This is a genomic window from Paenisporosarcina sp. P5_A11 (assembly GCF_056400705.1).
This window is the reverse complement of the sequence record NZ_JBFUKT010000007.1, coordinates 1-48,198: the sequence shown is the minus strand read 5'-3', so window position 1 is coordinate 48,198 and position 48,198 is coordinate 1. Positions and strand designations below refer to the sequence as shown.

Annotated in this window: 51 protein-coding genes and 1 tRNA gene; 41 read left to right on the top strand and 11 right to left on the bottom strand. The window is 42.5% G+C overall.

Going from position 1 to position 48,198, the window contains the following annotated elements:
- Positions 1-378 precede the first annotated feature (378 nt).
- From AC1DOS_RS03410 to AC1DOS_RS03265, 30 genes are all read left to right on the top strand, one after another.
- Positions 379-873 (top strand): ArsR family transcriptional regulator, encoded by a 495-nt coding sequence (locus tag AC1DOS_RS03410; protein WP_477536404.1) that lies wholly within the window; start codon positions 379-381, stop codon positions 871-873.
- 401 nt (positions 874-1,274) lie between these two features.
- On the top strand, positions 1,275-2,081 hold the full coding sequence (locus AC1DOS_RS03405) for a hypothetical protein (RefSeq protein WP_477536403.1): 807 nt from the start codon (positions 1,275-1,277) through the stop codon (positions 2,079-2,081).
- Positions 2,082-2,465: a phBC6A51 family helix-turn-helix protein gene (locus AC1DOS_RS03400; RefSeq protein WP_477536402.1), complete on the top strand. Its 384-nt coding sequence runs from the start codon at positions 2,082-2,084 to the stop codon at positions 2,463-2,465.
- 412 nt (positions 2,466-2,877) lie between these two features.
- Entirely contained in the window at positions 2,878-4,719 is a 1,842-nt protein-coding gene (gene terL / locus AC1DOS_RS03395; RefSeq protein ID WP_477536401.1) for a phage terminase large subunit, read from the top strand.
- Positions 4,720-4,739: 20 nt separating this feature from the next.
- Positions 4,740-6,257: a phage portal protein gene (locus AC1DOS_RS03390; protein ID WP_477536400.1), complete on the top strand. Its 1,518-nt coding sequence runs from the start codon at positions 4,740-4,742 to the stop codon at positions 6,255-6,257.
- Between the two features lie 77 nt (positions 6,258-6,334).
- Positions 6,335-6,862 (top strand): capsid assembly scaffolding protein Gp46 family protein, encoded by a 528-nt coding sequence (locus tag AC1DOS_RS03385; protein WP_477536399.1) that lies wholly within the window; start codon positions 6,335-6,337, stop codon positions 6,860-6,862.
- A 26-nt stretch (positions 6,863-6,888) separates the two neighbouring features.
- Complete coding sequence (locus AC1DOS_RS03380) at positions 6,889-7,278, top strand: hypothetical protein (protein WP_477536398.1); 390 nt, start codon at positions 6,889-6,891, stop codon at positions 7,276-7,278.
- 72 nt (positions 7,279-7,350) lie between these two features.
- Positions 7,351-8,367 (top strand): major capsid protein, encoded by a 1,017-nt coding sequence (locus AC1DOS_RS03375; RefSeq protein ID WP_477536397.1) that lies wholly within the window; start codon positions 7,351-7,353, stop codon positions 8,365-8,367.
- Complete coding sequence (locus AC1DOS_RS03370) at positions 8,367-8,594, top strand: DUF7302 family protein (RefSeq protein ID WP_477536396.1); 228 nt, start codon at positions 8,367-8,369, stop codon at positions 8,592-8,594. Before AC1DOS_RS03375 ends, AC1DOS_RS03370 begins: the two co-directional genes overlap by 1 nt.
- A gap of 11 nt (positions 8,595-8,605) precedes the next feature.
- On the top strand, positions 8,606-8,989 hold the full coding sequence (locus AC1DOS_RS03365; protein ID WP_477536395.1) for a hypothetical protein: 384 nt from the start codon (positions 8,606-8,608) through the stop codon (positions 8,987-8,989).
- Positions 8,986-9,828 (top strand): hypothetical protein, encoded by an 843-nt coding sequence (locus AC1DOS_RS03360; RefSeq protein WP_477536394.1) that lies wholly within the window; start codon positions 8,986-8,988, stop codon positions 9,826-9,828. Before AC1DOS_RS03365 ends, AC1DOS_RS03360 begins: the two co-directional genes overlap by 4 nt.
- A gap of 11 nt (positions 9,829-9,839) precedes the next feature.
- Complete coding sequence (locus tag AC1DOS_RS03355; protein ID WP_477536393.1) at positions 9,840-10,238, top strand: hypothetical protein; 399 nt, start codon at positions 9,840-9,842, stop codon at positions 10,236-10,238.
- Positions 10,238-10,600, top strand: coding sequence for an HK97 gp10 family phage protein (locus tag AC1DOS_RS03350; RefSeq protein WP_477536392.1), 363 nt, complete (start codon positions 10,238-10,240; stop codon positions 10,598-10,600). Before AC1DOS_RS03355 ends, AC1DOS_RS03350 begins: the two co-directional genes overlap by 1 nt.
- A gap of 4 nt (positions 10,601-10,604) precedes the next feature.
- Positions 10,605-11,051, top strand: coding sequence for a hypothetical protein (locus AC1DOS_RS03345; protein ID WP_477536391.1), 447 nt, complete (start codon positions 10,605-10,607; stop codon positions 11,049-11,051).
- A gap of 11 nt (positions 11,052-11,062) precedes the next feature.
- Positions 11,063-11,521 (top strand): phage major tail protein, TP901-1 family, encoded by a 459-nt coding sequence (locus tag AC1DOS_RS03340; RefSeq protein ID WP_477536390.1) that lies wholly within the window; start codon positions 11,063-11,065, stop codon positions 11,519-11,521.
- A 92-nt stretch (positions 11,522-11,613) separates the two neighbouring features.
- The gene (locus tag AC1DOS_RS03335; RefSeq protein ID WP_477536389.1) at positions 11,614-11,979 is read left to right on the top strand and encodes a tail assembly chaperone; all 366 of its coding nucleotides are present in this window, start codon (positions 11,614-11,616) and stop codon (positions 11,977-11,979) included.
- Positions 11,980-12,047: 68 nt separating this feature from the next.
- Positions 12,048-12,320, top strand: coding sequence for a hypothetical protein (locus AC1DOS_RS03330; RefSeq protein ID WP_477536388.1), 273 nt, complete (start codon positions 12,048-12,050; stop codon positions 12,318-12,320).
- A gap of 21 nt (positions 12,321-12,341) precedes the next feature.
- Entirely contained in the window at positions 12,342-15,461 is a 3,120-nt protein-coding gene (locus AC1DOS_RS03325; RefSeq protein WP_477536387.1) for a phage tail tape measure protein, read from the top strand.
- Positions 15,454-16,920: a distal tail protein Dit gene (locus AC1DOS_RS03320; protein WP_477536386.1), complete on the top strand. Its 1,467-nt coding sequence runs from the start codon at positions 15,454-15,456 to the stop codon at positions 16,918-16,920. Before AC1DOS_RS03325 ends, AC1DOS_RS03320 begins: the two co-directional genes overlap by 8 nt.
- Positions 16,917-19,742, top strand: a complete 2,826-nt coding sequence (locus AC1DOS_RS03315) for a phage tail spike protein (protein WP_477536385.1) — start codon at positions 16,917-16,919, stop codon at positions 19,740-19,742. The genes AC1DOS_RS03320 and AC1DOS_RS03315 overlap by 4 nt, the downstream gene beginning before the upstream one ends.
- Before the next feature lie 11 nt (positions 19,743-19,753).
- Entirely contained in the window at positions 19,754-19,999 is a 246-nt protein-coding gene (locus AC1DOS_RS03310; RefSeq protein ID WP_477536384.1) for a hypothetical protein, read from the top strand.
- 152 nt (positions 20,000-20,151) lie between these two features.
- On the top strand, positions 20,152-22,329 hold the full coding sequence (locus AC1DOS_RS03305) for a polysaccharide deacetylase family protein (protein ID WP_477536383.1): 2,178 nt from the start codon (positions 20,152-20,154) through the stop codon (positions 22,327-22,329).
- Positions 22,330-22,411: 82 nt separating this feature from the next.
- Positions 22,412-23,203: a hypothetical protein gene (locus AC1DOS_RS03300; RefSeq protein ID WP_477536382.1), complete on the top strand. Its 792-nt coding sequence runs from the start codon at positions 22,412-22,414 to the stop codon at positions 23,201-23,203.
- 231 nt (positions 23,204-23,434) lie between these two features.
- Positions 23,435-23,707, top strand: a complete 273-nt coding sequence (locus AC1DOS_RS03295; protein ID WP_477536381.1) for a hypothetical protein — start codon at positions 23,435-23,437, stop codon at positions 23,705-23,707.
- The gene (locus AC1DOS_RS03290; RefSeq protein ID WP_477536380.1) at positions 23,689-24,126 is read left to right on the top strand and encodes a hypothetical protein; all 438 of its coding nucleotides are present in this window, start codon (positions 23,689-23,691) and stop codon (positions 24,124-24,126) included. Before AC1DOS_RS03295 ends, AC1DOS_RS03290 begins: the two co-directional genes overlap by 19 nt.
- Positions 24,127-24,251: 125 nt before the next feature.
- Entirely contained in the window at positions 24,252-24,533 is a 282-nt protein-coding gene (locus AC1DOS_RS03285) for a phage holin (RefSeq protein WP_477536379.1), read from the top strand.
- Position 24,534: 1 nt separating this feature from the next.
- Positions 24,535-25,332: an N-acetylmuramoyl-L-alanine amidase gene (locus AC1DOS_RS03280; protein WP_477536378.1), complete on the top strand. Its 798-nt coding sequence runs from the start codon at positions 24,535-24,537 to the stop codon at positions 25,330-25,332.
- A gap of 153 nt (positions 25,333-25,485) precedes the next feature.
- Entirely contained in the window at positions 25,486-25,776 is a 291-nt protein-coding gene (locus AC1DOS_RS03275) for a hypothetical protein (protein ID WP_477536377.1), read from the top strand.
- Positions 25,773-26,492 (top strand): SGNH/GDSL hydrolase family protein, encoded by a 720-nt coding sequence (locus AC1DOS_RS03270; RefSeq protein WP_477536376.1) that lies wholly within the window; start codon positions 25,773-25,775, stop codon positions 26,490-26,492. The genes AC1DOS_RS03275 and AC1DOS_RS03270 overlap by 4 nt, the downstream gene beginning before the upstream one ends.
- A gap of 96 nt (positions 26,493-26,588) precedes the next feature.
- The gene (locus AC1DOS_RS03265; protein WP_477536375.1) at positions 26,589-26,939 is read left to right on the top strand and encodes a YhjD family protein; all 351 of its coding nucleotides are present in this window, start codon (positions 26,589-26,591) and stop codon (positions 26,937-26,939) included.
- Positions 26,940-26,984: 45 nt separating this feature from the next.
- On the opposite strand, the gene AC1DOS_RS03260 is transcribed toward AC1DOS_RS03265, so the two are convergent.
- The 9 genes from AC1DOS_RS03260 to AC1DOS_RS03220 all read right to left on the bottom strand — a co-directional run bounded on the left by AC1DOS_RS03260 (position 26,985) and on the right by AC1DOS_RS03220 (position 32,451).
- A complete protein-coding gene (locus tag AC1DOS_RS03260; RefSeq protein WP_477536374.1) occupies positions 26,985-27,539 on the bottom strand; it encodes a hypothetical protein in 555 nt (184 codons plus the stop codon).
- A 14-nt stretch (positions 27,540-27,553) separates the two neighbouring features.
- Complete coding sequence (locus AC1DOS_RS03255; protein ID WP_477536406.1) at positions 27,554-28,108, bottom strand: replication-relaxation family protein; 555 nt, start codon at positions 28,106-28,108, stop codon at positions 27,554-27,556.
- Entirely contained in the window at positions 28,095-29,396 is a 1,302-nt protein-coding gene (locus tag AC1DOS_RS03250; RefSeq protein WP_477536373.1) for an FtsK/SpoIIIE domain-containing protein, read from the bottom strand. Before AC1DOS_RS03250 ends, AC1DOS_RS03255 begins: the two co-directional genes overlap by 14 nt.
- A 165-nt stretch (positions 29,397-29,561) precedes the next feature.
- A complete protein-coding gene (locus tag AC1DOS_RS03245; RefSeq protein WP_477536372.1) occupies positions 29,562-29,723 on the bottom strand; it encodes a hypothetical protein in 162 nt (53 codons plus the stop codon).
- A 180-nt stretch (positions 29,724-29,903) separates the two neighbouring features.
- Complete coding sequence (locus AC1DOS_RS03240; protein ID WP_477536371.1) at positions 29,904-30,911, bottom strand: tyrosine-type recombinase/integrase; 1,008 nt, start codon at positions 30,909-30,911, stop codon at positions 29,904-29,906.
- A 131-nt stretch (positions 30,912-31,042) separates the two neighbouring features.
- A tRNA-Val gene (locus tag AC1DOS_RS03235) sits at positions 31,043-31,115 on the bottom strand.
- 74 nt (positions 31,116-31,189) lie between these two features.
- Positions 31,190-31,714 (bottom strand): 2'-5' RNA ligase family protein, encoded by a 525-nt coding sequence (locus AC1DOS_RS03230; RefSeq protein WP_477536370.1) that lies wholly within the window; start codon positions 31,712-31,714, stop codon positions 31,190-31,192.
- Positions 31,715-31,731: 17 nt separating this feature from the next.
- On the bottom strand, positions 31,732-31,860 hold the full coding sequence (locus AC1DOS_RS03225) for a sunset domain-containing protein (protein ID WP_477536405.1): 129 nt from the start codon (positions 31,858-31,860) through the stop codon (positions 31,732-31,734).
- A 201-nt stretch (positions 31,861-32,061) separates the two neighbouring features.
- Positions 32,062-32,451, bottom strand: coding sequence for a thermonuclease family protein (locus AC1DOS_RS03220; RefSeq protein ID WP_477536369.1), 390 nt, complete (start codon positions 32,449-32,451; stop codon positions 32,062-32,064).
- A 64-nt stretch (positions 32,452-32,515) separates the two neighbouring features.
- Between AC1DOS_RS03220 and AC1DOS_RS03215 the strand changes: the two genes are divergently transcribed.
- Both AC1DOS_RS03215 and AC1DOS_RS03210 read left to right on the top strand, forming a co-directional pair.
- On the top strand, positions 32,516-33,361 hold the full coding sequence (locus AC1DOS_RS03215; protein WP_477536368.1) for a DNA-3-methyladenine glycosylase family protein: 846 nt from the start codon (positions 32,516-32,518) through the stop codon (positions 33,359-33,361).
- Positions 33,362-33,450: 89 nt separating this feature from the next.
- Positions 33,451-34,728: an MDR family MFS transporter gene (locus AC1DOS_RS03210; RefSeq protein ID WP_477536367.1), complete on the top strand. Its 1,278-nt coding sequence runs from the start codon at positions 33,451-33,453 to the stop codon at positions 34,726-34,728.
- A gap of 49 nt (positions 34,729-34,777) precedes the next feature.
- On the opposite strand, the gene AC1DOS_RS03205 is transcribed toward AC1DOS_RS03210, so the two are convergent.
- The gene (locus AC1DOS_RS03205; protein WP_199224039.1) at positions 34,778-34,921 is read right to left on the bottom strand and encodes a hypothetical protein; all 144 of its coding nucleotides are present in this window, start codon (positions 34,919-34,921) and stop codon (positions 34,778-34,780) included.
- Positions 34,922-35,055: 134 nt separating this feature from the next.
- On the opposite strand from AC1DOS_RS03205, the gene AC1DOS_RS03200 reads away from it, so the two are divergent.
- The 6 genes from AC1DOS_RS03200 (at position 35,056) to AC1DOS_RS03175 (ending at position 41,096) form a co-directional block, all read left to right on the top strand.
- A complete protein-coding gene (locus AC1DOS_RS03200) occupies positions 35,056-35,994 on the top strand; it encodes a Gfo/Idh/MocA family protein (protein ID WP_477536366.1) in 939 nt (312 codons plus the stop codon).
- A 139-nt stretch (positions 35,995-36,133) separates the two neighbouring features.
- On the top strand, positions 36,134-37,522 hold the full coding sequence (locus AC1DOS_RS03195; RefSeq protein ID WP_477536365.1) for an aldehyde dehydrogenase: 1,389 nt from the start codon (positions 36,134-36,136) through the stop codon (positions 37,520-37,522).
- A gap of 51 nt (positions 37,523-37,573) precedes the next feature.
- Positions 37,574-38,290, top strand: a complete 717-nt coding sequence (locus AC1DOS_RS03190) for a response regulator transcription factor (protein ID WP_477536364.1) — start codon at positions 37,574-37,576, stop codon at positions 38,288-38,290.
- Complete coding sequence (locus tag AC1DOS_RS03185) at positions 38,274-39,626, top strand: sensor histidine kinase (RefSeq protein ID WP_477536363.1); 1,353 nt, start codon at positions 38,274-38,276, stop codon at positions 39,624-39,626. Before AC1DOS_RS03190 ends, AC1DOS_RS03185 begins: the two co-directional genes overlap by 17 nt.
- Positions 39,627-39,686: 60 nt before the next feature.
- Positions 39,687-40,403 carry a PepSY domain-containing protein gene (locus tag AC1DOS_RS03180; RefSeq protein ID WP_477536362.1) on the top strand — a complete coding sequence of 239 codons (717 nt, stop codon included), beginning with the start codon at positions 39,687-39,689 and terminating at the stop codon, positions 40,401-40,403.
- Between the two features lie 87 nt (positions 40,404-40,490).
- Positions 40,491-41,096: a PepSY domain-containing protein gene (locus tag AC1DOS_RS03175; protein WP_477536361.1), complete on the top strand. Its 606-nt coding sequence runs from the start codon at positions 40,491-40,493 to the stop codon at positions 41,094-41,096.
- A 30-nt stretch (positions 41,097-41,126) separates the two neighbouring features.
- Here AC1DOS_RS03175 and AC1DOS_RS03170 read toward each other — a convergent pair whose 3' ends face one another.
- Positions 41,127-42,719, bottom strand: a complete 1,593-nt coding sequence (locus AC1DOS_RS03170) for an ATP-binding protein (protein WP_108584347.1) — start codon at positions 42,717-42,719, stop codon at positions 41,127-41,129.
- Between the two features lie 103 nt (positions 42,720-42,822).
- Between AC1DOS_RS03170 and AC1DOS_RS03165 the strand changes: the two genes are divergently transcribed.
- The 3 genes from AC1DOS_RS03165 to AC1DOS_RS03155 all read left to right on the top strand — a co-directional run bounded on the left by AC1DOS_RS03165 (position 42,823) and on the right by AC1DOS_RS03155 (position 47,136).
- Positions 42,823-43,878, top strand: coding sequence for a M42 family metallopeptidase (locus tag AC1DOS_RS03165; RefSeq protein WP_477536360.1), 1,056 nt, complete (start codon positions 42,823-42,825; stop codon positions 43,876-43,878).
- Between the two features lie 11 nt (positions 43,879-43,889).
- Complete coding sequence (locus tag AC1DOS_RS03160; protein WP_477536359.1) at positions 43,890-45,374, top strand: UDP-N-acetylmuramoyl-L-alanyl-D-glutamate--2,6-diaminopimelate ligase; 1,485 nt, start codon at positions 43,890-43,892, stop codon at positions 45,372-45,374.
- 187 nt (positions 45,375-45,561) lie between these two features.
- Entirely contained in the window at positions 45,562-47,136 is a 1,575-nt protein-coding gene (locus tag AC1DOS_RS03155; RefSeq protein ID WP_477536358.1) for a peptide chain release factor 3, read from the top strand.
- The last annotated feature ends 1,062 nt before the right edge of the window (positions 47,137-48,198 follow it).

The following is a 48,198-nucleotide window of genomic DNA, read 5'->3' as shown; positions in this document are numbered from 1 at the left end:
ATATTGTTGCCCTTAAAGAGTAGAGGCGGAAAAGATACCGCTATAATATCTTAAACAAGCGAGCAAACTCCGTGAACTCTACGGCAAGGCTCGCTTTTTATACTTTAATTAAACGGAGGTTATACGATATGTCAACGAAATCAACGGACTTTTACTGCTACTCAACTACGCTATTCCACTTCTTAAAAGCGAATGGACTGCGTTATAAATATACCACGCTACACGAACGCACAGGCAACCGTATGTGGGTGTTTGAGCGTATCACTACACTAACTACGCTACTAGACGAATACGACGCTAGGAAGGCGCAGGCACGCGAAGAAGGACGTATCACTAATTAGTTAACGGAAATCAACCTAGTAAACGGAGGGCTTTTTAATGAGTGAAGAAACGAAAAAAGGCGCATTGCCATTCGAAGTAAATCACGGATTCACGCAGATACCTAACGCAGTCATGCGCCACTATCAGTATTACCCGAAATTCAACGGCAGTACCACTAACGTATATGGCTTTCTACTATCACAATATAATAGCGCGTTCGGTTACGCATTTCCTACGCATGTACACGTTGCGCAAGCGTTGAACTTAACAGAAAAGACGGCACGCGGTCATATCGCTATATTACGCGAAGTTGGCTTAATTACGATAACAGAGAACGGCAGATTCGGTAATCATACGTATAAGTTTAATAAACCGATTGAAATAGCGGATCATTTCTTCGCTAAGTTTCCGCAAGCTGCCAAGTGTAAGCGTAAATCAGACGAATCATGGGCGAAGATATTACCGGATAAGATTGCACGTAAGGCGGAAATGTTAGCGGTGAAGGACGTTAAGAGTACGGAAATAACCGAAGATATACTCGATTGGCTATAACGTCCGGTAATTATTACCGTCACGTCCGGTAGTTTTTACCGTTCGTAACGGTAATTATTATCCCGTATATATACTTACTTATAAAGACTTACGTATAAAGACTTACATTGCGCCAGCTAAAGCTAACGCAGATATCGATATAGGTATGTAATCGAAAAGGAACTTAAGTGCAAACGGAGAGAAAGACAGCGTCCGGTAATTATTACCGTTCGTTATTAAAACGAGCAACATTACGCAGCAATAGCGTGAGTGTTGCGTAATACTAGCGAATTCACTCGTTGATATTACGGAGTACTTACTTCATCGTAGGTAGATTACGACTGATCCTCGTAATTGAATTGGCGGAACCCTACCGCCTTTCTACGTTATACATTAGGGACATCGAAAAGGGGACGATTAGAATGGCGAGAAAAGCGGTACCACTAATTACGTTAATTATTGAAGGAAACGAAGTAATAGCGAAAGAATGTCGCGGATGCTTCGAGGTTAAACCGTTAGAACTTTATAACAAAACAACCGACGGAAGTGCAGGCGGACGTAGTTCGAAGTGTAAGGATTGTAAACGTAAGTATCGCGAAGTTAATGCGGATAAGATTAGCGCAAGACAGAAGGAACATTATCGTAATAATCACGCATCAATACGCGAAGCACAATCAGTTTACTACCAAGATAACAAAGAGAAGATAGACGCTGTAAATAAGCAATGGTATACCGACAATAAGGAACGTAAATTAGCTTACGATAAAATATACCGCGAACAAAACAGAGAGCACGGCAGAGAAGTTGCGAAAGAGTGGTATAAACGTAACATTGATTCCGAAAGAGAGCGCTCAAAGATAAAATTACATCATAGAAGAGCCATTGAAAAAGGACTTAGGACTGGTTTCGATGAAGATTGGAAAGGTTTAATACTTAGAGTTTACGGTGGTTGTATTCTTACAGGAACTCAAGATAACATACATTGGGATCACTTTATCCCGTTAGCTACCGGAAAAGGTGGTTCATATGCAGGTAACATGGTTCCGTTATCAGCGAGTCTTAACTTACAAAAAGGAACTAAGAACCCTATAGATTTTCTAATTTCAAAAGGGATGTCGTATGAACGAATATACGATGTCCTTTTTATATTGGCGTGGTTAAACGATATGGACGTAGTAGAATACGTCGGATATGTATACGAATGTTTCGAAGAAAAGGAGGTGGGATAATTGACGAAGAAATTAAATGAGAAACAAATCGCAGCAATCGCTATCCTATCGCAACCCAAACGCGGTGGATTAACGTATGAGCAAATCGCAGAGGAAGTCGGAGTAGCGAGGTCAACGCTATTCGAATGGAAGAAGAACGACGATTTCCACAACGCGTTAAAGGCGGAGATAGTACGTACCACTAGCGATAGACTACCGGAAGTATTCGCCTCAATGATCGATAACATCGTAGAAACAGGCAATGCCGCTGCTTTCCGCACGCTTATGCAGTTACACGGACTTCTTACGGAGAAGGTCGAGGTTAACAGTAAAGGCGGAACAACGGATATGGACAGTATTAAGGCGGAGATTGAACGTCTGCGTAACGTAGGTAAGTCCGAATAGTGTAACGGTGACCTATTATATAGAAGGAACTCCGATTAGCATACGATACATTGTCGGACTAAGGCGTCGTTTTATCAGGCGAACGGTCGTCGCGTGCGCCATAGCCAACGCTTTGACTAACGTATATACACGGACATAAACACCGCAATATACACCGTTCGCAATCGTATACTTAAACGAACACAACGGAAACGTACGAAATAAGCCGATTATATCGTTCGTTATAGTATTAATTACGTAAATGAACGTTCGTTTAATCGGACATACGTTTGTGAACGGATGTGCTGGCGGGCAAAAGACCCCCGGGGCGTCGGATTTACAAAACAGCGGCTCCTAGCCCGTTCAACTCGCGCATTTCAAATTTTCACTTTGACCTACGAAGCACTCGCGCTATCAGCCGGTGCTTTTTCGCATGTCTACGCAAACAAACGGAATGGAGGCGGTGTATATCGCATGGATTAACGGAGAGTGGATCAACGCAGTCAAACGCAAGGAACTAATCGATGTCTACGCGGAATACATCGCCGTCCTTGACGATAAGTTCCCCGACATTGACACGTTAGCAGACGCAGGTTACATCGAAGAATACTTAGAGAACGCGCAACAGTTAGAGCGGTTAGAGCGGATACACCGTTGCGACGGTAACCTAATGGAGTTCGCCATCGAATACTTCTCGGAATCACGTAACCCCGGTAACGACGGCAACTGGGCGGGATTTGACGTGTTAAAGGCGTCAGACTCACCGGAATTCCACCGCAACTTAGTCGGAATGATGGACGAAGTATCGACGGACAAGAAGAACGCAAAAGTAGCCGCAGCAATCGCAAGGTCACACGGTAAGTCGACGTGGTTATCGAAAGGTTTCCCGGTAAGCGAAGTAGTATACCGTAAACGATCGTATATCATCATCATATCCGAAACGCCTTCCGTATCGAAAGCGAATATGGAATGGATACGGAACCAACTGAAATTTAATCGTAAATTACGCGAAGACTTCGGTCCGTTATTGTCTCCGAAAGACCAATCGAATATTACGGATAACAGCGAAGAATTCATCGCTTGGCATGAAGACGGTAATGGCGGTAAAAAGCAATTAGCGCTAATGCAGGCGGCGTCAACCGGTCAAGCGTTACGTGGACGTAACTGGAACGGTACTCGACCGGATTTAATTATATGCGATGACTTAGAAGACGCGCGTCCAGGCGGTAACGCAAGCACGGTCGACCAACGTACGAAATTACGCGACTGGTTTAGTCAAACGGTAATGCCGTTAGGTGATCCGAAAGGCGTTAAAACTGCATTCGTCATAATGGGTACGACGGTTCACGTTTCCGCGTTATTAATGCACATTTTATACGAACGCGCCGACTTTACCTCGCAGATATACCGCGCCATTATCAAGGAACCTACGCGGATGGACTTGTGGGAAAAGTGCCGCATTATTTACACTGACCGCGACATACCGAAACGAGCGGACGTAGCACGGCAATTCTACGAGGATAATCGCGAAGTAATGGACGAAGGTTCGGAAGTTCTATGGCAAGACTTTCAGCCGATATGGAAGCTGATGACGTGGAAGTGGGACAACGGAAGTAAAGCGTTCAACACGGAGTATCAGAATAATCCGATTGACCCGGAATCAATGATTTTTAATCCCGAAACATTCACGTATCACAGCGGAGATATCGACGTACTAAACGATGAATACGAAGTTTCGTTCGGCGTCGATTTAGCGATGGGTAAAAAAGCACGCGGAGATTATTCGGCAATTGCGGTAACAGCACGCAGTAAACAGACCGGCATTATTTACGTAGTTGACGCGTATGGCGAGCGTATTAAGCCTGACGAATTTATGAAAGTTATCGTCGATAAAGTATTAGCGTATCAACCGACAGTAATCGGAATTGAGGCGCAGTTTGCGCAAGAGTTCTTTGTAGACGAGTTGAAAAAGGCGCTCACACGCGTAGGGTATCCGGCAGGAACTCGCGTCAAAAAGATTTATCAAGTATCGCGTAAAGAACTCCGTATCGAGGCGATGATTCCCGACATTGAAAGCGGTACGATTCGATTCAATAAACGGCACGCTCTTTTATTAGAGCAATTCGAACAATACGGCACTGGCGCGCATGACGATTTGCCCGATGCATTATCAATGTCGGTGACGTCGTTAGCAGACACGCAAATAAGCGTAGCAACCGTCCGACGCAACGACCGATGGAACACGCAAGGAAGTCAACGATATAACAGACGTTAATAAACGAAAGGAGGCGTACAATGGCGGATTTCAACATACTTAATTCCGAAGATATGGACACGTTACTATTCAATCCGTTTCAGCAAGCGTTAGGCGCTACGGAACACCAACGTTTGCAACAGCAATACCGCAATTACCTGTACTACGACGGCTATCAGCACAAAGGCGCGTCAGACGAACTCGTCAAAGCCGAAGATGTACCGCGACCGCCCGGACTTGACTACGACCCGACGCGATTCGTAAGTAACTACGCTCGCCTGCTCGTCAGCAAAAAGGCGAAGTGGCAAATGTCGGGCGCACACGGAATCGACGTAAAGGTACGTCAGTTAGGCGCGGAAGACTCACTGGAACAACAAGCGGAGTATAAGCGTGCGGAAGCGTACGAGGCGATTATCACGCAATTACGACGTGAGAACAACGCAAAGTCACGTTTGATACAAGCGGCGCGCGACCGCCTTATCGCCGGGCGTGTAGCGGTGAAAATCCTATTTAATCCGACGAACGGTCGCCTTAAATGGGTGTGGCATCCGGATACTGAAACGTTCCCGATTTATTCCGAAGATGACTTCGAAGATTTAATCGCGTGCCACTTTGTCCGCGAGAAAACGATTGACGGCGAACTGTTTTATCAGAAGCAAACGTTCGAAATGATCGACGGCGAGTGTTGGTTATCGGAGGGTCTGTACAATGCGGAATTAAAACGCGTAAAGGTAATCACGGAAAAAGCTTCGATGGGCTTAGCGTTCTTACCCGTCGTATTAGTACCGATTGAAGACCTCGCGGGAGAGCCGGCAATGTCGAAGGAGTTCGACGACATCAAAGCGTTATCCGCGATACTAAACGCAATGAACGAAGACGCAGTGGATGCACTTAAATTCGAGATGTTCGGTATCACCGCAGTAATCAACGCACCTGCCGGAACAGCGGCGAAGATGGAAATAGCGCCGGGCTCAGTCGTTGAAATAACCGGTTCAAATGACGCAAGACCTCCTGACATTAAGAAAGTCGAAGGTAGCTTCGGTTGGTATCAAGCGTTTAACTCACAGGTCGAACGAACGAAATCGACGATGTTCGAATTATCGTCATTACCGCAGTCCAATATCGCCGACCTTAACTTCGGCGGAATGAACTCGGACGCAATGAGAATCGTATTTCATGACGTGATACAAGACACGGAAGAGCACTGGCTAACGTGGGGTCCTAAGTTAACGGAGTTACACGAAAAGTCCGTACGTTATTTACAAGAGCGTGCGAAGACGGCTAAGACGTTCGCATACGACAAAGACGCGCTATCACTAATCGGCGACAACTACGAACACGATATTAAATTCTCGTTACCATTACCGGATAATCGCGCAGACTTAATCGACTTGCTCACGTTAGAAATGACGGCAGGCTTAGAGTCGCAAGCAGGCGCATTATCGCGAGCAGGCGTAGAGAATACGGCGGCTAAGCGTGAAGAGATTGCGCAGGACGTTAAGCGTTTGCAAGAACGGCAAGACCCGTATCCATTAGGGACGGAAGACAACGGAGAATAAACGTAACACGACCGATACGCGATGTCGGAAAAAGCATCGGAATCAATGTGCGACGGCACTGAAACGGAGGAATTAAAATGGCAGACGAATTAAGAGATACGGAAGTTGTTAACGAGGTTAAAACGGAAACAGCGGAAGTAGGCGCAAAGTACACGCAACAAGATGTCGACAGAATCGTCGGTGAGCGCCTAGCACGAGAGAAGGCGAAGTCGGACAAAGCCGTTGCAGAAGCAAAAGCCGAATCCGAGCGTAAGCAACTCGAAGAACAAAGCGAGTTTAAGACGTTGTATGAAAAGTCGCAACTTGAACTCGAAGATATTCGCAATCAAGCGCAAGCCGAACGCCTCAACACGAAGAAGCAATCGCTATTACTTGAAGCGGGTTACCCTGCGGATAAACTAGCGGACTTGCTCGACTTTGTAACGGGCGAAGACGAAGAAGCGGTGAAGGCTAGCGTAGATAAGTTAATGCGCGTAGCACCACCGAAGGCAGCACCGATTGATCCGGCAGTTAGCGGAGGAAATCGACAACAAGCAACACAGGAAACGTTAAAGGAAAAAGGACGCAAGCGATTCGATGAATTGCGAGCAAAAGGATTACTATAAAAACAACTACTAGGAGGATTTTAAAAATGGCAGGTTACTCATTAAATACTACTCGCGACGCTTTTCAAGGTGGCAAAAACATTCTAGCTTCTGAACACTTTCAATTCGTACACGGTGGAGCAACGTTAAAAGCATCAGTTATCGGTGCAGTAAAACTTGAAGTAGGTACCGCAATTATGCGTAAAATCTCTACTGGTTTCTACGAGAAATACGCAGACGCTACAGGCGCAATTCCAGTAGGCTACGATAACTTCAGCATTCTTAATGTAGACGTACAACTTGACGGAGTGAATGACGTAGTGGTTGGCGAAGTATTAATTCGCGGATCAGTATACGACGCTAAATTAAACGCTAACGTAACAGCGGCTTTCAAAACAGAAACTAAAGATAAGTTTTTCTTCGTTAAGCACATCTAATTTCGACGCACTCACATGAGGCGTCTTTTTTATTGACCAAAAACTAAAACAACTACTAGGAGGATTTTAAAAATGGCAGGTTTAGGACATTTAGAAGCATTCAATCAAGAAACATTATTAGGTTTGGTAGACGAGTCGGTACGTAGCGCAGAAAACACGTTAGGCGACGCATTCTTACCGAACCGCAACGTATACTCTACGAATTTCGCGTATGATATCATCAAACAATCGAAACACATCGGTGCAATGATTGGTTACGGCGCAGAACCGCCAGTAATCGACCGTGACGCAGTTGCTAAAATGCACGGTGAAATCGCTAAGATGGGTCTTAAATATATCGCTACGGAAGAAGAATTACTTGCGTTAAATCAAGCGCGTAACAACGGCGAACAATCGGATATGGTTGACCGTTTAACTGTAAAAGGTCTTGATCTTGTTCAAGCGATTCAACGTCGTATCGCAGTAGCGAAAATGGAAGCTATCACGAAGGGTAACTTCGCATACAACAAAAATGGCGTAAAAGTTAACATCGACTTCGGCGTACCTGCGGGTCATAAAGTCGCTCAAACGGCACCTAACAACTGGGCAACTGCGGATCACGATATTATCGGAGACTTACTAACTTGGGCTTCTACTTACGAAACTTCTAACGGTCGCGCGCCACAAGCTATCCTAGTATCTCGCGAAGTATTCGCTTTAATCGCTAAGAACCAAGGTGTAATCGTTGACGCAGGACGTCCAACAGGCGCGTTACGTGCAAGCGAAGCAGACGTTCAAGCGGTACTTTCTGATAACGGATTACCTGCAATTACAGTCGTTCGTGACCGTAAAGTAACGGTTAAAGACGTTTACACGGGATTAGACGAAGTAATCGAGTACATGCCGGTTAACCGCGTAGTATTCGTATCTGAAGGATTAGGTAACTTCTTAATGGGTCCTACGGTAGAGAAGAACTTCCAACCGGGTATCTTCCTTGATGCTTACGATAAGAAAGAACCGATTCAGTCGATTTTCCGCGCTGTTGCAGCAGGATTCCCGGCTATCGAAAATCCATCGTTACTATTCCACGCTGACGTATACACTCCGTAATGAGTAACGTTAAAGTCCGAGTTACAGGCGCGGTTGTCGACGGCAACGCGCACGGCTCGGTAATTGAAATCGACGGTAAGTCAGCGGAGCATTTAGTTTCGCTAGGCTATGTCGAATTAGTAGCGGAAGAATCAAAGCCGAAAGCGAAGGCGGAGTCAGCGCCGACCAACGCAGTTAAGCCGGCAGAGAAACCGAAGCCACAACGTAAGTCAACGAAGGACAAATAGGAGGTACGCAAATGGCGACGCTAACACAGATGACCGAACGGCTTTCTAAACGGTTCACCGCCGTAACTGCGCAACCTGCGCTAGAAGCGGCTGCGATAGACGTCATGGCGGACACGTTCGAGTTATTCGGATATGCGTCAGCCGACGTACCTATCACGGATATAAACCGACTACTAGCGTATAGTTCCTCGGAACTTGCGTTACAAATCGCATTAGACGCAGCACGATTCTTTAAATACACAGACGGCGAAGAATCCGTAGACAAGTCGATGGTATCGAAAGAGTACCGTGCTTTTGCGACGTTATTCAAAGCGGATTATCTTGCGGAAGAAGCGAAACAAGTCTCAGCCGATGGTTCAGTATTCCGCGTTATGAAACGACTTGACCGCCCATGAGTAAGCAAGCGGAGTTAGACGCGATTTACGCCAAACTCGCGCGTGATTACGGCAAGTTAAACGACAAGCAAGTAGCGCAAGGAATCAAGGAAGTCGGACGTGTCCGTGGCGACATTGCGGGATTACTATCAGAGTTTGCCGAAAATAACGGCACGGTCAAACGTCAACGACTATCGAGGCTCTTGCGCGAACTTGACGCCGTGGAAAAGCTACTACGCGAATACGGTTCTGCAACGATTACCGAAGCAATTCGGCAGTCTAGCGAATTCGCAATCGCGGGCTTAAACGCAGGAACAGCGTCTATTATCGGAACACCTATGGTATCCGCAGGAATCGGAAAGCTTAATAAGCAAACGGTCGACTACGTGATTCGCCGATTCGGTGACGACGGCTTAGTGCTATCGGATCGAGTATGGGGTACTAGCGGAGAAATACGTGATTCGATTGCAAGCGTCTTACGTACCGGTATTATCCGAGGCGATAACGTTAGTTCGATGGTTCGTGATGTTCGGAAAGTATATGACGCAGAAACGTGGAAGATTAAACGGTTAGTTGTGACGGAAGGCAATACGGCTTATCGCGTAGCAAGCGCTAATAGCGTCAAGCAAAGCGATGTAGCGAAGTACGTAAAGATTAACGAGAACGGTAGCCGACACGGAAACCATACGAATCACCGATGCTACAAGTTAGCGAAGGTTGATAAGTACGGCGAAGGTGCCGGTATTTATTTACCGACTGACTCCGAAATCTACATGCCACATCCGCAATGTTCTTCCTATTTAACTGCGGTGATTTTAGATAAATACTTAACGGGCGACTTCGGTGGCTCTAAAACTTAGGAGGTGACTACGTGTTAAACGACGCAGACATCGAATTAATGAAGCAAACACGCAAGGAAATCGTCAGCAACCGACAGACGCTAATAACAATCGCTTATACGTGCGCAGGAACGGTCGACGAATTTACTGGCGAAGTTATCGGCGGTGAAGAAATATCACGCGACGTAATGTCCGTAGTCACCGAGATAAGTTCGACGGCAGGCACGGGGAGCGAGCACGTTTTAATCAGCGGAATTGCCTTCGAAAAGGGCGACGTATGGCTAAGTATCGATTTCGACTTAATCGCCGATATCCACACGTTTATCACCCGATTACGATACGACGGTCAATGGTACACCGTACTGGCTACGGATAAAAAGGGCATCGGCGCAATTAACCGCGTAGAAGTACTCGGGAGGTTGACGACTTAATGGCAAAAACCTTTAACGTAAAAGTAACGGGACTCGAAGAGACACTCCGCAAACTGGATAAACAACTTGGTCAGCAAGCGATAGACGATATCGATAACATTACCGAAGCGTACGCGAAGAAGATGGCGGCAGAGTCGGCGGAAATGGCCCCGTTAAAGGACGCCTTCCTTAAGAACTCTATCGCATCCAGTCCGCAAGTATCTAACGATGATATCCGCGTTTGGGAATATGGGAGCAACTTACCGTACGCCACACGTCAGGAATACGAACACAAGACGAATAAGGCGTTTATACGGAAATCAGTATGGAATAATCGCGAGCAGTACCGCGCTGCCATACGTAAGCGCATATCGAGAGGGTGACGTCATGCAACACGAAATACACTACTCGCTGAAACGGCATTTAGAATCGAAGTTTGCGGGCGTTCCCGTCGTATGGATTTACGATGGCGTCGCGTTGCCTGCGGTTAAACCGTTCATCACCGTCGAGCAGATGCAGAATAACAACGCAATATTATCGAAGGGTCGCGAGTCTTTACAAACGATATACCGTTTCCAAATCGGATTATATGCGAAGGACTCAACGTCTAAAGCACGGATGCAGTCGCAGATTAAGCAAGCGCTCAACTTCGAGCAGATAACGCTATATAACACGTCAACGTCGCCTGCAATCGCAAGCGGCTTTTTTGATGCGTTCGTAACGTCGGAAGTGCCTATACCGGCGGAGGTTAGTGAGGCGGAAACACAGAAACACAAGGTATTTTTTACGGTTGAAATTCCATTCCTTTACGGAAGAAATAACACGACTATATAGGAGGAAACTAAATGGCATCGAACGTAATGAAGGGTAGTAACATAGTTTTCGCAGTCCGTTTCACAGATGATTTATCAGCGGAAAAAACACTACGCGTATTAAATCAAACGGGCGGTTCACGTTCTAAAGAACGCGACGAAATCGAATTAAATACCAAAGATATTGAAGGCTCTGACTATGGGAAAAAGACGGAAACAATCAGCTTTGAAGGTTTAGTAACGGAAGACGACGGCGCACTTGCGTACTTAGAGTCTTGCGTAGACGACGCTTTATACGCTGAAATCCTCGAAGTAAACATTTTAACAAAAGAAGCTAAAGTCGGCACGTACATGGTGTCTTCGCTTGAATACGATTACTCTGACGACGAATCAGCGACATACTCGTTTGAAGCGAAATTAAGTGGTGAAGTCACGGCTGAAACATTAACGACAGTACCAGCTGGCGACACGATTGCTCCACCAGTAGCTTAATTTTAACTTGCGGAGGCTTAACGGCCTCCTTTTCTTTTTGACTACGTAATACAAAACTACGTCTACCGACGGTAAAAAGGGGCAGATTTTCAATGGCGAATTTCAAAATTAACGGTAAAGAACACGAACTAAAACTAACATATGCAGGCGTTAAATACTTAAACAAAGTAGCGGACGGCGGTGCACTAGCAGTCGTAGGTCAAGCGATGCAAGGTGACGCTGAATTATTCCCGCACATTATATCGGCAGCACTTAAACATACGGAACTTAACCACACGTTAGAAGACGTAGAGCAGGCGATTGAACAAGCGGTTGCAGAAGAACGTATCGACTTCCTCGAAGTTATGCGAATCTCTAACGAAATTATTTCCGAGAGTTTTTTCTACAAAGCGATCATAGCGAAGATGATGAGCGACAACAAGGACGCGAAGAAAGCGCTAGACAAGCTACTGAAATAACCGAGCGGTACTTACGTGGTTTATCCGAAGTCGAACGTGCAGTAGCGGACGGTTGGCGTTATTTAGAGTTGAAGCCTGCGGAGATATTATCGTTAACACCGCGCGAGTTAACGATACTCATGAAGGCGCAGACAGAACGGCAATACGACGACTATGAACGAATGGCATTCGGAGCAATGATGATAGAAAACGCTAGCCGTATTAAGAAGCCGAAGACAACCGACTTATTCAAACGTCCGACAGACGAAGGTAGCCGTAAGGGACGGAAGTCAGCGAAAGAACTCCGTGAGCAAATAGAACAGCAACAAGCGTTACTTTCGCAATTCACATTTACGAAATGAGCGACGGAAGGAGGTCGTTAGATGAACGAAAATATAGTCGTACGCATAGGAGCCGATATATCGCAACTTAGTTCACAACTCGGTCAAGCAAAACGCGATTTAGGTAGCTTCGGCGACGGTATGAAAAACGTTGGCGCAAGCATGGCTACGTCATTCGGAGCAGCTACGTTAGCGATCGGGGCAGGGTTAGGATTCGCGGTCAAGAAAGCAGCAGACTTTGACACGCAGATACGAAAGGCAGGCGCAATTGCCGGAGCATCTACGGAGGAACTCGACAAAATGAAACAATCGGCGTTAGAACTCGGGGCAACGACAAGTCAAAGCGCAAGTTCAACCGCAGCAGCGATGACGGAACTCGCGGCAAAAGGAATGTCGGCGAATGAAGTAATCGCTGCAATGCCCGGAATCATATCGGCTGCGGAAGCGTCAGGTGAAGATTTAGCATTAGCGGCGGATACTGTATCGTCGGCGTTGAACATATGGGGGTTTGAAGCTAGTGAATCAAGTCGTATTGCAGACGTACTAACGGAATCAGCAAATTCGTCAGCAGCCGGAATTGACAGTCTTGGGTATGTCCTCAAATATGCGGGAGCACCAGCCGCAGCATTAGGGATATCTTTAGAAGAAGTAGCGGCAGCCGCAGGAATTATGACAGATGCAGGATTGGACGGAAGCAACGCAGGAACGTCATTACGTGCTTCACTACTTGCACTTAATAGCCCTGCGACAGCGCAGTCAAAAATCATGGAAAAGCTAGGTATATCCACAAAGAATAGTAAAAACGAAACTAAATCCTTATCGGAAATCGTAGATAATGTGACTAAATCAATGGAAGGTATGACCGAAGCGGAAAAAGTTGCGACACTATCAAAACTAGTCGGAACAGAAGCCGTATCCGGATTCCTTCAATTAATGAAAGCCGGTCCCTCAGTAATTGATAAAAACACGGAAGCACTACGTAACTCCGCAGGAGCATCCGCAGAAGCGGCGGCTAAGATGAAAGCCGGCATAGGAGGAGCACTCGAAAACTTATCGGGTGCATTCGAATCCCTTGCGATTACAATCGGGGATCAATTAGTTCCGATAGTTACGGCAGTTGCTAAATTCCTTACGAAATTAGCGGAGAAGTTTATGAGCTTATCAGACGGAGTTAAGAAGTTCCTCGTTATAGGGACATTGATAGCCGGCATATTCACAGCAATCGCGGCAGGTATCGGCGTTTTGTTAATGGTGGTCGGTGGTGCAATTACCGGGCTTACCGCGATTGCAGGGGCGTTAGGTATAGCAGGAGGAGCAGCGGGATTACTCGGTGCTGCATTTACGTTATTAACAGGGCCAATCGGAATAGCGATTGCAGCGATAGTAGGCATCGGCGCAATACTCGTACTAGCGTATAACAAGGTTGGGTGGTTTCGTGACGCTGTAAATACCGCGTGGACAGCGATTAAGAACGCTACGTTGGTTGCGTTTAATGCGGTTAAGTCCGTCATCGTGAAAGTAATGGCGGAAGTTATGGTATTCGTCGGGCAGATACTAGGTAAGCTAAAGGCGTTTTGGGCGGAGCACGGCGCGTCAATTACTAAGTTAGTTAGCGGATCATTTAACGCGGTGTTGAGCGTAATTAAATCCGTAATGGGTTATATACAAGGTATTTTTCAAGCGGTATGGCCTATCATTTCGGGCGCGGTACAAATTGCGTGGGCGTTGATTAAAACTATCGTTAGTTCTTCGCTAGATATCATCCTAGGAATCGTCGGTGCGGTAATGAACGTACTCGAAGGTGATTGGAGAGGCGCATGGAATTCAATTAAACAAATCGTAGTAGACGTATGGGGTAACATTAAGAGCTACCTCGGAAGCATCGACTTAGCGTCAATCGGACGCAACATCATGCAAGGTCTTGTACGCGGTATTTCGTCAATGTCGGGAGCAGTAAAAGACACCGTTAAAGGCATCGCAAATGCTATCCCATCCGGCGTGAAGAAACTACTCGGAATTCACTCGCCATCCCGCGTAATGATGGCACTCGGAGAATTCGTCGGTCAAGGTTTAGCGAAAGGTGTCACCGGAACTGCGAAGCAGGTAGCGTCAGCAGGCAAAAGCCTAGCGTCGAAACTGAATAGCGCAATCGCTAACAAGACGACCGGCAAAGGTTTGGATTCCGCATTAGCATCGGTACGCACATATGCGTCTAAACAAATCGCAATCCTCGGAAGCATCGCTAAAAACCGCGAAGCTATTTCCGGTAAGTTAAAGGTGGCAAACGATAAGCTAGCCGAAGCAATGAAGGTACGTAACGACTTCGCTAAATCGGTTACAGATGGGGCGCTAAGCTTCGCGTCAATCGGTAACGTCGATGCTAAAACAGGCGACGACTTTGCGATGCAACTACGCGAACGCCTTCACTCGATTACCGAATTCCAAGCGAATATTAAACGCCTACAAAAAGCCGGTCTTAATAAAACCGCGTTACAGGATATCATCAACGCAGGTGTCGAAGGTGGCGGAGCGAAAGCGGCAATACTAGCAGGCGCAACTTCAGAAGCAATCAAGGATATCAACTCGACACAAACGAAAATCAACGCAGCATCTAAAGCACTCGGCAAAGACGCGGCTGACCAGTTCTTCGGAGCAGGCGTCATGGCAGCACAAGGCATCGCGAAAGGTTTAGCGTCACAAGCGAAAGCGTTAGAATTATCGGCTAACAAGATTTCCGATGCACTCGTTAAAGCCGTTAAACGCAGACTCGATATTCATTCGCCGTCCCGTGTGCTTGCTGAAATCGGTAAATTTACAGGACTCGGTCTAATCAAAGGATTGGACGGTCAAATGTCGAGTGTCGAGCGCATGGGTCAATCGCTAGCAAACGCAGCAGTGGCTAAACCGACGCTGTCATACGCAACGCCGAGCGGCGCTTCATACAGTAGCCTATCGTCAGCATTAAGCGGTTCGGTCGACGTTTCAACAACGGAACAAAGCGGTTTACTACGTGAAATAGTTTCGGCTATCCGCGAAGGCCAAGTATTGACGATTGACGGCAGACGCGCAGGCGGTACTCTAGCGCCACACGTAAAGGCTAAGAACGATATGGTTACGGCATTCAGACGCAATGGAAACGGAGGAGGTGTATACGGTGTTTAAATCACCCGAGAATATAACGATTAACAACGTAGACTTATCGGCATTATTTGACGAAGGCACCGACGCCTACTTCGTAGTCAACGCGGTTCGAGGTCGTGACGAAGATGAATACGGACTACTACAAACGAGGGTGCCTACGCGAGTGGGCGCTTATTTACTCGGCAAGGAAACGGGCAATCGTGTGGTCGAAGTCGACTTTACGTTAAAAGGCGTTAGTCACATCGATGTACGTAATAAACTTACGCATATCCGCGACTTAATGCAGACGTCGGAATTAACTCTCGTATTCGACGATGATCCGGAAATATATCATCGAGGTACATTTGTGTCGTTATCTAATCGCGACGAAGTCCGCACGATATACCAAGGTACGCTCACGTTTGACTGCGACCCTTATAGATACTTCGTCAGCACAAAGACGTATGCGTTTATCGACGGTCTTGTCACGGTGAATAACGTAGGCACAGGCGTATCAGAACCGATTTACACGATTACGGCAAACGAAAGCATTACGTATGTGGATGTATTTAATGACGATAACTATATACGCGTAGGGCAACCGGCACCTGTCGATATGACACCGGTAGCACGCGAAGAATTAATGATGTCCGATGCGATGGCGTCTACAGTCGGTTGGACAACGGCAGGCACTAGCGTAGACGGCGGAGTTGTTGCAGGTACGATGGCTGCGAATGGTTACTCGTTTTCGGCGTCAAGTTACGGAACAGGTCCGGCGTGGCATGGTCCAGCGTTGAAACGTTCTATACCGGGCGCACCGTTAACCGACTTTATGGTTAGCACGCGCTTTAATATATCGGGCACAGCGTCGAATTTACGTGGACGTGTGGAGTTTACGTTGCTAGACGACTTATCGCAAGTTACTGCTAAATTCGCAATGAAACGCGTCGGAGGCGGAGCAGGCGGTAATGTAGCCGAGTTGCGTTTAGGAGATGCCTCTAACGGTAAAACCGTTTTAAATTTCGCGGGTACAAAAGGAAACGCATGGCGTAATTTCACGGGTATCATGCGTCTGACACGTACAGGTCAAGAATGGACGATATACGTAGCGATTGTAGATGCCGAAACCGGAAAGCATCATACGAGGTACTACTATACGTACAGTGACCGCGAAGTATCATTTGCGCGTAATTTATCGCAAATACAAATACACATCGGAGCATACGGTACTAACGCAACTAATCCGATGGACATTCGCGATATAAAAATTTACCGAATCAATCAAGTTACGGCAACGGAAATACCTTACATTGCGCATGCAGGTGATGTCATTACGGTAGATACTACGCAGAATCTAATCGCAATTAACGGAGAGGAGCGCAATGACTTGAAGGATTTCGGCGGTACTTACTTCGACTTACAAAAAGGCAGTACAACGTTAGCAGTCGAACCATCCGACAAAGTTGACGCAACTGTTACGTTTAGGGAGCGAAATCGATGACGCAAATATACGTACTAGACGCACAAAACGATAGGCTCCGCGGCGAATTGAATAACCGCGGAAGAAGCATATTCCGCAACGATCGTTTGTATAGCGAGTTATGGGGCGAATACTCATTCGAATTTGAAATGCCCGCGAACATAAAAGAATCGGAATACTTCGAAGACCGCGCACGCATATTAGTGCCGGGAGAAGATGGAGGTTACGAGGAATTTATTATATACGAAACGTCTACTTTCTTAGACGGCGGTGTTCCGTGGAAGCGTGTTATAGCGGAATCATCTTCGCGTGAACTCGACGGTTTGAAGATATTAAACCCGACTTCATACGCAGGTTTAACGCTTAAGCAGTACGCGCAGTTAGCACTAGGTAGTACGGGATGGACTTACGGAATTGTCGACTTTATGGGCGCTAAGACGATTGCATACGACGAGCACGTAGGCGCATTCGCTTTCCTCGTTAAAGTCGCGAAGGAATTCGACGTAGAAATGCGTTTTCGCACGGAAGTAAGCGGCTCACGCGTAGTCGGTCGGTACATCGATTTAATTGAACGAATCGGCGCTAACCGACGTAAGGAAATCGAAATCGGCAAGGATTTAGTCAGCGTTGAACGTCAGGTACACAGCGGGCGCATCGTAACCGCGTTGCAGTGTATCGGACCCGACGCAGAAGACGGCACACCACTTACAGCGTTTGTCACGGACGAAGACGCTTATCAACGTTGGGCACGGAAAGACCCCGACGGCACTACGCATCATATCATCGGCATTTACAAGCCGGAGTCCGACAGAACGGATATGACGCAAGCGCAACTCGAACAATACGGGCGTACGGAACTAAAGAAACGTATTGACTCCGTAGTAGAATACCTTGTGAATGCCATCGATTTAGAAACGATATATCCGCATGAACGCGTAAGGCTAGGTGATTCCCTGCGCATCAAGAACCCGCAGTTTAGTCCGCCATTATACGCAGAGGCACGGGCGATAGCGGTCGAACGTTCGCTAACCGATCCGGCTGCGAAAAGCTACGTTATCGGCAACGTTGTCACATTTACGGAAGCAGACATTATGACTACGTTTAGAGCGTTGCAACGCTTATACGGCACGAAACTTATTAAAGGACCGATAGAACCGCCGGGACAATCTAAAACGATATGGATTAATACAAGCGGCACGTTAGACGTTCCGTATACGTATAACAGTCAAACATCGCAATGGGAGAAATACGCACCGACGGACGCAAGCGAGATTAACGGATTAGTCGTCGGTCAGCAATATAACGGCGTGTCCATTACACCGGAAAACGGCTTAGTGGTGGACAGGACTGATGGCTTAGTTGAAACGATTACGAATGCAACCGAAGGCTTTACGATACAGTCGCGTCCCACCGATTTATCGCCGTTTAAGAAAGTATTCTTCGCGGACGAAACCGGTAACTTAACGTTTGCAGGCGTAGCGCGAGGTGCGCAAATACTAATCGGTGGTTTAGATAACGCAGACGGCGTGCTAGTTATATACGGTGCTGACGGAATTCCAGTCGGAGAAATCAATGCGGCTTCGGGAACGTTTAACTTTCCGTCGCTTTCTGTCGGTGATTTATTCGCGCCGAACGTAGTGGCTTACGCAGATTACCGGAATGAAACGAGAATTATCCGTGTCGCTGAAAAGGCGGAACCGACTTTATCGGTAAGCGAGCCAAGTGACGAATATGACGGAGAATCATGGTTGACTCCATTACGAACAATATCTGAAGCATTAAGACGTATACCCCTTACGTTTAAAGGAACGGTGGAAATCGTACTAGTTGCAGGTCACACGTTTATAGGTGACGCGGATGTGTCGGGATTCAGTGGTGGTGGAAACATAATCATACGCAACGCATCGGTGGCAAGTGAACGAGCTAAAGTAGTAGGCGAAGTGCGTATCACAAGCAACTCTAATCACGTGGCGTGGGACGGAGTGGATATTGACTCAACTAGTCCTACTTCTGGAATTGCGTGTCTAGGTGCTGTCGGAATTATATCGGGATGCCGCATAAATGGTGCAACAGGAAATACCGATTTCGGCATAAGTGTAACATCGAGTGCTAATTTCCGAATTGATAACGTCACATACTCGAATTGTAAAACTGCGGTACGGGCGTCTTATGGTGGATATGCGCATGCCGTTGACAATACGGGTAGCGTAACTGGAATTGCGCTCGTCGCATACGGAGGCATCATATCCGGATCAGGGACAGCCCCGACAGGCATCGGCGGTAATACCTCGGCAGTAGTAGGCGGTCAGATTACGGGATCATGGACGTTCCCTGCGCCACCATCCACACCTGCCCCGATTGCTACGACGACGAAAAAAACGTGGTCAGCTACAAGCGATAGCGGAACATACCGAACGGATTTCGGCGGTAGTTGGGACACCGGTAGCAATTACGGCAATGTCGCTACGCAAGGTAAATGGGGGTCGTACGGCACGTTTTATGGCGCATGGTTCTTCGGTTCTGGCTTATCCACAACAGTCAGCGGTAAGACGATTAAGTCGATACGCGTCTATACAGGGCGTTTGTCGGGCGGTAGCGGTTCGGCGGTCAGCATTAAATTCAGACCGCATACGAGCAACAGTCGACCGAGCGGCAACATCGCCGTGCAGTCACCGGAGTACGGCGCTAACTTTAAGCCGGGGGAATCGAAGTGGGTAACGTTACCTACGTCATTCCACGCAGGATTTGCGAGTGGTTCGTATAAAGGCATCGGTATTTATAGCGGTACTAGCAATTACGCGAAGATGATCAAAGGCGCGAAAATCGAAATTACGTATCAATAAGAGGTGAGCGGATGAAAACGTTATTAGCATTCGGCGAAAGGTTGTCGGCGGATAAAATCGTCAAGACCGCAGACGCCATAGTGGGTTATTCCGACGGCAGAGAAGTGTTCGCCTTCCGGGGCGTGCGCGACTTTGCGCGGTTTAGCTTAGAGGATGATGCGGAATGGGATTTAGCAGAGTTATTAGACGTAAGACAAACGGAAACAGAAGGCGCGGTACTATCGCTTATGGATTTTATGATGGGAGGCGGTATTTAATTATGTACGGATTTATTTTGAATATGTACGTTATGCGTAGAATCACGGCGGACAAAGTGCGCTCATATGTGCCGTTTTATATCACGGAAGCAGAGCGCGATATGATACTCGCGACACCGCAAAACGAAATATAATAAAAGGAGTTGAACCGATTGTATAAACCGATTAGAAGAGCGGATTTAATTATTGGTGGTACGGCGGTCAAACAAGGCGAAATATTTACGCTAGGATTTCAGCTATTCGACGCAAACGGACTTGTCATCGTACCGACGGTCGGGCAGTCGCTTAGCGTAAAAGTCGCGAACAAAACAGGCGTTGTCTTTGAAACGGTAGCGTCCGTAGTTGACGACCATATCGAATTTACGATAGACGAAAACATCGGCGCAGGTAAGATGCGCGTCGAATTAACGGTAGGCGACGGTGTAAACGTATTACAGAAGTATCCGGCGAACGGATATATCGAATTATTGATATCCGCATCACTTGATGATATCGGAACAGGTACGATTTATACCGTAACGGCTGCGGAAATGTTCGAACGTATCGAAGGAAGCGAAGTCGCGTCGGCAGAGGCGGTAGCGAACGCGATTGAGGCGAAGGGAACTGCGGATGCGGTACGTGCGGATTTCGACTTAGTGGTTGCGGAGGCAGGATCGAGTAATCCGGAGGTCGTTTTAGCGCGTGGTGGAGAGGCGAATTTGAATGCGAGGCTTAGCGGCGTTGATTCGCAGTTGGCGGATACAGCGAAGAAGACAGCAAAAAACGCATTTTACGCAGAAGTAAATAGTCACCGATATAGAAAGCCGATGATAACAATTATTGACGATGATGGCAGACCTAAATTATGGACTGATTTTAAGCCAGTTATCGAAAGACAACAAGTTCCGATAACAGCGGCAATCATCACGAATAGAGTAGGCGATGACCTTCTAAGTGTAAATCTTACTCAAATGAAAGAGATGCAAAAATTAGGCGTTGAATTCGTCAATCACACAACAGATCATTCAGACCTTTTAACTCTAGCTACTGATGCTGAAATCGAATCGAAATTAAAACCTGCACAAGAATGGCTAAATAATAACGGGTTTAATGGGGATTACATTGTTTATCCTTTTGGTGGCGTTAATGCTAATATCAAAAAAATCGCTCGTAAGTTTAGTCGCGCGGGTATTGATATTAGTAGAGGTACTAATACTGGAATCAATTATCCACCTCTCGATACTTACTCGTTAGTAAGAACGGATTTTGAAACCAACAGTATAACTGCATTAAAAGCAAAAGTTGATGAAGCTATTACTAATAACGGATGGTTAATCATCATGAGCCATACAGGTTATGAATCATGGACTGCAAGCAAAATGGAAGAACTTATTGTCTATGCCAAAACAAAAGCTATTCAGTTTGTCACATTAGAGAATGGGATGAATCAAGTCGGCAACATTCTTGACACTGGAGATATTCTAGTAGGTGGAAATGGGATTATTATAGATGCAGACGGAGAAGCACACGGGAATAACATCGGGGTAACGAGAATTATAGTTACAACCTCTCTTACTAACACTACATCGATAACAAATTTCAAAAAGAGTACTGTTTCCATCGGGTATTTATTGGATGGAGTCGCTTCGAGTGGTGGATTCCCGACATTAAATGGAGGCGTTTTAGAAACACACAGATTTGCAAATGACGCATTTAGTTATCAGGTATATAAGCCATACGCAAGCTTTAACGTGTACAGACGAAAATGGAATACCACTACAAGTTTATGGAACGCTTGGGTAAATGAAAACTTTGTCCAATTGAGAGCCAATAATACTTACAGTTCGACTACAGCGCCTTCGGCAATTCCTGCACCCGACAGAGAAACGATCAACGTAGCGAGAGTGGATAGTGGAGGAGCGACAGGATTCCCCGAAAACTCAGCAGGTACGCTTTATTTCAATCCAATAGCTTCAACGGGATACGTTCACCAAATATACGTGTTACACGGAAGTGGGCGTATGTATAAACGAGCTTATGACAATAGCGCATGGACTGCTTGGTCACGCATAGATGCTCCAAGTGTTACGAAAGATGCGTCAGGAACTGTTGTGGGAGTGGTAAATGCGAATTCCTCAAAAGATGTGTCCGTAAACAGTGGTGCTTTTGCTCTCGGAGATACGTTGGTGACAAACCCGTATTCTGATTTACCTGCTGGAATTATCTATAATTCGTGGGTGAGTTCGGCTGGTGTCGCTAAAATACKAGTATTCAATATGACAGGAGCATCTATCGACTTAGGTACGATGCGATGGATAGTTAAGGCGATGAAGAATGACGTAACAGTATAAAAACAACAAACATTTGAAGCTATTGCTTAGTGGTCAGTAAATTGCTAGAATTAGGCATTGTTACTAATTGGAGGTAATGGCTTTGGTGTCTGTTAAGAGAATAATTACGAAGGCTTATATGAAGAGAATTCTAAGAAAAGAGCAAACATATAAAAACGAAGAGTGTAATTTAAATTATTTGTTTATTGAGAAGAAGAAAAGTGACCGACTATTAGTCGTATTCTCAGGATTCCCACCTGCAAATCAAAAAGGTGGATATAATTACGTGCTGAAATTTAGAGATTTCGACTGCAATAAGTTATACATTTTAGATGATTTTGGGAATGACTCAAGAGGTTCTTATTATTTAGGGGAAAATAAAAACTTCTTTATTGAAAGAGCAGTGAGTCAATTAATCGAAAAAATAGCATCCGAAAAAAATATACCACTTAAAAATATAATTACAGCAGGCTCTAGTAAAGGTGGATTTGCTGCTTTGTATTTTGCTTTTAAAAACGGTTACGGAACAGCAGTTTCAGGAGGCTCTCAGGTGTTGCTAGGAAATTACTTAGCGATTCCGGGACACGAAAACATCTTATCTTATATCACAGGTGGTCGTAGTAATAAAGAAGTGGAGTATTTGAACGGAGTACTTTTGGATTTAGTTACTTCCACAGAAACGAGCCCACATCTTTATTTACACGTTGGCAAAAACGACCACCATTATCAAGACCATACGATCCCACTATTGGATGTTCTTAAGTCGAAGGATTTTAAATATAATCTTGATTTAGCTGATTATGAAAATCACAGTGATTTGGGTAAACATTACCCGATATATGCAAGAAATATGATTCAAAGAAAATTAACAGGTCAATACGATAATAAACTTTAGGAACAAATTGCGAACAACCGCAATCACATACGCAAGCAAACGGACGCCCTCGCAAGGCGTCTTTTTCTATGCGCAGAAACACGGAAAGGACGGTGAACTATGCGGAATCAAACGGAAAACGATTTCCTCGCGAAGGCTTTTCTGATATTTATCGCAATGTACCTCGCTATAACCGGAGGCTACATCTTAACGCTAGACGGCATTACGTATTCCACGCCGACTTACGATCTCATGGCGGGTCTGTTATCGCTAGACACGTACGGCGTATTACTACTCATAGCGTCAGCGCTACTACTTTACGGCACGGTACAGGACGGACTTGCACGGGGTTACTCGTTGCTAATCGGAGGGTTAATCGGCGGTGTGCTAATCGTACTCTACGCGATGGCGTCATTCGAAGGCTCTACTAACGCGTTACTACCGTTACGCTATGCGCTTGTCGCCGGATTTARCTTACTTATCGCAGGGGTAGGGGGTGTCCGCGTATGGATACGGAAAACTTAAAAGACTCGTCAGCGTTTATCACACATCGCGAATTAGTGCGGACGCAAGACGAATTACGAAAGGAACTCGCGGCGAAAGTCGAAGGTACCAATCGGCGGATAGAAGACGTAGACGACAAGGTCGATAACTTACGCGACTTGGTGCTACCGTTGCTCGAAACGTCTAAGCAGACGGCAGAGAACACACGGAAGATGGCGGATAGTATGGATAAGTTTACCGAAGGCCAACGTGCAACGAACGGACGCATATACGAAAAGTTAAACGTACATGACATCGAATTTACCCGCATCAACGTATCAAGCGGTGCACAGACGGAGAAGAAGAAAGTGAACGGTACAATCATTGTCGCAGTCATCGGAGCCGTCACGACGCTAATCGCGAGTTTATTCGCGTTGGCGCCGTTGGTATACGGTGGTTAAAAAGGAGCGCTATAAGATGAATACAACGCAAAAAAAAGGAACGGCTAACTAACGGTTGAAATTGAAGTCGCCCGCAGTAAGTCGTTCCTATTTAATAACGATATACTATCCGAGGAGGAAACGCAATGAAAATCAATTGGAAAATACGCGCTAAGAATCCGCAGTTTTGGTTACAAATCGCGTTAGCAATAGTAGTACCTGTCGGAGGCTACTTCGGCATTACGGGGGCAGACGTTACAACGTGGTCAGCGCTAGGCAACGTAATATTAAATGCCGTATCAAATCCGTATGTCCTATTTATCATCGGTGTATCGGTATATAATTCCGTAGCCGATCCGACGACACGCGGTTTCAGCGATAGCCGACGTGCATTGAATTACGATGAACCATCGGAAGGCGTGAAGTGATATGGTAAAAATCGCATTAGGCGCAGGTCATGGCGGTAAGAATTCAACCGCAGGCAAACGTTCGCCCGACAATGAGTACGAATGGAACTTTAATGACGCGGTTGTACGCGGTACTATAGCGAAGTTAGACGAATATCAAGACGTGGAGATTTTACGAGTAGACGACGCGACAGGTAAGACGGACGTACCTCTACAGACTCGTACGAACCGTGTTAACGCGTGGGGAGCAGACGCCTATGTAAGCTCACACCACAACGCTAACACAGGTAAATGGGGCGCGTGGACTGGCGTAGAGACGTACGTGTATGAAGACGCAAGAGCGGAGTCGCAGGCGTTAGCTAAAGCGGTTCACCCACGTTTAGTCGACGCAATGGGCTTACGTGACCGCGGTATTAAGAAAGCGAATTTCCACGACTTGCGCGAATCGAATTGCCCTGCGATTCTTACGGAAGGCGGTTATATGGATTCGACGCTAGACATCGTGAAGATGCGTGATAGCGATGTATTACGTAAGGCAGGCGAGGCGATTGCGTTAGGCTTAGTCGCACACTTCGGATTGAAAGCGAAAGTTACGGCGGTTAAACCTGCGCCAGTGAATCCGGTAAGCAAGCCAATCGTCAAACCAACGCCTAAGCCGATTGCTAAACCCTTAGCGAAACCGCCTGCTAAGAAGGACGTTCACCGCGTCATTGTAGACGGTAAGCAAATCGGTGCGTATTCGGATGATGCGAATATAATCATCGAGATACGTAAGGCGCTCGCAAAAGGCGCGAAGAAAATCGAAGTTAATAAGGTATAACGTGGGTTGGAATTGAATAAATAACAAGCAGGCCATCCTTGATTGGGTGGTCTTTTTTTATTTGTCGAAAAATAAATATTCTATTATATGGATTTAATACCTTTAAGTGGAGTATACTATGAATAAGCAGAAAAGGAAAAAGGAGGAATTCGGTTGATTAAGAAGCCGATTGAATATTTATTATTTAAATCCGGTATAACTAATTATCAAATTTCAAAAGAAACAGGTATTCGTCAAACCACTTTAGGTAAATACACAACAGGAAAAGCTGAAATTAGCAATATGTCACTGGGCAATGCAGAAAAGTTATACGCTTATTTCAAGGAAGCTTTTCAAAGTGCTGAAATCGAATGTAAACATGACTACACGGGACTCATTTTCGACGAGAAGGTTTGTATGCTTTGTGGAAAAACACTAAAATCAGAAAGTGGGAACGATAAATGAAAAAAATAATGATCTCTTTATTATCGGTTGTTCTTATGTCTTTAATCTTTTCGTCCGGTGTTTTAGCAGCAAGTAAAAAAACAGTGGTTTTCGGAGATAGCAATACAGAAGGTGCTAATTGGGACGATAACCATTACATGAGTTCTAAAAAGTGGGCGAGCAAATTAAGTCTTGAACGACCTGTAGTAAATGCTGGGATTGCAGGGAATACGATTGGTATGGGTTTGAAGCGTATACATTCCGTCATAAAGCACAATCCGAGTACAGTCACAATTATGTTCGGAACAAACGATGGGGTGCTGCGTGACGGGCGTATACCTAAAACATCGTGGAAACAGTTTGAAAAAGATTTAAATTATATGGTTGATACATTCCAATCCAAAAAGATTAATGTTGTGCTAATGACAGCAGTTCCTGTTATTGAAGAAGGTAAAGGCTATTACTATTCAAGGCACGACCGTAAACTTTATGAAAAATATGGAGGTGCTAGAGAATTTCAAGATAAATACAACGACATTACACGTAAAGTAGCTAAAAAACAGGGTGTTCCATTAGTGGACACATATAAAGTATTCGCACGTTATGCAGGGAATGACACTGACAAAGCCTTAGTTGAATCAAATTTAATGGATAAGTCGGGGACGCATATGTCCATGTACGGTGCTGATGTTTTGTATCGAGCAGTCGATCAAACGTTGGAGAGAAATAAATATTAATTCAGACCACTCTTAACGGGGTGGCTTTTTTATTTGCACAAATTTACGGCGTCTATTAATATAGGAAGAAACCGATACATAGCGGAGGTTATTCCGATGTTAATTCCAGCCGAACATTTACCGTACTTTGAACGGAAAATATACTTACCGATGTTACATACGGTATTAGAGCAGGATCGCGCCACTGTCGAACGTAGCGACTTTAAATTACACCGCCCATACATAGCGATAATCGACGCAGCCATAAAAGGAGTACAGGCGGATGTCAAAGCGACGAATCTGTATATGCGTCAGAATGGATTACGAATTGAGCGAGGAACACGCGATGAATTCACTACCGAATACACGTTTTACTTCGGAGGGTACGAGCAGAATCGTCGCTACTTGAACGTGCGACTGCGGAATCGTACGGAGGAACTACTCGAAGTTTACTTAATGAAGACGTAAAGAAGCGCCCTACTCGATTGAGAGCGGAGCGCTTTTTCTGTGTTCTCATACGGCTTCTCCGACTGTACGTAGCATGTTAAGGAACAACGGTGACATCTGAATTAAAACGTAGCCTAGACCTGCGTTCATTATCATGCTCCACGCCTTCTCCGAATTACCGAACATAAAGAAGAAACACGCCCCAACCATGATAACGCTAGCAACCGGGAAACTCACCGCAACAAGAATATTAATCAACGGCTCCATTACATTTGCGATTGCTTCGAGTGACGTATCGGCGATTACACCGGTCTGAATAAATTCGGGAGATGGTACATTTACGGGAATAGTTGCGGGAGTTTGAGCGATTATATCGATTGCAGTTTGTGGCGCAGGTATTGGTGGAGGCGGTTGGACGACGGTTGCGACCGGTATGCTTGTGGCTGTATACGTATCGGCGGATAGTAGACGATGGCTAACGATTGGAATTGCGACGGCGAGCGGTATGCAAGCGGTGATAACCGTTTTCTTCGTAGCATACTCGCTTCCTTTAAGTCTTTCGCTGAAATCCGTGTACTCTGCGACTGGCACCGTTTCTATATTCGCTTTTCTTCTAAACATTCGTATTCCTCCTCTTATTTTATGTCCGCGACTGTATACACCTTAACGCTTGGCAACGCCTTACACGCTTCCGTTAATTGCTTACGTCTTAACTCCGTTGTGGTCAACCATACGACTGTCGGAAAGTGTCCGAGTTTCTGCTTAATCATTCCGTTGTCGACGAGTTCCTTGTACCGTGCGATTTTAATTCGGTTCTCTTTCATAGGTTGCGCACGGTCGACTTCGAGGAAATGGTGTTGCAACGTTTTCATAAACATCGCGTCGACGATTACCGTTGCACGCCCGTCTGATACTTTAATTTCGGTACGCCAATCGGAAGGGCATCCGTAGAATAACCAAAACTCGTTACGCATGACGGTGTGATGGACGTGACCGCCTCGCTTGCGTATCTTATCGCAGCCTACGTGAGCGCGTCCGTTCTTATTTAAATAGTAAATCGTTTGATGTCCTTCGCGGATACTCGTAAGGTAATCCGATAGATAACCGAGGACTCTGTTCGCGTTGCGCGTAGTACCTAGTCGGAAATAACGGTTTAACTGATCCCGCGTGAGAAAGTCAAAGCGCTTCAAAAGTAACAGTATCCGTTCTTCGCGGTTGCTCAATCGTTTCAGTTTCAATCGGCGTGACCTCCTTCTTCACGATGTACGGTGCGAGCGTTGTCTGTATGATTTCCGATGTGATTAACGGAGTCTGCAAGATTTCCCGACCGTCAGCCGTCTGATAAATCGCCCGCCCTTTAATTTGCGGTAGATTCTCCGCGCCAGTTTCGTCAAGTACAACGCGTGACGCCGTAGCTGACTGAACACGGAATGACAACTTAGCGTCGGAGTTCTGTTTGCATTGACGCGGAATTACGTCGCCAGTCGGATACTGAGTCGCAAGTATCTGACGGAATCCTAAACCTGCGCCAAGCCTTGCGATTTGACTCATAAGCGTCTGACACTGTATTTTAAGCGCCTTGTCATCTTTGTTCGTAGCTTCCGCAGGATTTAACTCGCCGACCTCGTCAATGATTACGAAGTAACGGTCTTTAATTCCGGCTTCCTGTACGTTCTTTTTACCGAGTGTCCGCATCTTACGTTGATTCTCACGCATTTTATCGTAAGCGTCTTGTAGCGTAATTAACGCTTCTGCGGGTTCATATGCGATAGATTGCGTTTGCTTGATGTTCTCGTAATCGCACAGTTCGATACCACCTTTTAAATCGATAAGGAATAGCTTCACGTGATCCGGCTTGCTCTGTAGCAAACTCGTAATCATTGCGTTAATGAAGTTACTTTTTCCGTATCGCGTAGCACCACCGAGAACCATATGCGGAATCTTTTCGAAGTCGTGGTATTTAAACGTGTTCTTATCGCGTGTGATTCCGACAGGTACTTTCCAACCTTCACCGGCTTTAAACGCTACTTCTTTCGCTAGTGGCTCGTTGTAAACGCGTAGGGTTAGGAGTCCATCGAAGGAGAGTTCGAGTTCCTTTTTCTCCGTGAGTTTGTTCGTATATAACGACTTAACGTTGTCGATGATATTTGCGTCGAGTGGTAGCGCCTTTAAATCGGTGAGTGTTAACCGTTTGCGTCGGTTATTTAATCCGTCTTCTAATACTCGTTGCTTGCTAACGTAATCATCGAATGAGCGACCGAGTGGAATACGATACTTATACTCCATTCCCCAATCGTAAGACTTCTTCCGAATTAGTTGCGTAGTCAGCGTATCCTTTCCGTCTTTAACGTTCAGGCCACTTAACGAAATTATCCGCTGAATTTTACCACTGTCATTCGACGACAAACCGTTCTTTTTCGTAAATGCTTTTAACGCAATTCCGCCCATAAAAGTTGTCGTGATTATTTCGAATAACATCCGACCATCCTTCCTTAGTCCTCACGCCACAAAGGGTTACTTACGTAGTAAGAGTTACGCCGAAGTGGACGCTCGGAAATGGTTAATACACGTTGATTTGACGCGGTTTATCGTAGTCCCGATATATAGGGAGAGGTGGACATCAAACGGGACGCCCCAAAACCGTTAGTTTTTGCCTTCCTCCTTACGCAAAAAATACTCGCGAATAGCTTGTCGATACACATACGATCGCTCACGTTTTGGGATAGCTTTTATCCACTCGATTAAGTCAGCGTCATGTTCGGGGTGAAGCTTGGCTGCGATTTGTGGGTCTTTTTCCGACTGCATTAATTTCGTCCCCTTTCTAAAGCTTACTAAACGTTTCTAACTTCTACTACAACTTACGCAAATTTTCCGTAAGTGTTACAAATATTTAATTTCGCCATCCATTACCGGAATCCTTTATTTACTTCCGGGACGTTTAGCACAATGCAAAAAACGCCCCACGGATGTGAGGCGCTTGTGTTATTAAATGCCGTCCATACGAGCAACGACGGAGTATTGTTCCGCTGAATTCTTAACCGACGAATTAGATACGTGTGCATAACGTTTAACCATATCGTATTTTGAATGCCCGAGGATATTACGTAAGTCTTCCATGTTACCGCCACTCTCTAACCACGAAGTCGCAGCAGTATGGCGGAATATATGTGCGTGTACGGGCTTCGTAATATACGCCAAATCCGCGTAATTCTTAAGACGTTGGTTATAGCGGTTGCGATTGTATGGAGTTCCTTTTTCCGTAGCAAACACGTATTGAGACGAGGTAGTGAAATCGTTCTCCTTCATTAACTCGTTGAGTAAACGGAGGGTACGTTTTGTAATTGGAACCATTCGAGCGATACGGTTCTTCGCGATACTTGCACGGATAATAACGAAGCCTCTTTCGCTGTCGATGTCAGCCCGTTGCAAATGCGTCGCTTCGGTTATACGTAGCATAGCGTCTAATAGTAGCACGGTTAAAACGTAATCTCGGAATGACGTGTAATACGTCTTGTCCATGACGCTAAGAATACGCGTGATTTCCGTAGCCGACAAAACTTCGATAAGTTCCTCGGGTTGCTGAACGTTAGATACTTTCGCAAGCGGATTCGACTTAACGAGTAAATTCGTATGCAACGTATTAAACATTACCTTTATCGTCTTCAAACGCGTATTGATCGTCGCGGGTTTTAATCCGACTGACTTCGTTTTACGGTGGGCTATCTTACGAAACTGAACGTGTTCCTGTTGCATATGCGTTAACCACTCGCGTACAAAGTCGGTAGTAATCTCTTGTACACCGTAATTACCGCCATGCGTTTCAATATAATCGCAGAACTGCGTGAAATTCGTTTCGTACTGCTTAATCGTGCGGATAGCGATACCTTCGGATACTTTAATTTTAACGAAGGCTTTAAAAAGTGCGCGAATGTCATCCGATTCTAAGTCGGGTAGTTTTGCGTGATTGTCTACAAAATTGCGTCGTTTACGCACGGTGTCACCTCATTTTCGATTGGTTCGGCGATGGGTAACGCAGGGTAGCGCTAATACGCACCCATACGACAAAACCCCGCCTACGCAAACGTTGAGTGAACGCTTGGTATAACGGGGTTTTAACTTCGGAATGATCCCGACTGGGCTCGAACCAGCGACCTCCACCCTGTCAAGGTGGCGCTCTCCCAGCTGAGCTACAAGATCGTTTTTCTAGGACAAACTCTATTATAACTCTTACAGTATAATAGTCAATAACCTAGAAAGGGAATTTGGATGAATTATTTAAAGAAGTGGGTCCATTCTGTTTGAGCACTGCCGTTTACAACCGTCCAACATTCGAGAGCGACGGCTTTTCCGGTAACGGGTTCGAAAGATAAGCCTGCACGTTGGAACAGTGGTCCCCAAACTGTCAATGGGACATTATTAATCAAGGTTGAATGTGGTACCCATTTTCCAGGTAAATAAGGGGAAATTTCATTTGTATGTAAATCCATAATGAGTGAAAACAACTCTCGATGAAAAGTTTCTATTTCTTTTGTGACTACGGGTGCGACAAAAAAAGTGCCTTTCTGTTTGAAAAATCCAAGTGAGGATAACGAAATAGAAAGTTGTTTTTGCTTGTCGCTCCATATTTTAACTCGCTCGTTTAAAATCACCGGATTGGTTTGTTCGAATGTAAATAAACTAATATGGGGCGGAAGGGGTGTTTCTTTTCCGCGACTTGAAGCTATATGTAAGTCTTTACTATCTTGTTCTAATTTTGTAGACAATTTATAATCAAAGCGTAAAACAAGTACTTGCATGAATAATTTCCCTCTCTTTACTCGCCTGATTTCTTGAAACCGGCATCTATTGCTTGATGGTGTGTACAGAACCATTTTTCAGGTTTTGTTTGTTCATAATATTTCCCTGATGGAATGTGATAGATTTTTTTATTTTCTCTATTAATATTACCCTTTATTAAACACTTCTCATTAGTTTTTGGCTCGTGAGTTTTAACTTCATTAACCTTTGTTTTATCAAATCCACGATTTGTTACATATTTTTCGTATTGCCATATGTTTAATTCAGCCTGACGAGCTATAGCCTCAGCTTCTTCGAAAGAATCTAAATGACGCGTATTAGGTACGAATACATAAGCGACAAGGGCTTATCCTTCTTGTAACAGTATTTGCTGGACAGATTGGCCATCTGCATAAACATATGCCAACAAACGACCGTAGTCATCGTATCGTTCTCCCACGTCAAATTCAAGAGATACTGTAGCATCTTCTAACAATTGTTTATTACGTGAACTTGCCTCATCACCTAAAGGCTGATTTCCAAGTGTTTGATGTCTGACTTCAGGTGTATCAATTAATAAATATCGAATCGTTTCTGTCTTACCGTTATACTTTACTTTAATGATATCACCATCAATGACATTCAGTAACTTAACTTCAATCAAGTCCTTAGAACCACCAGTAGAAGTAGACTGCTCCCCAACACAACCAGATGTTAGCAACACAATTATTCCAAGCAGCCAAAACCATTTGTTCATTTGTCATCACCTCGGTAGAACATAATTACAAACTCAAATATAACTGAATAGGGAGAATATAACCATGATTGAAACTATCCAATTAGATTTCCTATATGATTTCGACCGAGTACTCGATCGACTTTCAATGGATCCGTTGATCTCTTTAAATAAAGAAGAGCGATATGTTCTTGTACCTACAGAAGAGCAATTAGTTTGTAAAGTTCAGGCTACTGGGACAACGGAATTCCCGACATTTGTAATAGAAGGAGCAATAAATGAACGACAACTACAAAACATCAAAGAAATTTTTCATTTCGATCGCTCTCTAGAACCAATTCATACCCATTTTACTGGTACTAATTTAGCGCCCATTTTTGAAGAACATCGAGGCACGCCCATCATAAGAGAGTTTTCGTTGTACGCAACGCTAATGAAGAGTATCATTCATCAACAATTAAATCTATCATTTGCACATACCCTTACTACTCGCTTTGTGCATACATTTGGGGAGCAACTAGATGGTGTTTGGTTTTATCCAAAACCTGAAGTAATTGGGCAACTTAAAGTTGAAGATTTACGCGAGCTACAATTTAGTACGAGAAAAGCAGAATACGTTATTGGGGTGTCTCAAGCAATAGCTAGTGGGGAACTCAATCTTCATGCCCTCGCTCTTCAAGACGATGAAACAATTACTCAAATACTTGTGAAATATCGTGGAATTGGACCATGGACGGCTGGTAGCTTTTTATTGTTTGGATTAGGTAGACCAAATTTATTTCCGCTCGCCGATATCGGATTACAAAATGCTCTGAAAAAGCTTTGGACAACGACTGATAAACCAAAGGCAGAAGAGATTTCTAGTCATTTTCCTCAGTGGTCGCCTTATTTAAGTTACGCCTCGCTATATTTATGGAGAAGTATTGAATAAACTCAGACTAAATATGTATGTCAACCTAACTAGTTCAAGTGTTACAATAATATGGAAAATATAGAAGAACATCTTGGGGAGAAATCAACATGAGAATTAGAGATTGGGATAAAAGTTTAAAAGCAAGGCTAATTGGTGAAGCGTTTATGAATATTACATTCTGGATGTTTTTCCCATTCCTTGCAATTTATTTTGCAGGAGAGTTCGGTAAAACGACAGCGGGGTTGCTACTAATTGTATCGCAAGTTTTTTCAGTAGCAGCAAATTTAGTTGGTGGCTATTGTGCAGATCAATATGGTCGTCGTACGATGATGGTCTTGTCTTCTTTTGGACAGGGGGGTGCATTTTTCATATTTGCACTGGCAAACTCGTCAATCTTGGATTCTCCAAGTTTAGGATTTATTGCGTTTTCAATTGCTAGTGTCTTTGGTTCATTGTATTGGCCAGCAAGTCAAGCCATGGTAGCTGACGTAGTTCCTGAAGAACATCGTAGTGAAGTCTTTGCCGTTTTTTATACATCCATGAACATTGCTGTAGTTATTGGCCCGATACTTGGAGGGATTTTCTTCTTCAGCTATCGTTTTGGCTTGATGATAACTGCAGGGTTGGTATGTATTTTATTAGCTTGGATTCTCATCAAGTTTACTAAGGAATCGAACCCAGCAAATTCCGATTCGTCCGAAACTAACACATCCAATGGTTTTATGTACGCGATTCAATCGCAAGTTAAAGACTATGGACTGATATTAAAAGATAAACTATTTTTACTTTTTATTATAGCTGGAATTTTAGGCGCTCAAACATTTATGCAATTGGATTTGTTATTACCTATTTACGTAAAAGAAGTAATTGGGAATGAATCTCTTGGATCTTGGTTCGGCACCGATATAAAACTAACAGGGGAGCTTGCCTTTAGTATTCTGATTTCAGAGAATGGTTTACTTGTGGCGTTATTAACTGTGGCTGTCACTAAATTCGTTGTGTCTTTTAAAGAGAAAAATGTGTTTTTTGTTTCATCGATTTTATATGCACTTGCAATGGTTGTTTTTTCGTTATTTGATTCGTTTTGGATTTTCATTTTGGCAATGGCGATCTTTACAATAGGTGAATTAATGACGGTGGGTATACAACAGAGCTTTATTTCGAAGCTAGCACCCGAACATATGCGAGGTCAATATTTTGCAGCAGCAAGTCTTCGCTACACAGTTGGTCGGATGATTGCACCGATATCTATTCCTATGACGGTATGGTTTGGATTCTTTTGGACATTTACGATTATCGCCTTATTAGCAACGATGAGTGCGTTTGTCTATTACCTCATGTTTTATTTATTTGAACAAAAAAAGACAGCTTCTCCTAAGGGTTAGATAGGGAGCTGTTTTTATGTTAGATATCGTTTTATATTTATTTTCAAAGTTATTGTTCCTGTGATTCAATTTCTTCAGTATCATGGAAATATATGAAGGATTCTTCTTCTAATTCAGTTAGACGATCTTTGTTTATCCCTAAACTCAAATTTCCTGAAAAAATAGGTTCCCACCATGTTTCTGTTTTCGTCATGTCTGTATCCTCCTTTTAAATCATCTCAATTATTTGTAAGTTCTTTACCCTTCAAAGTTACACCTTGAAACAAATATTTTCAAGATTTAAATTAATAAGTTTTTATTAACTACCAAATTAAGGGGGCGATAAATGTGAAACAAACAACTTTTGCATTAATTGGAACAGGAATTGTCGGAGAACGTATTATTCAACAACTTTTAGCCAATCATAAATGTACGATAATCAGTATATTTGATGAAAATAATGAACGGCTACAAGAGATAGCTAATAAATATCAGTTGCCTATTGCATCTTCGTTAGAGGAATTATTTAACACTAAACCACATTGGGTCTATATCGGAACACCTCCTAATAGTCATGCTTCTCTTGCTCTTGAAGCGTCCAAAAAAGGATGTTATGTGTTGTCAGAAAAGCCTCTTGCCCACAATGTGGAAAGCGGCAAGCTGATGGTAGAAAGCACGAAACAAGCGAATATCTTAACGGCAATGCATTTTCCTCTGATGTACAGCCCAGCTATCCAAACTCTAATAAGTGAATTAGCAAACCATACACTAGGTGACATACTTCGAGTGGAGCTTCATACATATTTTCCACATTGGCCAAGAAAGTGGCAACAAAATCCTTGGATTAGTTCAAGAGCTCAAGGTGGCTTTATAAGAGAAGTATTTCCACATTACTTTCAAATCATGTACCGACTTTTTGGTAATTTTTCTTTTTCAGCACATCAAACAATCTATCCTGAAAATCAACAATTATCTGAAATTGGGTCATCGGCAATCGGTCAAACAGATACAGGCATTCCGATAGTTATCAATGGTTTAAGTGGAATGGGCCAACAAGAAATACTGCTTTTTAAAGTGTTTGGAACTAAAAAAGTAATGACAATTAAAAATTGGTCTGAACTTTGGGTGAGTGAATGTGACCAACCTGACATAAGAGTTGAATTAAATGAACATCCTAAAACGCTTTGGGATGCGTGTCATGATGCGAAAAATGGGCGCGAAGCAACTCTTGTGTCATTTGAAGAAGGCTTAATTGTGCAACGATGGATTGATGAATTACTGACATAAAACAGTTAGTATGTGTAAGTTGTAAAATTATATACTTAAAAATATGGGGAAAAATCTAGACACCGAATATTAGGTGTCTATTTTTGCGTGATAAGATCCTACCCGCTACAATTAAGAGATAGATGACAGGAGTGATAACATGAATTTCACGGCTCAAGATGTAGAAGAGATGATTCAATTGCAACATGCTTTTTATTACACTGGAGCTACAAAATCAGTAGAATTCCGAAAACTACAATTAGCTAAGTTGAAACAAGCTATTCAACTACATGAACAAGAAATCATCCAAGCTCTTTATAAAGATCTACGTAAAAGTGAGTTTGAAGCATACGCAACCGAAGTGGGATTTGTGCTAGATAGCATTGGCTTTATGACGAAGCATTTAGATGATTGGATGAAGCCAGAAGCAGTTAAAACAGCCCTGCATTTACAACCAGCAAAAAGTTTTATCGTCCGGGAACCATATGGCTCCGCATTGATTATTGGTCCATTTAACTATCCATTCCAACTTGTCATGGAACCGTTAATCGGGGCAATCATCGGTGGGAACTGTGCCATTGTTAAACCTTCAGAATCAGCAATCCATACTGCTGCTGTCATCCGAAAAGTGCTCGAGTCGACGTTCACACCAGAGTATATTCGTGTAGTAGAAGGAGAACGGGAAGAAACTACCGCACTTATTCATGCTCCATTTGATACCATTTTCTTTACTGGCAGTGTTGCTGTTGGGAAAGTAGTGATGAAAGCGGCATCTGAGAGACTAACACCAGTAACGTTGGAACTTGGAGGTAAAAGTCCGGCCATAATCGATCACACTGCTAATTTAGAAGTTGCAGCAAAACGTATTGCTTGGGGTAAATTTGTAAACGCTGGTCAAACTTGTGTGGCTCCTGATTATTTACTTGTTCATCACAAGGTGAAAGAACAATTTATTAAAATATTGAAACAAACGATAATAGACTTTTATGGGAAAGATGCACAAAATAGCCCAGATTATGGACGTATCATCAATACCAAACAATTCGACCGTTTAATGCACCTAATTAACCAAGAAAGTCAGCACATTGTTGCGGGGGGGAATATGGATAAAGATGATCTCTATATAGAACCGACCATACTAGAAGGAGTGTCATGGAATAGCCTTTCGATGGAAGATGAAATATTTGGACCTATTTTACCGATTTTAACGTATGATCGTTTAGAAACGGCTATTCGCCAAGTTCGAAAACTACCGAAACCCCTTTCAGCCTATTTATTTAGTGAAAATGACAATGCCATTAACTACTTCTTAGAAGAATTGCCATTTGGTGGAGGCTGTATAAACGATACGGTTTCACATGTTGGAAGTGCTCATATGCCGTTTGGAGGAGTTGGTTCTTCAGGCATGAATGGCTATCATGGTAAATATAGTTTTGAAGCATTTACACACGCCAAATCAATTTTGAAGAAAAGTACAAAACTGCCTATTAATCTCGTATTTCCTCCATACAAAAACAAAGTAAAACTTGTGAAGTCGCTACTCCGATAGGAGAGCGACTTTTTTGATAGAATGAAAGAAAAAGTAGAAGGAGAACACACTATGAGTGAACGAATCTTAATTATTGAAGACGAAGAGAACATCGCCCGTGTTCTTCAATTGGAGTTAGAGTTTGAAGGATATACAACAGGAATTGCATATTCGGGTACGGATGGTTTAATCAAATATCGTGAGCAGTCGTGGAATCTTGTGTTACTCGACTTGATGTTGCCAGGATTGTCGGGACTAGATGTGTTACGAAGAATACGAGCGGATGAACAACAAGTTCCAGTCATCCTATTGACTGCTAAAAATAGTGTCGAGGATAAAGTGTCTGGCCTTGATTTAGGGGCAAATGATTATGTGACAAAACCCTTTCAAATGGAAGAATTACTTGCTCGCATTAGAGCTAACTTACGAATGAAAAAGCGCGATATTCAGACTGAAGAAATACCTGATTTATTCAAACACCATTTTAAAGACTTAAGTCTTCATGAACAAACGCGTGAAGTGAATAGAAACGAACGTAAAATTGATTTGACCCCTAGAGAGTTTGATTTGTTGCTTCATTTAATGAAACATCCCAATCAAGTATTGTCGCGGGAACAACTCTTGGATTCGGTATGGGGCTACAACTATTACGGGGAGACAAATGTAGTAGACGTCTACATTCGCTACTTGCGTAAGAAAATTGATTTTGATGAAACACATAAATACATTCAAACAGTTCGAGGAGTAGGCTATGTGTTAAAGGAGCAAATAGATGAAATTAAAAAGTAAAATCCATCTTTTCTCGACACTATTAATGTTGTTAATTTTAATCATTACGAACGTTGGAATTTATTTAATCTACAGCCAAAATACGTACGAAACAGAGCTACAACAATTACGAGCGGAATCTGAAATTCTGGTTCATGCGTTAAGTCAAATGACGGAATCTACAAATCCTGCTACGATTTTACGTGCTTATTCTCCAGCAAATGGTGCTGTAAGAATTGTAAACACTTTAGGTGAAATAGAGGTTGAAGTAAATACCACGGATCGCGTTGATGCAGTGAAAGTTCAAGAGGTCACAGCAGAAACACAAGAAGTGAGTACCATTAATGGTTCAAAAATGCTGACCTTATCTATACCGATTATTGACTCATCAGGTGCAATTTCGCAATTACAAGTTATTCAAGTATTAACTGATGTAGAAAGAAATTTGAATGAATTAATGTTTATTTTAATTAGCATAACTCTTGTAGGTACTATCCCAATACTGATTTCGAGTATTGTGCTCGGGAAACTTGTCACTCAACCTATACAAAAATTAATTTTGACAATGAAACATATTCAAAACAGTGGGAGCTATGAGCAAATCAAAACGTCGGATCATCGTAAAGATGAGCTCGCTCAACTGGAACATACATTTAACGATACGATGATATTACTCGAACGGAATTATAAGAAACAAGAACAGTTTGTATCTGATGCTTCGCACGAATTAAAGACACCACTTACAGTGATTGAAAGCTACGCAAGTTTGGTTAATCGCCGAGGTTTAAGTGACCCGAAAATAATTCAAGAAGCGACTCAAGCCATTTTACAAGAATCCGTTCGAATGCGGGACATGATTGAGCAAATGTTGCAACTAGCTCGTTATGATGAAGAATTAGTAATCAATCGACAAGCAACTGATTTATTAGAAGTAATTGAACAGACGTTACGTTCGATGAAGCAAGCGTATCATCGCGAGTTCAATTTAATTGTAGACCCAAATTTTGAAACACTTATCTACAAAACAGATGAGCAAAAGTTAAAGCAATTGTTGTTTATTTTCTTGGACAATGCTCGAAAGTATAGCGAAGAAGAAGTTGATTTGCATATTACGGAGATTCCCAACTTCATTAAGATTGCCATCACTGATAAAGGTATCGGTATTCCAAGTGAAGCCATCCCTCACGTATTTGATCGTTTTTACAGAGTTGATGAAGCACGTAACCGCAAAACGGGTGGAACTGGGTTAGGATTATCGTTAGCCAAAGAAATAGCCAAAGGTCTTAATATCAACCTAAATATAATTAGCGTTTTAAATGTTGGAACCACTATCACGCTTGAATTAGAGAAAAAATGACCGGGTTCTCATGTAATTTTAATGTTCATAATCTATCCTTAGTAGAAAGGAGGCGTACTCATGACATTGGTTACTAAATCTTGGTTTATGCCACTCTTAATAACACTTATTATTTTAGGAGCCGGTGCTATATATGCATTGAAATTGACAAATGGAGAAGAAATAATTTCCAATAAAGAAATAAGATCTCGTATTGAACAAATGTATGGTGGATCCGTCTCTAATCTAATTCGAAAAAATGATCTTTATATAGCACGAATAGAACGTCAAGATGGCTTATACGAGGTTGTTGCTGACACTTCGAAAGGTAATATTGTATCGATTAAACTACTCAAACAAACTGATGGACAGCAGCTTCCTATTAAGTCTAAAGAGGACATCAAATCGATTGTTAGTAAAGAATATGAGGGAACCATTGAACGAATAGTTTTAAGCAGACAGACGGAGCATCCTTTTTATGCTGTTGACATGGCAAAAGACGAAACGCTAATCACATTAACGGTTGATGCATTAACAGGAACTGTTTTAGATAGTACGGAAAAGCAAACCACTACCGAACAAGCTTTGATAAAAAGGGAACAAGCAATAACGATTGCAAAAACCCAGTTAACTGGTGAAGTTCAATATACTACTTACGAAGAAACGTCTGATGGTGGCTATTATCTTATTGAAATCGAATCGGAAGATGACCGAGAAGCGGTTATCCAAGTACATGGCGTGTCAGGTGAAATTCTATCAGTTACATGGGACGATCAAGATGATGAAGATGACGATTAAATTTCTCATCAATTTCTCATAATCTTCTCCGAGTTCTCTCATGTTGGTCAGATAACATGAAAGTATCAAACAAAGGAGGAAATAAAAATGAAAAACTTGAAAAGCAAATGGATGGCTGTCCCAATAATCACTGGCGCTCTAGTATTTGGAAGTATCGCGTTGGTAGCAGGAGCCAATCAGAATTTAGATAAAGAAACTGTCAATGGAACCAAGAAAGACAATTTATTAACGAATGAAGAAATAATAGAAAAAGCTTTAACAATAGTTGACGGTACTGTAACAGAAGTTGAATTGGATAGAACATTAACTAGAACTATTTATGAAGTTGAGATTAATAAAGATGGCTTTGAATATGACTTAGATATGGATGCGGTTACAGGTAAAGTATTGAAGAATGATAAGTCAGCAGACGATAAAGATGACAAAGAAGATCTTGATGACAACAGTACAAAGATAGAGTCCAGTAAAGTAGCGATAACAAGAGAAGCGGCAATTAAAACCGCATTAATAGAGGCAACTGGAACTGTGACAGACGTAGAACTTGAGAAAGACGATGCTCAAATATTTTATAAAATTGAAGTCGAAGATGGAACTAACGAAGTAGAGGTTAAAGTTGACGCGAATACTGGGGAAGTTTTGTCGGTTGACGAAGATGATGACAATGACGAATATGATGATGAAGAAAACATTTAAGAAGATGTATTAAAAAATCAGCGTCCCCATTTAAATGGAGGGCGCTGATTTTTTTGGTGATTTAAATGGTAATAATATTGATACTTGAGTTCCTTTATTAACTCGACTATTAATATTGATTTTCCCACCATGCTCTTGAATGATTTTCTCTGAAATCATCATACCAAGACCTGTTCCAGTTGTTTTGGTAGTGAAAAACGGTTCAAAGATTTGTTTTTGTACTTCTTGCGTCATACCAGCACCATTATCTCGAACGTGAATGCCGATAAAACCGTCATTTTCATGTGTTGAAGAAATGTGAAGTGAACCTTCTTTTTCTAATACTTCTACAGCATTTTTCACTATATTAATAAACACTTGTTTAATTTGATTTTGTTCACCTATGACAACCGTATTCGGCGCATTCCAAGCTACTGTCAACACAATCCCTCTTAAATTAAGTTCAGGCTTATATAGGAACACTACATCTTGCATGATTTTCTCCAAACTAAACTCTTTTACGGTTGTAACATGAGGTTTTGCGAGAATTAAAAACTCACTTATTATTAAATTAATTCGCTCAAGTTCAGATTCAATTATTTTTGTGTATGTTTGATAAGGGTGTTGATTATCCTCATTCATCATTTGAATGAAACCTGAGATCACAGTCATTGGATTTCGTATTTCATGTGCAACTCCGGCTGCGATTTCACCAGCTAACTTTAATTTTTCTGACTGGAGAATGAGTTTTTCTGCTTCTTTGCGATACGAGATGTCGCGAGTAATTAAAGACATGGCAACTATTTCACCAGACTTATTATAAATAGGACTAAGCGTTAGTTGTGCATCGAAGAAAGTACCATCTTTCTTCATATCTTTTGTCTCAAACGAATAGAAACTTTCACCACTCAACACTCTTTTTATACGGTCGATAGCGGCGTCAGAGTTTTCAGGTGGGACAAGTGGAACACGACTTCCAATACATTCTTCACGACTCCACCCATACAATAATTCAAACGCTGGATTTATTTCAATGATTTTAGCATCTAAATCAAAAACTGCTATGCCATCCTTCGCATTTTCAAAAAACATGTACAAATATCCTTCTTTAGAATCAAGTGCTCGTTCTAAAGAAGATTGCTGTTCTGCCATGTTAAAAAACGTTTTTTGCAATAATTGAGAATGGACAATAGCTGTTACACTAATTAAAATAAAAAATAACATGAGCACATACAAATCAGTAAATTCAATTGTGTTTTCAAAGAGATTAAAATTAGTATTAAATAAGTAGATGACTTCAAAAACTGTTATCGGTAAAAGAAGTAAATATGAAGTGATTGAATGGTATAATGAAGCAACAAATAGTGGGAAAATAAAAAGAATAATATGTACGTAATTCGGTGTATCTAAATTAATGAAAAAAATGTATCCATTTAATCCTGATAATATAAGAATTTGCAACAATTGATTATTAATATTCAGTTTATAAAGAACAAATAATAAAGTGCAATAAAGAAAAGCCAAAATGGGTAATGCGTGTTCATAAGGGGAAAATAAACTTAATAAAGTATGAAATAGTAATCCGAGTGCAAATAATTGTATAAACAATCGATTACGTTTGTTTATGTATACGGTTATGTCCATTTTTCACCTCAGTTGGAAAGTTATTCTGCTTATATCATACATGATTTGTCAGTGTCGGAACATGCCGAATTTTGGTATGATATTTATATATAGGGGGTTTACAATGTCTAACACATTTAAAGAGAAAGAAACAGTGCAGTTACTTAAAGAACTCGTAGAAATTCCAAGTCCTTCTGGCTATACAAAAGAGATTATGAAATTTATGGCTTTAATTTTAGATAAAATGAAGGTACCGTTTATACAAACGAATAAAGGTGCATTAATAGCAACTATAGAAGGAAATGATTCGACTAAACATAGACTATTAACAGCACATACAGATACACTCGGTGCTATGGTAAAAGAAGTAAAAGGTAGTGGTCGTCTTAAACTATCGATGATAGGTGGTTTTAACTGGAATTCTGTTGAAGGTGAATATTGTTACATACATACAGCGTCTGGTAAGAAAGTTCGAGGAACCATTCTTATGCATCAAACGACGGTCCATGTATACAAAAATGCAGGTTCTGCAGAACGTAATGTAGAAAATATAGAAGTGAGATTAGATGAAAAAGTAATGAATGCGGAGGAAACAAGAGCGTTAGGCATTGAAGTTGGGGATTTCATATCGTTCGACCCAAGATTCGAGCAAACGGATTCAGGTTTTATTAAATCGCGACATTTGGATGACAAAGCAAGTACGGCATTATTACTACAACTTATTGCTTCAATAAAAGAAAACAATTTGACTCTTCCAAACACTACTCATTTCTATATTTCAAACAATGAAGAAATTGGTTATGGAGGAAATTCAAATATTCCTGCAGAAGTTGTGGAATACATTGCAGTCGATATGGGTGCAATAGGTGATGGACAAACCTCTGATGAATACACGGTATCGATTTGTGCGAAAGATTCTTCAGGTCCATACCATTATGATCTAACTCGTAAATTGGTTGAGCTAGCAAAAACGAATAACATTGCTCATAAACTAGATATTTATCCATATTACGGATCTGACGCTTCAGCTGCAATTCGAGCAGGTTTTGATGTTAAGCATGCCTTATTCGGACCCGGCATTGAGGCATCACATGCTTTTGAACGAACACATATTGATTCATTAAAACATTCTGCAGCACTATTAGAAGCATATGTGCTCTCTCCAATGGAGACAGAATAGGAGGAAAGCAAATGCAGTCATCTGACTTAATCAGTTGCTTGCCAATTAAAGAAATTCACGGAACACTTCCAAAAGAAGTTTATGATATCGCGGTTGATTCAAGAAGTGTGCAACCCGAAAGTGTTTTTATCTGTATTAAAGGATATACCGTGGATGGACATGATTACGCATTGCAAGCAATTGAAAGTGGAGCAAAAATAATTATTACAGAAAAGTATCTTGAATTAGACTATTCCCGAGTTGCTTGCATCGTTGTTGACGATACAACACGGGCTATAGGATTATTAGCTTCAAAATTTTATGGGTATCCATCTAAAGACATGACGATGATCGGTGTTACCGGAACGAATGGTAAAACAAGTGTCAGTGGAGTTTTACAAAATATGCTACAAGGATTAAAAGTAAAATCTGCTTTAACCGGTACGATTGGTTTTAATTTAAATGGTGTCCTTTTCGATTCAGCAAATACAACAAGTGATGCACTCACTACGCAACAAATGATTCAGCGTGCCAAAAATGAAGGTTGTAAGTCAATGATTATGGAAGTATCTTCTCATGGTTTGGTTCTTGGTCGTTTAACAGGGGTTGATTTTGACATAGCAATCTTTACTAATTTGACGCATGATCATTTAGATTTCCACGGGACGATGGAACAATATGGACAAGCAAAAGGATTATTGTTTTCCCAGCTTGGACAAGACTTACAACGTGAGAAACATGCAGTTGTGAATTTAGATGATGAGTGGTCGACCCGTTTGAAAGAGATGACCGGTTTTCCTGTTTGGACCTACGCCATTCACCAAGACGCTCATTTTCAGGGTAGAAATATTCAACTGAAATCAGATTGTACACAATTTGACATGAAGACTCCTGAAGGGATTTTTCCAGTACGAATGAATTTGCTTGGTGAGTTCAATGTGTATAATGCATTAGCAGCAACAACTGCTTTATATACACAAGGCTATACAGTTCCTCAAATTTTGGAACAACTTGAAAAAATTCCTCCAGTAAAAKGAAGAATGGAAAAGTTGACTAGTGATTTACCAATATCCATATTTATTGATTATGCACATACTCCTGATGCAATCGAAAAAGCAATTTCGTCTGTGATACCTTACAAGACACAACGACTCATCTTTTTAGTAGGAACAGGTGGCAATAGAGATCGTTCAAAACGTCCTTCCATGGCAGAGAAAGCTTCAATAGCTGATTATGTCATACTGACGACAGATGACCCACGTGATGAGCCGTACGAATCAATTCTTAGTGATTTAGAAAAAGGTATGCTTCATGATAGTTATGCTTGCATTGGGAATCGTGAGGAAGCAGTCAAGCATGCTATAGCAATAGCTGAACCTGGGGATATTATTATTTTTGCAGGCAAAGGTCACGAAGATTATCAAATCATTGGCCGTAAAAAATATCCTCATAGTGATGGAGACATTGCCTTGGTAGCTGGTAAATTGAAATTTCAAGATTCGCCATCCCGTTCTTAAGCTAGATTCGATGAAACGGTAGAAGGCAGACATAATAACAAATTATATAAACTGAATTTATACATCTTTTTTCTTTTCAAAGAACCGATCACAATTGTCGATCGGTTCTTTCGACATTTTGCGTACTTGTAATTTATATGAAAAATCCATATGATAGTAAAGGAAAAACGAAGGAGAATACCTATTTATGACTACTCAAATTCAAGTTCAAATACAAGCAAGAAGAACGTTTGCTATCATTTCGCATCCAGATGCTGGTAAAACGACAATGACAGAAAAGTTATTATTTTTTGGTGGTGCCATTCGCGATGCAGGTACTGTAAAAGCGAAAAAAACTGGGAAATTCGCAACATCTGACTGGATGGAAATTGAAAAACAACGTGGGATTTCTGTTACCTCATCCGTGATGCAATTTGATTACGATGATTGCCGAATTAATATTTTAGATACACCAGGTCACCAAGATTTCAGTGAAGATACGTATCGTACATTAATGGCTGTTGATAGTGCAGTGATGATTGTGGATGCTGCAAAAGGAATAGAAGCTCAAACAATTAAATTATTTAAAGTTTGTCGCTTACGAGGAATTCCAATTTTTACTTTTATTAATAAATTAGACCGTCAAGGGAAAGAACCACTTGAACTAATGGAAGAATTAGAAGAAGTACTCGGTATTGAATCATATGCAATGAATTGGCCTATTGGTATGGGGAAAGAGTTTTTAGGGATTTATGATCGTTTTAATAACCGCATAGAGCAATTCCGTAAAGATGGAACTGACCGCTTTTTACCATTGACTGAGGATGGAGAATTAGCAGTAGATCACTCAATGATAAAAACGTCTTACTACACACAAGCATTAGAAGATATTATGTTGCTGAATGAAGCGGGAAATGATTTTGATCAAGAAAAAGTGAGAAATGGTAAAATGACACCCGTGTTTTTCGGAAGTGCTTTAACTAATTTTGGTGTACAAACATTTTTGGAAACCTATTTACAATTTGCACCTACTCCGCAACCTCGTAAAACAGATGCGGATGTTGAAATAAATCCTGTGACAGATGAATTTTCTGGATTTATTTTCAAGATACAAGCAAATATGAATCCAGCTCACCGTGATCGTATCGCCTTCGTGCGTATTGTATCTGGGAAATTCGAGCGCGGTATGACGGTCACATTAGCCCGTACAGGTAAGACGTTTAAATTAACTCAATCTACTCAGTTCCTGGCTGACGAACGAGAAACAGTTGAGATTGCTGTTGCAGGAGACATCATTGGTCTGCATGACACAGGAAGTTATCAAATTGGTGACACAATTGTAGGTGGAAAGAAAACGTTCAACTATGAGAAATTGCCACAATTTACTCCTGAATTATTTGTCCGTGTAACTGCCAAGAATGTTATGAAGTCTAAGCATTTTAATAAAGGTATTATGCAATTAGTACAAGAAGGTGCCATTCAATATTACAAAACCTTGCATACAGAAGATGTAATATTAGGCGCAGTAGGTCAACTTCAATTCGAAGTGTTTGAACACCGAATGAAAAATGAATATAACGTTGAAGTACGCATGGAATCAATTGGTAACAAAATTGCTCGTTGGATTCAAAATGAAGGCGATGTAAAAGAATCCATGTCAAGTCCACGTAGTATGCTAGTGCGAGATCGTTTTGATCGCTATGTTTTCTTGTTTGAAAATGATTTTGCGATGCGTTGGTTCCAAGATAAAAATGAAAATATCGAATTGTTTAGTTTGTTATAAGAAAAATCCTGTCCATGTGACAGGTTTTTTTATTTTTTATTGGTGAGCCAACAAGTATGAAAACCAAATACTTGTGGGTCTCATTCTTGGGCCCACAGGAAGTGGGTCATGATGGTGTTGCCACAAAATTTCTCGCATTGCTTTTTGCGACGAGTAACCGCAGGAGCAGGACGTGGCGTTTTTAACCTTCGTTCCTTTTAGGTGCAAATGTACTCTTTCGTCTTTTAATATCAACAGCATTCTAAAACTTTGCCAAAATAAAAAAAGCAGATAGAAGCCGAAATAGCATCTTCGGCCGAACATCTACATAAAGAAACCTTCTATTCTGTAGTAAACCAAATCAAAATTACTGTGTCCTTCCAGGTTGCAAGGGAGCGGAGGATGCACAACCGCCGCAGGATAATCTACAAAAAGTGAGGTGGGCGAKTGACGCAGTCACAAGCCCAACTCTCTTTATTCTCTAGATTATTGTGCAGCAGGTAAAGCGTCMGAAGCGAACTGGAAACCTGTCATCCTCAGTAAATGGAACCAAGGTTTCGGTTTGTAGTTGWAGTGATATTTCTTAAATTGAATTTTAATAAGATGTTTTGAAAATAAAGGCTCTGTTTAACTATCCTGTTGTCTATCGTACATTTACGCTTGCTACACGTTCCGGAGCCAACAAGTATGAAAACCAAATACTTGTGGGTCTCATTCTTGGGCCCACAGGAAGTGGGTCATGAAGGTGTTGCCACAAAATTTCTCGCATTGCTTTTTGCGACGAGTAACCGAAGGAGCAGGACGTGGCGTTTTTAACCTTCGTTCCTTTACATGCTAGGCGCAAATGTACTTTTTTGTTTGTTTGTAATATCAACAGCGTTCTAAAACTTTGCCAAAATAAAAAAAGCAGATAGAGGCCGAAATAGCATCTTCGGCCGAACATCTACATAAAGAAACCTTCTATTCTGTAGTAAACCAAATCAAAATTACTGTGTGCTTCCAGGTTGCAAGGGAGCGAATGATGCAAATCCGCCGCAGGATAATCTACAAAAAGAGAGGTGGGCGAGTGACGCAGTCACAAGC

Excerpts from the sequence above, each read along its gene's own strand:
- AC1DOS_RS03410 (WP_477536404.1), top strand. The coding sequence starts at position 379 with ATGAGTGAAGAAACGAAAAAAGGCGCATTGCCATTCGAAGTAAATCAC.
- AC1DOS_RS03405 (WP_477536403.1), top strand. The coding sequence starts at position 1,275 with ATGGCGAGAAAAGCGGTACCACTAATTACGTTAATTATTGAAGGAAAC.
- terL (WP_477536401.1), top strand. The coding sequence starts at position 2,878 with ATGTCTACGCAAACAAACGGAATGGAGGCGGTGTATATCGCATGGATT.
- AC1DOS_RS03390 (WP_477536400.1), top strand. The coding sequence starts at position 4,740 with ATGGCGGATTTCAACATACTTAATTCCGAAGATATGGACACGTTACTA.
- AC1DOS_RS03385 (WP_477536399.1), top strand. The coding sequence starts at position 6,335 with ATGGCAGACGAATTAAGAGATACGGAAGTTGTTAACGAGGTTAAAACG.
- AC1DOS_RS03380 (WP_477536398.1), top strand. The coding sequence starts at position 6,889 with ATGGCAGGTTACTCATTAAATACTACTCGCGACGCTTTTCAAGGTGGC.
- AC1DOS_RS03375 (WP_477536397.1), top strand. The coding sequence starts at position 7,351 with ATGGCAGGTTTAGGACATTTAGAAGCATTCAATCAAGAAACATTATTA.
- AC1DOS_RS03370 (WP_477536396.1), top strand. The coding sequence starts at position 8,367 with ATGAGTAACGTTAAAGTCCGAGTTACAGGCGCGGTTGTCGACGGCAAC.
- AC1DOS_RS03365 (WP_477536395.1), top strand. The coding sequence starts at position 8,606 with ATGGCGACGCTAACACAGATGACCGAACGGCTTTCTAAACGGTTCACC.
- AC1DOS_RS03360 (WP_477536394.1), top strand. The coding sequence starts at position 8,986 with ATGAGTAAGCAAGCGGAGTTAGACGCGATTTACGCCAAACTCGCGCGT.
- AC1DOS_RS03350 (WP_477536392.1), top strand. The coding sequence starts at position 10,238 with ATGGCAAAAACCTTTAACGTAAAAGTAACGGGACTCGAAGAGACACTC.
- AC1DOS_RS03345 (WP_477536391.1), top strand. The coding sequence starts at position 10,605 with ATGCAACACGAAATACACTACTCGCTGAAACGGCATTTAGAATCGAAG.
- AC1DOS_RS03340 (WP_477536390.1), top strand. The coding sequence starts at position 11,063 with ATGGCATCGAACGTAATGAAGGGTAGTAACATAGTTTTCGCAGTCCGT.
- AC1DOS_RS03335 (WP_477536389.1), top strand. The coding sequence starts at position 11,614 with ATGGCGAATTTCAAAATTAACGGTAAAGAACACGAACTAAAACTAACA.
- AC1DOS_RS03325 (WP_477536387.1), top strand. The coding sequence starts at position 12,342 with ATGAACGAAAATATAGTCGTACGCATAGGAGCCGATATATCGCAACTT.
- AC1DOS_RS03315 (WP_477536385.1), top strand. The coding sequence starts at position 16,917 with ATGACGCAAATATACGTACTAGACGCACAAAACGATAGGCTCCGCGGC.
- AC1DOS_RS03310 (WP_477536384.1), top strand. The coding sequence starts at position 19,754 with ATGAAAACGTTATTAGCATTCGGCGAAAGGTTGTCGGCGGATAAAATC.
- AC1DOS_RS03290 (WP_477536380.1), top strand. The coding sequence starts at position 23,689 with ATGGATACGGAAAACTTAAAAGACTCGTCAGCGTTTATCACACATCGC.
- AC1DOS_RS03285 (WP_477536379.1), top strand. The coding sequence starts at position 24,252 with ATGAAAATCAATTGGAAAATACGCGCTAAGAATCCGCAGTTTTGGTTA.
- AC1DOS_RS03280 (WP_477536378.1), top strand. The coding sequence starts at position 24,535 with ATGGTAAAAATCGCATTAGGCGCAGGTCATGGCGGTAAGAATTCAACC.
- AC1DOS_RS03270 (WP_477536376.1), top strand. The coding sequence starts at position 25,773 with ATGAAAAAAATAATGATCTCTTTATTATCGGTTGTTCTTATGTCTTTA.
- AC1DOS_RS03265 (WP_477536375.1), top strand. The coding sequence starts at position 26,589 with ATGTTAATTCCAGCCGAACATTTACCGTACTTTGAACGGAAAATATAC.
- AC1DOS_RS03260 (WP_477536374.1), bottom strand. The coding sequence starts at position 27,539 with ATGTTTAGAAGAAAAGCGAATATAGAAACGGTGCCAGTCGCAGAGTAC.
- AC1DOS_RS03250 (WP_477536373.1), bottom strand. The coding sequence starts at position 29,396 with ATGTTATTCGAAATAATCACGACAACTTTTATGGGCGGAATTGCGTTA.
- AC1DOS_RS03245 (WP_477536372.1), bottom strand. The coding sequence starts at position 29,723 with ATGCAGTCGGAAAAAGACCCACAAATCGCAGCCAAGCTTCACCCCGAA.
- AC1DOS_RS03230 (WP_477536370.1), bottom strand. The coding sequence starts at position 31,714 with ATGCAAGTACTTGTTTTACGCTTTGATTATAAATTGTCTACAAAATTA.
- AC1DOS_RS03220 (WP_477536369.1), bottom strand. The coding sequence starts at position 32,451 with ATGAACAAATGGTTTTGGCTGCTTGGAATAATTGTGTTGCTAACATCT.
- AC1DOS_RS03215 (WP_477536368.1), top strand. The coding sequence starts at position 32,516 with ATGATTGAAACTATCCAATTAGATTTCCTATATGATTTCGACCGAGTA.
- AC1DOS_RS03210 (WP_477536367.1), top strand. The coding sequence starts at position 33,451 with ATGAGAATTAGAGATTGGGATAAAAGTTTAAAAGCAAGGCTAATTGGT.
- AC1DOS_RS03205 (WP_199224039.1), bottom strand. The coding sequence starts at position 34,921 with ATGACGAAAACAGAAACATGGTGGGAACCTATTTTTTCAGGAAATTTG.
- AC1DOS_RS03195 (WP_477536365.1), top strand. The coding sequence starts at position 36,134 with ATGAATTTCACGGCTCAAGATGTAGAAGAGATGATTCAATTGCAACAT.
- AC1DOS_RS03190 (WP_477536364.1), top strand. The coding sequence starts at position 37,574 with ATGAGTGAACGAATCTTAATTATTGAAGACGAAGAGAACATCGCCCGT.
- AC1DOS_RS03185 (WP_477536363.1), top strand. The coding sequence starts at position 38,274 with ATGAAATTAAAAAGTAAAATCCATCTTTTCTCGACACTATTAATGTTG.
- AC1DOS_RS03180 (WP_477536362.1), top strand. The coding sequence starts at position 39,687 with ATGACATTGGTTACTAAATCTTGGTTTATGCCACTCTTAATAACACTT.
- AC1DOS_RS03175 (WP_477536361.1), top strand. The coding sequence starts at position 40,491 with ATGAAAAACTTGAAAAGCAAATGGATGGCTGTCCCAATAATCACTGGC.
- AC1DOS_RS03170 (WP_108584347.1), bottom strand. The coding sequence starts at position 42,719 with ATGGACATAACCGTATACATAAACAAACGTAATCGATTGTTTATACAA.
- AC1DOS_RS03165 (WP_477536360.1), top strand. The coding sequence starts at position 42,823 with ATGTCTAACACATTTAAAGAGAAAGAAACAGTGCAGTTACTTAAAGAA.
- AC1DOS_RS03155 (WP_477536358.1), top strand. The coding sequence starts at position 45,562 with ATGACTACTCAAATTCAAGTTCAAATACAAGCAAGAAGAACGTTTGCT.